Source organism: Runella sp. R5_40 (genome assembly GCF_057652295.1).
The window spans coordinates 288,358-345,572 of record NZ_JBYFCH010000001.1 but is presented as its reverse complement, the minus strand read 5'-3'; the positions used below and the strand labels follow the sequence as shown (position 1 = coordinate 345,572).

Genomic DNA, 57,215 nt, shown 5'->3' with positions numbered 1-57,215 from the left:
TGATAGATGTACCGTGACCTGCATGTCGAGCACGGTCAATCACCTTGAGAAGTCGGAAAGTGGTCGCGTCCCATAGCTTGATTGATTTGTCCATGCTACACGAGGCAAACAACCGTTGGTCGGGGCTGTAAGTAAGGTGATTGATGGCGAAAAGGTGAGCGACAATGTCTTGATGAAGTGCGTATCCATTGGTTACGTCCCAGATTTTCAAGTGCGCGTCGCGGCTTCCTGATAACAAATAACGGCCGTCGGGCGAGAAGCAAACTGAGAAAACAGAATTGCTATGGGATTCCCACGTGTGTCGTAAGTCTAGCTCGTCGATACCAAACACGCGGATGTAGTTATCGCTATAACCGATGGCTATTTCGCGGGTAAGGGCATTAATGGAGATACACCGCGCTGACTGCTGACTGGCTTTGATATGTTTACGAACGGCAAATGCTTGACGGTCCATTACGATAACAACGCCGTCTGAAAGAGCCAAAAACGCTTGGTTTTCAAAAAAAACAATGTCAAAAATAGCGGCTGTGGTCAGTTGTGCCGAAGCGACAACGCGTTTTTCGAGCGGGTCAATGACCTGAATTCCTTCGTAGTTTTGTCCTACCCACAGTTGGTTTTGGGTAGTGTCAAATGCCAAAGCATAGACAGATGCAGGCACTTGAGCTACTACATCGCCCCAGTCAGGACGGGTTAGGTCCCACTTGACAATCATGCCATCGCCACCAGCTGAATAAAAGTACTTATCTTCTGCCGAAGGTTGAAGCGCATATACGCAGTCGCGGTGACCAGAAAATGTGTCTATTTTAGTTACTTGAAGCATAAAATTCCAAACGCCCGTATTTTTGTGCAAAGTTACACCAAAAGATTGCATCTATGCCTATCGTTCGCCAGTGGACTGTTTTTGAGGAATGTTTGCTCCTGATTTGGGAGATTTTTGAGCCTATCGAAGAATTGCAAGAAGGACTTGTGGCCACTGCCGAAGAATGGGCCGAATATGAGACCATCTCGCACCCACAAAAACGATTGGAATGGATAACAGGCAGACGAGCGATGCAGTCGATTGTAGAAGCCAGTGGGCGTATTTATACAGGGATGCGGAAAGACAATTTTGGAAAACCGTTTTTGAACAATGCCGTAGCGGAAATTTCGCTTACGCACACGGCGCGGTTTGTGGTGGTGGCCTTGCACCCGTCGGTATCCCTTGGCGTGGACTTAGAACGAGTTGCGCCTAAGCTCGCCCGCGTGGCGCCCAAATTCCTTTCGGATTCAGAAACAACCCACGCGGGCGAGCAGCTAGAGCGCCTTTGCACGTACTGGTGTGCCAAAGAAGCGTTGTACAAATTGCACGGTACTCGAAATTTGAGTTTTAAGGAGGAAATTTTCGTTCACCCTTTTACCGACGGAAACGACTTTTTTACGGGCGAAATTTTTCCCATTCATACCCCACTACCACGCCAACAACACCGCCTGTACCGTTTTCGGGTGGACGATTTTTTGGGGGTGTTGGCAGTGTAATAAGCCGTTCCTTTATTCCTCAATCGGTTCCTGCAACACTGCCGACATTCGCTCAATTTCTTTTACTTTATCGCTATCGCCCGTTTTTTCAAATGCAAGCGTAAGGTTCCGAAGAACCCGACGCAAGATGTCGAGGTTAGAACAAGGCTGATAAAACGAATCGTTGGACTTGAGGTTGAGCTGCGCAATGTAATGGTCGATGTCGGAGCGCATAAACACCAAGCCTTTGTTAAAGACATTGATGTAAAACTGCACTGCGTCCTTTTTGTAAGTAAGTACAAAAAGGTTAGGTAAATTGACCCCGTAAACGGGCATATTGAGGCGTTGGGCCACAATCATGTAAATACAACACAGGGTAATGGGATTCCCCTTGCGGGACTCCAACACGATGTTGATCATCGAGTTGCTTGCCGCGTGGAAATTTTTGGTGTTTGAACCAAACTTTAGCTTTGAAAAAAAGACGTGATTCAAAGCTCGAATTTGATCAATCGGGTGCATGTCTTCTTTAAACTCAAGCCATGTTTCGTAATAAAACTGTTCGAAGTCGCTTCGGAGGCTTTCCAGCGACAAATCAGGATATTGGTAGGTAGCAATTACCCAGAGCCCTTCCAGTAAGTCAATTGCGCCGCCGTGGTGCCAAGTGGACAGGCGTTCAAGCAAGACTTCAAACTGAAGCTCGTGCACTAATTCTTCGATGCGGCGCTGAATTTTTGGATTAAAGCCCGCACCTTCCCACTCATTCTCTAAATAGGGAATGATAATCTCTCTTTGCTGTCTAATTTCTTTTTCAACCAACTGCAACACCTCTTTGTCGTCGTCGTCGAGAAGCGAAACCAGCGCTTTGATTTCTTGTTCTGTCATGGAGCAATGTCAGTGAAGTTTGCGTTAAAGAAAAACATTTTTTTTTCAGTGCCCAAATTTTATAGTTTTGTCATTCAATTTTCTACACTTTACATGAAAATATTGGTCACAGGAGGAGCTGGTTTTATTGGCTCTCATACGGTTGTTGAACTGCATCAGTCAGGTTTTGAGCCAGTTATCATTGATGACTTCAGTAACTCAGAAGAAAAAGTACTTAGCAGGCTAGAATCTATTATTGGGAAGGCTGTTGTGTCATACAGCGCCGATTGCAATGATGAGACAGCGTTGCGGCAAATATTTGCAAAAGAAAAATTCGATGGCGTGATTCATTTTGCGGCAAGTAAAGCCGTAGGAGAGTCGGTGGAAAAGCCATTGATGTATTACCAAAACAACCTAGGCTCTACGCTTGCGATGTTGAAAGTAATGCAGGAGTTTGGCGTAAAAAGCTTTGTATTTTCTTCGTCGTGCACGGTGTATGGACAACCTGACGTGCTACCTGTGACGGAAGAAACACCTCGCCAAGAAGCGGCTTCACCGTACGGAAATACCAAGCGTATTTGTGAAGATATTATTCGTGATGTGGTTATCTCAAAAACGGGTCTTAAAGCGATTTCGTTGCGCTATTTTAATCCAGTGGGTGCGCACGAATCGGCGCAAATTGGGGAGTTGCCGCGCGGTGTACCAAGCAATTTGGTGCCTTATTTGACGCAAGCTGCGGCGGGTTTACGCGAAAAATTAACGGTATTTGGGGACGATTACAACACCCCCGACGGTACTTGTATTCGTGACTTTATCCACGTGGTGGACTTGGCGAAAGCACACGTAAAAGCACTTGAGCTATTGGCCAAAACCGAAGAAGATAACTTTTATGACGTGTTCAACGTAGGAACGGGCGAAGGCGTAACGGTGCTTCGTTTGATTCAGACGTTTGAGCAAGTAAATAACATCAAGCTAAATTACGCAATCGGGCCTCGTCGTGCGGGTGACATTGAGCAAATTTACGCTCAGGTAGATAAGTCGCACAATGTGATGGGCTGGAAAGCTGAAAAAACGCTCGAAGAATCACTTCGGGATGCCTGGCGCTGGCAACAAGCGTTGGCAGCAGATAACGCAACTGTTTAACAGAAACACATTTTATGCAAACTATACTTATTACAGGCGGAGCAGGTTTTATTGGCTCACACGTAGTGCGCCGTTTTGTGACCGAATACCCAGCGTATCAGATTGTGAATCTCGATGCACTGACGTACGCGGGGAACCTCGCCAATCTTACCGACATTGAAAATGCCCCCAATTACCGTTTTGTCAAAGGCGACATTACCGATGCGGTATTTATTGATAAATTATTCAAAGACAATGATTTCACGGGGGTGATTCACTTGGCGGCGGAGTCGCACGTGGACAGGTCAATTTCTGATCCGATGGCTTTTGTGGTGACCAACGTCATCGGAACGGTCAATTTACTAAACGCGGCCCGTCAGAGTTGGAAAGGAAAAGAGGAAGGACGCCGCTTTTACCACGTTTCGACTGATGAGGTTTATGGCGAACTTCATGACCCCAACGAGTTTTTTGTGGAAACGACCAAGTACGACCCACGTTCGCCTTATTCGGCTTCAAAAGCCTCGTCTGACCACTTTGTAAGAGCGTATCAGAATACGTACAAACTTCCAGTAGTAATTTCAAACTGCTCAAACAACTACGGCCCTAATCACTTTCCAGAGAAATTGATTCCGTTGATGATCAACAATATTCGCCACCACAAACCGCTTCCAGTGTATGGAAAAGGCGAAAATGTGCGTGATTGGTTGTACGTAGAAGACCATGCACGGGCGATTGATGCTATTTTTCATCAGGGTGTCAACGGCGAAACGTATAACATTGGCGGTTGCAACGAGTGGAAAAATATTGATTTGGTGCATTTGCTGTGTACTATCATGGATCAAAAACTAGGCCGTGAAGAAGGTACATCGGCGCAATTGATTACGTACGTGACTGACCGCGCTGGCCACGATTTGAGATACGCCATTGACCCCGCAAAGTTAATGAATGAGCTAGGCTGGAAGCCGTCGGTGACGTTTGAGCAAGGGCTTGAAAAAACGGTGCAGTGGTACTTAGATAACCAAGAATGGCTCGACAATGTAACGTCGGGTAATTATCAAAAATACTACGAAGGGATGTACGAAGATCGCTAACTAAGACTGATTTAGCGAATAATTTTAAAGGGCGTTGCACATTAGTGCAATGCCCTTTCTTTTACAATCCCTCCACGGGCATCGTCAATTCCGTGTTGGACTACAAAAGCCTGCGGGTCTATTTCTGAAATGGCATCCCGTAAACGGCTGACTTCTAGGCGTGTCACGACTGAGTAGAGCACTTTAGTTTCTTGGTTTTGAAGTCCACGTTTTCCAAAACCTTTTTCACTGTTTAAGACCGTGACCCCTTTGTGGAGTTTGTCCGTAATCATTTCGCGGATGGCTTCGTGATGGTCAGAAACAATCCAGACGGCTGTATATTCTTCGATACCATGTATCAAATAATCGACAGTTTTGGAGGCGGTGAAGTAGGTTAGCATCGAATAAAGGGCAATGTCAACCCCCAAAAAGTAGGCCGCCGTGGCAAAAATGAGAATGTTCATGCCCAAAATCACATCACCAACACGAATCGTAGAATTTCGACGGCTAACAAGCAATGCCGCTACTTCTGTACCGTCCAAAACAGCACCTCCTCGCATGGCTAACCCAATACCAGCCCCAATAAAAAAACCACCAAATACGGATGTTAATAACAAGTCGGGAGTCACATCGGGGAAGTGAACAAAAGCTAGGCAAATGGATAAACCCGTAATGGCAAAGGTACTTTTGATGGCAAACGCTAAACCGATTTGACGGTAGCCCATCAAAATAAATGGTAGGTTAATGATAGGAATAAGTACAGCCAGGGGTACTTTTAAGATGGACGAAAGAAGCATAGAAATGCCCGTGACACCGCCATCAATAAAGTGGCTCGAAAGTAAAAAACCTTTCAGGCCAAGTCCCGCGCTAAAAATACCTGCTGTAATTAAAATAGCATCTTTTAGTAAAGAACGTTTGGTAATTCCTTGCATATTCATCGAAATAGAAAAGAGTGGTTCATTACTTATTGTAACGCATAAAATACAATATCGTTTCCTTTTTTCAAAAAAGTGAAGAAATGTTGCTGAAAACGCAAGTGGTCGTTACATTTGAGAAAAACCTAACCTTTTACACTTCATGAATTGGCTTTTTGGACTACTTTATCGGCTAGTTGGCTGGCGTACAATAGGACATGCACCCACCGAACTAAAAAAAGGGATATGGCTTGTAAGCCCGCATTGGTACAATTCGGATTTTTTTGTAGGTGTAGGCGTGAGGGCGTACATAAATCTTAAAATTGGCTACCTCGGAAAAAGCGCGTTGTTTAAGTGGTATTCTGGCTGGCTATTTCGCGGGCTTGGGGGGTACCCTGTAGATCGGACAAAAAACAATAACTTGGTGGAGGCGGTAGCGGCTACGTTTCAAGAAAACGAAACAATTCACATTGCCATTGCTCCCGAAGGAACACGCAGCAATGTGTCAAAACTAAAAACGGGCTTTTATTACATGGCCCTAAAAGCCAAAGTCCCCATTATTTTGGTAGGGTTTGATTATCCACGAAAAGCAGTGGTTTTTGGCGATGTTATTTATCCCACGGGCGATTTTGTGAAGGACATGAAGCCCATCTATGATTTTTTTCTCACAATTCAAGGTCCTAAAAAAGAATGGTTGGTCAACTACGCCCAAACAGGAGAAATTCCTTTGCCCAAAGAAGGGCGTTAGCCGTGCCGTAGGTTTGTGTCGTCGGTTACTCCTAATCGACAATGCTCGCTAGAAAATCAATAATTCGTTGACTCGCAAAACCATCACCGTAGGGGTTGTTGGCTTCTGACATTGCTTGATAGACAGACGCTTGTGTCCAAAGCTCAGTAACGGCTTGGGTGATGGTTGCGCGATTGGCTCCCACGAGTCGAACGGTTCCCGCTTCGACGGCCTCAGGGCGCTCGGTGGTGTCGCGCATGACCAGCACGGGTTTGCCCAAACTCGGAGCTTCTTCTTGTACACCACCTGAATCGGTCAGGATGACCCAACTTTTTTTCATCGCATACACAAAATCGGCGTAATCCATCGGGGCAGGTAAGTGTACATTGGGCAAGTCCCCTAAGCGTTCATAGACAGGCCGTTGAACATTAGGGTTGAGATGAACAGGATAGACAATTTCTAAGCTCGGATGCTGCTGGGCAAGTTCACGTAAAGCGTCACAAATTTGAATAAAACCTTCGCCAAAGTTTTCGCGACGATGCCCTGTAACCAATAAAATCTTGCGATTGGTAGAAAAAAGCTGCTTCAAGTCCTCTGATACCCGTTCCGAAAACCCTTCCACTTGTTTGCTTACGTGCAGGAGTGCGTCTATGACGGTATTTCCTGTTTTGATAATCACGTTTGGGGCAACACCTTCACGTACCAAAGCTTCTACATTGCGGTTGGTAGGGGCAAAATAATAGTTGGCGAGGCGGTCGGTGATGAGTCGATTGGCTTCTTCAGGAAAAGGCGATTGCAAGTTTCCTGTGCGTAGTCCTGCCTCAACGTGGCCTATTTTAATGCCAGCGTAAAAAGCCGCCAACGACGTAGCCATGCAAGTAGTGGTATCGCCGTGTACGAGCACGAGGTCGGGGCGATACGACTGGAAAAGGGTACGTAATCCCGTGAGGATTCGACACGTGATGTCGGTCAAATCCTGCCCCGCTTGCATGATGTTGAGGTCAAAGTCAGGCGTTAGCTCAAACAATTCGAGCACTTGGTCGAGCATGTGGCGATGCTGACCCGTTACGCATAATTTATGCTCAAAATGCGGGTGGTGGCGGAGCTGACGAACCAGCATGGCCATTTTGATGGCCTCGGGGCGGGTGCCAAAAACAGTAAGGATTCTCATAATCCTTCGGGTTTCCAACCAATTTTTACGATTTTTCCGCTGTTTTCAATCACGGGACGTTTAATCAACGAAGGTTTTTCGAGCATCAATTCAAGGGCACTTTGCGAATCGACAATAGCTGCTTTTTGCTCGTCAGAAAGAGCTTTAAAGGTAGTCCCTGCTTTATTTACCAACGTTGTCCAATCGGTTTGAGAGAGCCAATTTTCAATCGTTTCGCGCGAAACTCCTTGCTTTTTATAATCATGGAATAAGAATTCCATTTGGTTGGATTTGAGCCAATTGAGCGTTTTTTTGATGGTGTCGCAGTTAGAAATACCGTAAACAGTAAGCATAGTGTAAGTAATGGTCGAAAACTTTTGTTATGTATCTAATTCAATAGGAGCTACAACGCTGTTGAATTACTCTTTATGATAAGGGCCGAGAAATTTGTCCCCGTTAAAATGGACTAAATGGTCTGGGTTATCAGCAATCCAAACTTCTGTTTCCCACGCGATTTCGGTCATAAACTGCCTAAATTTTTGTCGAGAATTGAAAGCAGTGATATAAACGATGCTTGCGGTGCAATTTTGGGTTAGTTTTTGAAGTTGTAGAAGTCGAATTTCAGAAATAGGTCCAGAAGAATGGACAGCTTCAATCAGGTAAAGCCAATTCTTCTTCTTTGAGTAAGCAATGATATCGGGAAGTTCTTCGTGAGAAATTTCAAAGAAACTTAGCGCTGCTAACTTCTCTTTGTCAAGAAAAAGGTATTTGTCAGTGGTATCACCAACATACAGAACTTCTGCCCCAAAACCATATCTTGGAAGGAATTCTTCGATAATTGCTTTTTGTAATGTATTGTGTTCGCCTGTAGAAAACACAAGCTGCTTTCCAGAAGGAAGCAAAACTTCGACTTTTGAAATATTTCTTTCTCGCTTTAACTTTTGGGATAAAGTATCATTATTTTTTAATTGATTGGTTACAATTTCTCCCCATGTTTCTTTTCCAAAATCTCGTAGGAGCTGGGCGTAAATCGGGTTCAGTGCGTACCCCCGAGTTGAATCATTTGTCGCTGAATTTGGGCTTGACTGAACGACAATTCCAGCAATTGTAAGCAATTTTAAGTCATTTCTTCGGATATTATCATACGAGCCAGGGCTAATTGTTTCGTTAAAATGCTGGTTGAGATACTGAATGATGTCTCTCGTTTTAAGCGAAAATCCAATTGTTAAATCTTTGGCTTTAGGTATATCTCCTTGCGTTTTGATGTCGCCAGTGGCTAAAAAAGCAAGAGCCATTCGTTCAAGCCTTCTAGCTGAGCCTTCAATGGGAATTCCAAAAGTTTCGAGAATATATAATGCTACATTGATGAGTTCTTGAATTGCTTTTGGCTTTTCGTTGAATGTTTTTGAAGTAGAAGAATTAATATACTGCTTCATTCTCAAATAATTTTAGTTGCCCAAACTCAATAATAGGAGCTTCGTTCGCTGATTTTATTGTGAGGTGCTTTTTAATATGTTTGGCTAAATGGAAGGCGAAGTTAGGAGCTACTGCATTACCTATTTGATTAAATTGATGCGTTTCTGTTCCTTGAAATTCAAACCAATCAGGAAAACTTTGTAATCGCGAAGCTTCCTTGACGGTTAATCTTCTTCTTCGACCATCTTTTAATCTAACCCTGTGCATGTCTCCTGTGGCCCCAGCAAGGTTTCTACAAGTGAGTGTACGGGCAGGTTTATCTAAATACAGGTCTCTAGGATTGATACATTTGGAAGCTTTCTCATAATTTGCAACGTACTTATCCATTGATTCGGTGAAAAATTTGGATTTTTCGTCAAACTCAAATGCAAGTGTTCCCAATGCCTCACCTGCTGTAATGGTTCTCCGAATGGGTGGAGGAAGTTTGATGTTGGTTTTAGCGCCAATGACAATCACTCGTTCTCTATTTTGAGGGACTTCGTAATGTACCGCGTTCAAAAGGGCGTAGTCGATGTAATAGCCAAGCCGCTCAAGTTCATTAATGACTTCCTTTAAATACCATTGGTTTTTATACAACATCCCACGGACATTTTCAAACATAAGAACTTCAGGCGCTAGTTGGCGAATGGCAGAGAGGAAAATGGGAAAACCGTCTCTGGCATCTTTTAAACCAAGTTGTTTTCCTCCAACACTGAAAGGCTGACAAGGAGGGCCGCCAATAACAATATCTGCCTTTGGATAAATTGATTCAGGGGTAAGTTTTTCAGTGAAACATTCTCCTAGAAGATTTTTATTGTAAGTACTTGATGCGTTTGCGTCCATTTCGAAGCCAATGGTTTTAAAACCATTCGCTTCAAACCCAAGAGACAAGCCGCCACAACCTGCAAAAAGGTCAACTACCGTTTTGTTTAAATCTGTATCAATCCAAGGTTGAAGCTTGTTATCTATCTCTTTCCAGTATTCCATTGGGTAAAATTACAAAATTTTTCCTAGCCGCAAGGGTTGGTGATACTTTGGTAAAACTACTAAAACTCGAAAACTTTTTGCAGAGCAGGAAGTTTATACTGCATGAAATTACGTATTCAAACGCATGTAAGTCAGCCTTACCAAGTGGTTTGGCAAGGGTTTAATGAGGAACTGTTTCGCAAGCTTAGTCCGCCGTTTCCTCCCGTGCGGGTCGTGCGGTTTGATGGTTGCCTAGCGGGCGATATGGTGGTATTAGAACTAAATTTTCTCCTTTTTAAACAGCAATGGATTAGTCGGATTACGGAACAACAGTCGTCCGAATCAGAGATTTATTTTGTTGATGAGGGAACAAAACTGCCTTTTTTCTTACGTTTTTGGCGGCATCGCCACCGAATCATCCGTGAAAAAGCAGGCGGTACAATCATTGCGGACGAAATCGAGTTTAAAACACCTCTTTGGGTAACCGACTATTTGATGTATCCGTTATTGTGGGCGCAGTTTGCCTACCGAAAACCCATTTATAAGAAAGCGTTTGCGTTATCTTCCCATCTCTCGTAGGCGCTTGCTGGCAAAGACAAACTCGTTGAGCTCTTTAACATCGGCTTGGAGAATGGTGTTGTTGTCGCCTTCCCAAAGTTTATAGCCTTTGTAAAGAAACATTACTTTCTCCCCAATTTCGAGCACTGAGTTCATATCGTGCGTAATGACGACGGTGGTGATGTTGTATTCGTCCGTAATTTCCTTGATTAACTCGTCGATTTTAATCGAAGTAAGTGGGTCGAGGCCCGAGTTGGGTTCGTCGCAAAACAAATACTTGGGGTTCATTACAATCGCCCGAGCAATACCGACGCGTTTTTTCATCCCCCCACTAATTTCAGAAGGCATCCGATTGACAGCATGGTCAAGCCCTACCCGCGTGAGACAAACCATGACACGGTCGTTTTTTTCGCTCTCGCTCATGTCGGTGAGCATATCGAGTGGAAATCGTACGTTTTGTGCTACTGTTTTAGAATCAAACAGTGCCCCGCCCTGAAACAAAACCCCCATTTCGCGGCGAACTTGCTTTCGTACTTCTTCGTCGCTGTTCCAAAAATCGCGGTCATTGTAGAGTACTTGGCCGTTGTCGGGGCGAATAAGGCCAATCAAGCATTTGAGCAAAACGCTTTTTCCCGTCCCACTACCGCCAATGATAAGGCTGGTGTCGCCAGGCTTAAATGTGCCTGAGACACCTCCCAATACCATTCGTCCTTCAAACGATTTTTGTATATCAATAAACTGAATCATTTATGCTATGATTTTCATTAGACATCGGCGTCGGGTGTCCAAGGGTTGTTAAAAGCATCGTCTTCCTCTTGTTTGGCTTCGAGTTCAGCGTCGGCTTTCTTGTTACGCTCTACCCAAGCCGATACAAAAATACTGATTTCGTAAAGCAACGAAAGCGGTAAGGCCACCAATACTTGGCTAAGAACATCAGGTGAAGGCGTGATGATTGCGGCTAAAATAAGAATGACGACGAACGCATGGCGGCGATATTCACGCATGAAACGTGGATTGAGAAAACCAATTTTAGAAAGTACAAAAGCGACAACAGGCAATTGGAACGTAAGACCGCAGGCGAGGGTCAAAATAGAAATTAAGCCTACGTATGATGTAATATCGAATTGGTTTTTGATGCGCGGGTCAAGCTTAAAATTGGCAAGGAAGTTGATGGCCAATGGAGCAACAATGTAATAACCAAAAAGCACCCCTGACATAAACAAAAACGTAACGTAAAATACCGCCCCGCGCGACATTTTGCGCTCAGAGGATTTTAGACCTGGTTTAATGAATCGCCAAACTTCCCAAAACGCATACGGAAACGCAAAGAGAAGGCCAATGATAAGCGCCGACATCAAGGCCATCGTAAATTGCCCTGCCATTTCGCGGCTTTGAAGCTCAAAATCAAGTTGGTTGATGCAAAGCCCTTGGGCTCCTGTGAAATCTGCGATTTTACACAACATTCGGTAAGTCCAGAAATCCGAACGAGAGGGGGCCAAAATAATTTTATCGTATATCTCTTCAATAAAGATGAATGCCCCAATGGTAAAAACAATAATTGCACCTACGGCTCGGATAACGTGCCAGCGTAGTTCTTCGAGGTGCTCAATGAACGTCATTTCTGATTCTTCGTGGGTGGGGTTGTCAAATTCTTGATCGAGTGGCATTTTGTTTCAAATAAGGAATGATTGGTAATGTATAGGAACTACAAAGGTACGCGCTTCGACGTGTTTGCATTACAATTTCTTTAAAAATAAGGTTCTGTTTTGGGCATCTAAGAGGTTTTTACGACTTTTGAGAAAGAATTAGCTGATTTTTTTAAGCAGATTTTAATGCTTAACGATAAAATAACCACCCAATGGCATCACTTCCTAAAAATATCCTTTCGTTTGAAGAGCCTTTCGGAGATACCAACAGCCGCAAAACGGAGCTGAAGGAGGTATCGGAAGGGTACCGTAAACTCTTGGAAGAAAAAATGACGGATTTGAAAGATGACGCGGCGCGTGTCGGTAAGCAGGCTTTGGTGATAGGCGGGGCAATTGCGGCGGTTTATTTAGTGCTAGAACTACTGTTACCAGACGATGAGCCCGAAGTCAAAACCAAACAACAAGCATCTTTTGCATTGCCCGAACGAACCAACAACCAACCGTCGTGGTTAGTAAAAACAGCGACTTCGTTGGCGATGACGTGGGCGTTGGATATAGCACGTCAAAAATTAATGGATTTTTTGGCTACACAGCAACAAACGAATGAGGTCAAGAATACGAACGATACTCCAGGATAATCTTCAAGAAAGACGTAAGGCATTTGCCGTTTTGCTCGATCCCGATAAGGTCGAGTTTTCGTCGTTTCCTTTTTTATTGGCCGAGAGTGTACGTCACGGGGTTGATTTCTTCTTTGTCGGAGGAAGCCTCATTACACGCTATGCCGCCGACGACATCATCAAGGCCATTCACGAGCATACATCCATCCCTGCCATTTTATTTCCTGGCAATAGCCTTCACATTGAGCCTTCCGCCGACGCTATTTTGTTGTTGTCGCTGATTTCGGGACGTAATCCTGAACTTCTCATTGGCCAACACGTGGTGGCAGCTCCTTTGTTGAAACGTAGTCAACTGGAAATAGTACCTACGGGGTATATGCTGGTGGAAAGTGGCCGTGCAACGACGGTTTCTTACATCAGTAACACCACGCCTATTCCGCACGATAAACCTAGCGTAGCCGCTTGTACGGCCATGGCAGGCGAATTGCTGGGGCTTCAAGTGATGTACTTGGATGCAGGTAGTGGGGCTCAAAAACCCGTTTCGCCTGAGATGATTGCGGCTGTTCGCAAAGCAGTAGATACGCCCATCATTGTGGGTGGAGGAATCAATTCTCCGTTCAAAGCACAAGCTGCTCTGGAAGCAGGTGCTGACGTGATTGTGGTAGGAAACGGCATTGAACAAAATCCCGATTTACTTCCCGAAATTGCCCAACTTGTCAGGGCTTTTAATGATAAAGTAACCGCCTGAAAAAAGGAAGGGACAAATAGCAAATAGGCAAGTTAGCAAAGAGGCAAGTGGGCAAAGGGCAAAACTTGATTCTTGCCAATTTGCATTTTGCTCCTTGACCCTTTGCCTCTTGCCTTTTATGCCCTTTGCCCACTTGCCCTTTTCATTTCGTTATTTCTTCGCAGAAAACGTATAAATCGTTGTTGTTTGGTACGTTTCACCTGGTTTTAGCACCACTGTTGGGAATGCTGATTGGTTAGGTGAATCGGGATAATGCTCGGTTTCGAGGCAGAGGGCAAAGCGTTTTGGATAGTTTATCCCTTTCTTCCCTGTGATGCTGCCGTCCAAGAAATTGCCTGTGTAAAACTGAATCGCAGGTTCGGTCGTCTGAACTTCCATGATACGGCCCGTTGTAGGCTCATATACCGTAGCAGCTAGACTAAGCTCCTTGTCTGTTTTGTTCAACACCCAGCAGTGGTCATAGCCGCCGCCGTACTTGATTTGTTGGTCTTTAGGGTCATTGATACGTGCACCAATGGCCGTCGCTTTGGTAAAATCAAATACATTTCCCGCCACAGGTTTTAATTCTCCCGTTGGAATCAATGTTTTGTTAACGGGTAAGAAGCGGTCGGCGTTCAAGGTCAGTTGGTGATCGAGAATGTCACGTTTTGCTCCTGTTAGGTTAAAATACGTGTGGTTGGTTAAGTTAATAACCGTCGCTTTGTCGGTAGTGGCAGTGTAATCAATTTTAATCGAATTGTTTTTTTGAAGCGTATAAGTCACCGTTACGTTCAGATTGCCTGGGTAGCCTTCTTCGCCGTCTTTGCTTACGTACGAAAGTTTAAGCGCAGGCTCTTCACCTTCAATCGGTTCGGCTTTCCAAAGAACTTTATCGAAGCCTACTGTACCACCATGAAGGTGATTGACCATGTTGTTGACAGCTAATGTGTACGTTTTACCATCAAGTGTAAACTTCCCTTTGGCAATGCGGTTTCCGTACCGACCTACCAGTGCGCCAAAATAAGGGCTCGATTTGAGGTATCCTGCTAAGGAGTCGTACCCCAAAACCACATCGTCGAACACACCGCTAGAATCAGGGGCCGTAAGATGGGTAATGATGCCGCCATAATTGGTGATTTTTGCTTCCATACCATTAGCGTTTTTAAGGGTATAAAGCTCGGCGGTTTGTCCGTCAGGAAGTTTGCCAAAATCGGTTTTTTCAATTTTGAGCGCTTGCGTTTCGGTGGTTGACTCGCTGCTTTCTGAGGATTTGTTGGAGCAACTTTGGAAAATGACTAGCCCTGCCAAAAGGAGGGGCAAAAAAGTGGATTTCATGGAATAATTGGTTGGGTTGAATGTTTAAATAAACTAAACCATTCTTTTGGAAAAATATACTCAATTGTTCAAGGGTTTGTGGTGAGGGTTGCTAACAACTTCCCGAAAGTTGTACAACTCTCGGGAAGTTCAGCCCTTGGAACCTCCAAACATCCTTGCCCACGGAGACCTTCCCGAAAGTTTCAGAACTTTCGGGAAGGTAACGATTCGACATTCTGTCTTGAGAGACTTACTCTCTAACATCCTTGTCCGTAGTAGGCATTTTTGCCATGCTTACGTTCGTAGTGTTTCATACGGAGCGTATCTTTAATACGCGGAGTATTGGGGTTGATTTGTAGCGTGAGGTAAGCCATTCGTGCTACTTCTTCCAATACCGCAGCATTATACACCGATTTCTCCGCGTTTTTTCCCCACGTAAATGGGCCATGATTTTGTAACAAAACCATTTCAACTTCCTTGTGTGAAATTCCTTTGGCCGTGAAGACGTCAAAAATCTGGTTACCCGTTTCGTGTTCATAATCGCCCTCAATCATGGCGTCGGTAAGGACGGGTGCACAAGGGATGTCTTGGTGGGTATGGTCAGCGTGGGTGGTGCCAAAAATGGGAATATCGAGACCCGCTTGGGCCCAAGCCACGGCATAGGTGCTGTGCGTATGGGTGATTCCGCCGATGTCTTCCCAGGTTTTGTACAACAACGCGTGCGTTTTTGTATCAGACGATGGGCGCATACTGCCTTCGACCACCTTGGCGTCGTAATCCATGATAACGATGTCTTCTGGACGTAGGTTTTCGTACGGAACTCCGCTTGGTTTGATGGCAAACACGCCCTTCGAGCGGTCAACGGCGCTTACATTACCAAAGGTAAAAAGCACTAGCCCGAGCTTGGGAAGCTGCATATTGGCCTCAAAACACTCTTCTTTCAGCGATTGGTAAATACTCATACTTGGTGGTGGCTAAAATTCTAACACAAAAACTATTTGTACGCTACTTCACTGAAACGTAGGTCGTTTTTGAGCCCACGAATGGTCGTATTTTTGTCAATGACAACAAGCTCTACCCCCAGCATTTCGGCAAAATCTTCGATGTATTCGGTCGTCAAGTTTTGACTGTAAACGGTGTGGTGAGCACCGCCCGCCAAAATCCACGCTTGAAGGCCAACTTCCATACTTGGCTGTGGTTTCCACAGGGCGCGCGCCGTTGGAAGTTTTGGGAAAGTTTCGGTTACTTCTACGGCTTCTACTTCGTTGACTAACAAACGGAAACGGTTGCCTAAGTCGATCAATGAAACGTTGAGGGCAGGTCCTGCGGCAGCGTTGAATACCAAACGAACGGGGTCTTCTTTTCCACCAATTCCCAACGGATGTACTTCGCATTTGACGTTATTGGCGGCAATGCTTGGGCAAATTTCGAGCATGTGCGAGCCGAGTACCATCGGATTGGCGGGGTCGAAATGGTAGGTATAATCTTCCATAAATGAGTTGCCACCCTTTAAGCCACTCGCCATTACTTTCATGACGCGTACCATGGCCGAGGTTTTCCAGTCGCCTTCTCCACCGTAGCCGTAGCCTGCGGCCATCATGCGCTGAGAGCCAATGCCTGGAAGTTGGCGCATTCCGTGAAGGTCTTCAAAGGTATTGGTATAAGCCGAAAAACCACCTTCTTCCAAAAATGCTTTGATACCGAGTTCGATACGTGCTGCTTCAAAGACCGACTGACGCATCAAGCCGCCGTTGAGCAACGATGGCATCATCTCGTAGGTGTCTTCGTATTCTTGAAGAAGGGTAAAAATATCGGCTTCCGAAATCTGATTAATGTACTTCACCAAGTCGCCTACTCCGTGGGTATTGACCGAAAATCCAAACTTCATTTCGGCCGCTACTTTGTCGCCGTCTGTTACGGCTACTTGGCGCATGTTGTCCCCAAAACGCACCACTTTCATGGTTTGCATGGTGTATTTAGCGGCGGCAACGCGGCTCCAAATGTTGATTTTTTCGAGAACATTTTCTGACTGCCAGTGCCCTACGACCACTTTACGATTGAGACGCATCCGAGTCATGATAAACCCAAACTCACGGTCGCCGTGCGCCGATTGGTTGAGGTTCATGAAATCCATGTCAATGTCGTTGAATGGAATGTCACGGTTAAATTGGGTATGTAAATGGAGCAACGGAAGTTGAAGTGCATTGAGGCCATTTATCCACATTTTAGCGGGCGAAAATGTGTGCATCCACGTGATGATACCCACACAGTTAGGAGTGCTGTTGGCTTCTTTGCAGATAGTCAAAATCTCGTCGGGCGTTTTGACAACGGGCTTAAAAACAACTCGTACGGGGATGGTAGGGGAGTCGTTGAAAAAATCGGCAATGATTTGAGAGTGTTCGTCAACTTGACGGAGCGTTTCTTCTCCGTATAAATGCTGGCTTCCTGTGACAAACCAGACTTCAAACTGTTTGAGCATATTAGGTAATTAAATTTAATGTTGTTAAATGGTCGATGATTTCGAGGACACTACATACTCTCCATTAACCTTGCAAATCTTACATCGGGATGTAAGATTTGCAAGGTTAATTCACTGAAATGCCCTTTTCAACAAACTCGCCAAGTTGGATGTATTTTTGATAAAGTTTTTGATAAACAGGGGTTTTGTTAGTATTTGGCTCGTAAAGCGCATCAAAACCTGAGCCCATCGCTTTTTGAGCATCCAATAATGTTGGGTGCACTCCTGCGGCGACTGCGGCATTCATAGCTGCCCCTAAGGCGCAGGCTTGGTCCGAACTAGCCACTTTGATAGGCATGTTTAAAACGTCAGAGAGCGTTTGCATTACAAAGGGTGATTTTTTTGCCACACCTCCAATTGCAATGACTTGTTTGATGGGAACACCTTCGTTGATGAAGCGGTCCACAATGGCTTTGGAACCAAATGCCGTAGCTTCGACAATGGCTTTAAACAATTTGATGGCGTCCGTGCCGAGGTTAAGTCCAGAAATGGCAGCTTTGAGTGAGTGGTTGGCGTCGGGGGTGCGTCGGCCATTGACCCAATCGAGCGCCACGGTGTCTTTGTCCGTCACGGGTAGTTTTGCCGCTTCTTTCGAAAGGTACGGAATCAATTTTTGGGCGAGCTCTTCGGCGGCAGCTTCACCTAGCAATGTGCGCACAGGTTCGGTAATGACCCGCTGAAACCACGCGTAATAATCGCCGTAGGCCGACTGACCTGCCTCCATTCCGAGCATTCCTGGGATAATCGAACCATCGACTTGCCCACAAATACCGCGAATCAACAGGTGCCCGATTTCTTCATTGGGAGCAATGAGCATATCGCAGGTAGAAGTACCCATGACGCGCACAAAATCGTAGGGTTGAATTTCGGCTCCAACGGCGCCCATGTGGCAGTCGAACGCCCCAACACCAATCACGACGTTGTTGGGCAAACCAAGACGAGTGGCCCATTCTTCCGAAATCACGCCCATGGCTTGGTCGGAGGTATGAGAGTCTTGAAACAAACGAGCACGTAAGCCCTCCAATAGTGGGTCAATAGCCACCAAAAAATCTTCGGCAGGTAGGCCGTTAAACTCGTTGTGCCACATGGCTTTATGTCCAGCGGCGCAGCGTGAGCGTTTCATTTCTAACGGATGGGTATTGCCCGTTAGCACCGCCGAAATCCAGTCGCAATGTTCTACCCACGAAAAGGCACGGGCACGTACCTGCTCATCGACGCGGAGGGTACGTAAAATTTTTGCCCAAAACCATTCCGAAGAATAAATGCCCCCGACGTATTTGGTGTAATCAATGGGCCAGCGGTGGGCTACTTCGTTGATTTCCTCGGCTTCGGCGTTGGCGGTATGGTCTTTCCAAAGAATAAACATGCCGTTGGGGTTTTCGGCAAATTCGGGAAGGAGTGAGAGCGGTGTGCCTTGTTCATCGACGGCCACAGGGGTAGAGCCTGTCGTGTCAATCGAAATTCCTATGATATTGGCTGCTACTTCGCTTGGAAGTCCTTGTAATGCCCCTTTGATAGATGCTTCAAGCCCTTCAACGTAGTCGAGCGGGTGTTGGCGAAATTGAGATAACTCAGGTTGGCAGTAGAGCCCTTTTTTCCAACGTTCGTAGTAATGTACGGCTGTACCCACTGCTTCACCCGTTTGGGTATCCACAACCAAGGCCCGAACCGAATCAGTACCGTAGTCGAGCCCAATAGTGTATTGATGTTGCATGATATATTTTGTTCTATTTCGTTGAATGTTAACTGTTTAGGCGGAAGGTTCTGGCATGAAATACCAAAAAGAGTGAAACTTGTCTTCGTATTTTTCTTTGTCTAAGCGATACAAAACGGCTTTTTTTGTCGCCGAGTTTTCATTTTTTTCGCCCGTATCTACCAGCAATCCCGTGGACAAAATCTTACGACTGAAGTTGCGTCTGTCCAACTGCATTCCGTAAATGGCTTCGTAAAGTTTATGTAATTGGGGAATGGTAAATGTTTCGGGCAGGAGCTCAAAACCAATGGGGTGGAGGGCGGCTTTATAGCGCAGGCGCTCAAGGGCATTCTGAACCATTTTTTCGTGGTCAAAAATGAGTTGGGGCATATTTTTTAAACTTACCCAATGAGCATTGTGTGCCCGAACAGACTCTTCGTCGTGGCTGTGGATGTTGATAAGCGCAAAAAAAACAACCGAAATGGTGCGCTCGACGGGATCACGATTGACCTTGCCAAACGTCAGTAATTGTTCGACATAAATATTATTTAGTCCTGTCAGTTCATACAAAATCCGTTCAGCTCCAACTTCCAGGTCTTCTTCTTGATTTACAAACCCGCCCATCAGCGACCACTTGCCGCGTTCTGGTTCAAAATTACGTTTGATAACTAGCAGTTTTATCTCGTCTCCGTCAAAACCGAAGATGATACAGTCGATGGCAACCAGTAAGCGGGTTGAATGAGGGTATTGGTTCATTCTTCTGAATGTGTCGTTTGGACACAATATTACCCTCTTTTCTATTATTTTTCAAATTATTTTTTTGAATTTATTGATTTAAAAATGCCTAACCTTTTTGGGAATACTTTCCAAAAAAGTTAGGACAAAAAAGAGGCGCTAAGTTAGGGGTAAAATCAGCCTCGAAAAGCTTGTAAAAATGTTTTGGTGGAGGTATATCCCGAATGGTACAAAGCTTGTACTTGCTGCGGTGTAATGCTAAAATCAGTAGCCGAAATTCCTAAATCATCAATTTGGATGGTGCGGTCGCTTTCGTATAAATTCTTCTCAATCATCCAATTCTGAGAGTTTAGCAAGGCTTCAAACAGCGACTTGATGTAGGTTTCTAACTGGTCAACGCCGTAGGTTAATTGGTTAGGCGGGGCGGCTTTTTGTAAGTCGGCCAAGAAGAAGCCCAAAGTAGCATCAGCTGGGCTAGTTGCGTTATCAAACGTATCAATTGGATAGTTATACATCACGCCGCCGTCCACATAAAGGTGGCTGCTGGGGTTGGCGTCAGGAAATTGCCATGCTTTGAAAAACATAGGAATCGACATGGAGGCTCTCACCGCCATCGCGATTTGAACATTGGGGGTTTTTGCTACTGAAAACTCCTGAATTTGTTGCGTGTTTAAGTCCGTTGAAAATACCTTTAACGTGGTTCCAAACTGGGCATACACTTCTTCAAAAGTAATGGCGGGATTGATATTTTGTTGTTGGAGAAAAACTTTGAACCAACTGTTCAAAAAATAATCGCCTTCGTAAGGGCCAAATTTGTTGGCAAGGTCTTCCACAAAATTGAAAATACCTCCTTTGTCTTTGAAGTTTTCGTAGTTGGTGGAGGCCAAAAACGTATTGAGGGTATCGGAAGAAATGCGGCAAGCTCCCAAGGCGGCCACAATAGAGCCTGCCGACGTACCCGCAAAGCCGTTGATTTGGGAGCTGATGTTGGCTTCTTCGAGTGCTTTCATGGCACCTACGTAGGCAATGCCTTTGACGCCCCCGCCTTTGAACACAAGGTGTTGGAATGGAAAAATAGACATAAGGTTGAGTTATTGGTTAACAGTGTTTACAACGTAATTTTTGAAATCGAAGAGTTGGGTGTAAGGAACGAGCTTTTTGGTATTTTTATCGTAGTTGAAAAACAATGCTTTAAAAAATACCCCCGTTTTTTTGCCTTCGACGTTGATTAAATCGTTGCAGTTGGAAGTCAACTGAAACGTGATGCCTTCAATTTTGAGGGTCTGAATCCCACTCTGGTTTGTGCTATTGTTTTTGGTTTGGAGCGATAGCGAATCGGAATAGACGACGCTCGTAATCACCATAAACAACACGTTGTCTTGGTTGAGCTTGGCAAAGGTTTCGTTTTGTTCGGTTTCGATTTTTTGGAGAAAAAAGTACGGTCGATTCAGCCGTACACGGGTGGCATTTTTGAGTTTGAGTTGGGTATTTCGCTCCAAACTTTCTTCCACTTTAGCCGAGAGTAGTTTGATTTTTGGCGTCTCCGAATCAAGCGAGGTCGATAAATTGATGTCGGCCGAAATCATCAAAGAATTGATGGAATTATCCACCAAAATATGGCTCGAATCGGGTTGTTCGTGGAATATATACCCCACAAACTTGTCTTTTTGATTGATGTAATACACGTCGCCGACGGTCGCTTGAATGGAGTTCAATAAGCCGTAGGGTGACGTATAAGTGGCGATGTCCTTGCAATTAATCGTTCCTGTTACGATGCGCCGACATGAATAGAAGGGGAGGGTAATAGAAATGCCTAAGGCATACCCTAAGAGCGTTTTTTGGGAAAAAATACGATGCACGATTGAAAAGTGTTTGACTTACGTTGAGTAATAAAAAAACGGCGCAAGGGCGTATCAATGAGGGAGATGATACGCGTAACTCGCGAAAACAAATCTACAAAAATCAGGGATAGATGTCAAGAGGAAATTACCCCCATTGTTCATCGGCGTATTCACTTTCGCTTGATTTGGAAACAAACAAGGGGCGAGCTTTGACGGGGCGCTCGGGCTTGACGGTTCGGAAGTTACGGTATTGCTCGTCCGAAATGATTTCGAGTAAAAGAGCACGTTTGAGAATCACCGTAAAAGGCATTTGGAAAAAATCAGCAATATCCATCGCCAACGAAGGCGAAAGTTTGGAGATACCTCGGTGAAAGAAACTACGCACGTCGGCCTCGGGTAAGAAAGTTTCAAATACCAACTGCTCGGCGCGGGTGCTAAGCTCAGCGGCGGGGTAATTCATGTACAACCCCAACGAAGTGACCAAAAAACAGGTGTAGTAGTGGCGTTCGTAATCAGAGGCTTTGGCATTGATAAAAACCCATCCTTTGTTTTGATACAAAGCCGAAAAGCCTACAAAATCGTTTTCGACGTGGTGAAGTTGGGCTACTTTTACGTCTTCGGGATAAGCAAGTCGGCGCCCAATTTGCCGAATAATCTCCTGTCCCGACGACACGTCGGCGGCTTCGCCAGCGGGTTCGAGTAGCCATTCCTCTGTCAAAAGCGTTTGGAAAAGGCGCTCCCCTTCACGTTGTGCCGCGATTTGCCCCAAGTGCAGCACCGTGCGATTGGGCAAATGAAAATCAATGGCTACTTGATTAATAGGTGGCTTTTTCTTTCCCATGGCTTTCTTAAAAGCTTGATTCCTAGACAAAAGTACGCGGAATTTATAAATGCCCCTAAAGCGTCTTGTTCATTTTTTTGAAATAACTCGTTTTTCAAAACCTGCACTTTTCTGATTGTCAATTTAGAAAGGTAGCTTTGCACCCAAAATTTCAACAAGCCAAGAACATGACTGAGCAACTAAAAACAGTTCCTCTTAACGACCTACACCAACAGTTGGGGGCAAAAATGGTACCATTTGCGGGCTACGTAATGCCTGTTCGCTATTCGTCTGACCTCGAAGAACACCACTGCGTTCGCAACGGCGTGGGTGTGTTTGATGTGTCGCACATGGGTGAGTTTATTGTCAAAGGCCCCAAGGCTTTGGACTTGATTCAACGTGTGTCGGCCAACGACGCTTCGGTGCTTTTCGACGGAAAAATTCAATACAGTTATCTTCCCAACGGAAAGGGTGGAGTAGTGGACGATTTGTTGGTGTATCGAGTGAGTGCGGATGAATACTTTTTGGTCGTCAATGCTTCTAATATCGAAAAAGATTGGAATTGGATTCAGAGCCAAAATACCGAAGGAGTCGAAATGCACAACATCTCGGACGACCTTTGCTTGTTTGCCGTTCAAGGCCCCAAGGCGGCTGAAGCGTTGCAATCACTCACCGAGGTGAATTTGTCAGAAATGGACTATTACACTTTTGTGAAAGGTACGTTTGCGGGTTTGCCTGACATCATTATCTCTGCCACGGGCTATACGGGTGCGGGCGGTTTTGAGTTGTATATTCCAAAAGAATCGGCGGTTGAAGTATGGAATGCTATTTTTGAAGCAGGCAAAGAGTTGGGTATCAAGCCAATTGGCCTTGGTGCACGCGATACGCTTCGTTTAGAAATGGGCTATTGCTTGTACGGAAACGATATTGACGATACCACTTCTCCGTTGGAGGCGGGACTGGGTTGGGTTACTAAGTTTACCAAAAACTTTATTGACTCAGACGTGCTTCTTGCCCAAAAACAAGCAGGTCTTGCCAACAAATTGGTAGGTTTTGAAATGATTGACCGTGGAATTCCGCGCGGGCACTACGAATTGTGTGATGCTGACGGAAACGTGATTGGGCACGTTACCTCAGGAACGCAGTCGCCAACGTTGTCAAAAGGAATTGGACTTGGCTATGTTCCATTGGCAAGCAGCAAAGTAGGAAGTGAAATTTTTGTAAAAGTACGCGAGCGTTTGCTCAAAGCCCAAGTGGTGAAATTGCCTTTTGTAAAACCAACGGTCTAATATTTTTTGTATGAAATCAATTGATGTTTGTTTAACCCCCGATTTGCTTCACCTTCATACTATTGACAATACGATTGTCGTCGTGACGGACATCTTTCGGGCTACCTCGTGCATGGTGACGGGGCTGGCGTATGGCGTAGGAAGTATCACGCCCGTAGCCACGGTGGAAGAATGTTTTGAACTTCAACAAAAAGGCTACATCGCCGCCGCCGAACGGAATGCCATGAAAGTCGAAGGGTTTGACCTCGACAATTCGCCGTTTAGCTACATGGACGAAGATTTAGTGGGGGCAAACATTGCGATGACGACCACCAACGGTACGTTATCCATCACTAAAGCCAAAACCTCGGCGGTGAAAGTATTGGTGGGCGCATTTTTGAATTTAGGAGCCATTGTTAACCACCTTAAATCGCAGCCGTACGACGTACTCGTGTTGTGTGCGGGCTGGAAAGGTCGGGTCAATTTGGAAGATACCTTGTTTGCGGGAGCATTGGTCGATGCCCTCAAAGACGAATACATCATTGGCGAAGACAGTGCTTTGATGGCCATGCGGGCGTACCAACAAGCCCAAAATGACTTGTTAGGATACGTCGCGAACTCGTCGCACGTGCGTCGTTTGCAGCGTTTAGGTATTCATAAAGACATTGCGTACTGCTTGCAGCGCGACTTGTACGACGTCGTGCCCGTACTTCGCGGAAGCACATTAGTGAATATGTAATATGGTGGTGTGGGTTGCAATGTCGTGGTGTGGGTTGCTTACAACCCACACACCATAACTCGGGTTGTGAGCAACCCCAACACACAATCCACACTTACTACCGCGTCAAATGCTGCCAACCTTGGGCTTGCACGGGAAAGCGGCCGCCTCCTTTGGTCACAATTTCTACGGCAGAGGGATCATTGGTCATAAAGCCAATGAAACTAATGTGCGGTGAGTTTTTGATTTTTTCGTAGTCGGTTTGTTTAATCGTAAACAACAACTCGTAATCTTCGCCACCGTTCAACGCTGCCGTTAAAGGACTTAATTTAAACTCATCGGCGGTGAGGAATGTCTCATCGGCGACAGGGATATGTTCTTCAAAAATTTGGGCACCCGTTCCCGATTGTTTGCACAAATGCAAAATTTCGGATGCCAATCCGTCGGATACGTCAATCATCGAAGTAGGCACCAAATCGGCATCGTTCAACTCATAAATGATGTTGGTACGCGCTTCGGGCTTGAGTTGACGGCCTATCAAATAAGCCTTGTCTTCAAGTTGGGGTTGCATGTTGGGGTTTTCTAAAAACTCCCTTTTTTCGCGTTCGAGCAATTGAAGTCCTAAGTACGCCGCGCCTAAGTCGCCCGTCACACAGATGACATCGTTGGGTTGGGCGCCGTTTCGGTACGCGATTTTATCTTTTTTGACCGTTCCGATGGCCGTCACTGATAGCACTAGCCCCGACCGCGATGCGCTCGTGTCACCCCCTACCAAGTCAACTTTGTAGGCTTCACACGCCGTTTGAATACCCGCATAAAGCTCATCAATGGCTTCCACCGAAAAACGGTTGCTTAGCCCAATGCTGACTGTAATTTGGCGAGGAGTGCCATTCATGGCAGCAATGTCAGAGACATTGACAGCCACGGCCTTAAAGCCTAAATGTTTTAGAGGGGCGTAGCTCAAATCGAAATGAACACCCTCGATGAGCATATCGGTCGAAACTAACGTATATTCATCACTACCCGTGTCGATGACGGCAGCGTCGTCACCAATTCCTTTGATGGTTTGGGGCAAAACAGGAGTAAATTGCTGATTGATGCGCTCAATTAGCCCAAATTCGCCTAAAGTGGAAAGCTCGGTTCTCGTCATTTTGGAAAAAGTGTCAGATGGCTGACATTCGCTTTGAATTAAAAGTCAGATAATTGTATCACAAAACTTTTCGCTGCAAAGTTCGTTAAAATTACGTCTTTTCTCGTATGTATTTGCGGGAAACACGCTAAGGCACTTTCACAACCCCTTTTTTGTTGATTAATTATGAAAACATTCCTCAAAAAATTGATTCTCGGAACGCTGACGTTGACGGCACTTTCGTCGTGTGGACAGTCGGCAAAAAAAATCGAACAAATGGAAGACAAAGCAAAAACGCTGACAGGATTGGCCACCGCAACTTTTGGTACGGGCTGTTTTTGGTGTACCGAAGCCGTCTATCACGAGATGGAAGGTGTGGAGTCGGTGGTGTCGGGGTACTCGGGTGGATTTATCGAAAATCCCACTTACGAACAAGTATGTAGCAAAGTAACGGGTCATGCCGAATGTGTGGAAATCAAATATGACCCTAAAAAGGTGAGTTACGTGGAATTGTTGGAGGTATTTTTCCGCGTCCATGACCCAACGACCAAAGACCGTCAAGGAAACGACGTGGGGCCGCAGTACCGCTCGGTGATTTTTTACCACAACGATGAGCAAAAACAGTTGGCCGAAAAAGCCATTAAAGAACTCAATGCTTCGGGTGCTTACAGTAAGCCCATCGTAACGGAAGTGGCGAAAGCGGAAAAGTTTTACGTGGCCGAAGCTTATCACCAAAATTATTTTGCCAACAACCCAAACCAAGGCTACTGTGCCTTCGTGGTAGCACCCAAAGTGGATAAATTCCGCAAGGTGTTTAAGGAGAAATTGAAGAAAAATTAGTGAAGCATCAAATTAAAAGCCCCACGTTCATCATTGAGCGTGGGGCTTTGTTTTAAGCATCGCTTAATTGCTTTCACATCGTGTTATTTTACTCTGCGCGCAAGTGCTTCACGGGATTGGTCACGACGGCTTTCATGGCGTGGCCTATGATGGTGGCGGCAGTAATGGCAACCATGAGCCCAAGTGTAGCCACCAAAAACCAGCCGCTCATTTGGATGCGATAGGCGTATTGCTGTAACCAGCCTGATGTAAGCCACCAACCTAGGGGGGCGGCAACGGCAAACCCTACCAACAATAAGCGACTAAATTCTCGCCCAAAAACCCATAGTAATTGTTCGGTTCGTGCGCCAAGCACCCGCCGAACGCCAATTTCTTTCGCCCGTTTTTCGGCCATAAACGTCACCAAGCCGTACAGTCCGAGGCAGTTCATGACGATGGCAATAAAGGCGAAAATCTGCACAAACCCAGCTAGAAGTTGCTCCATTTTTGTGAAAGAGTCGAGCAGTTCATTCAAGAAACTTCTTCTGTAAATATCTTCTGGAAAAGTGTTGTTCCAAATTGCTTCAACTGCTTTAGTAGCCGAGGACACTGCCGAGGGTGCAAAGGTGAGAACCGCCATCGAGCTGTGAGATAAGTCATGTACCAGCGCGATTGGGCGGATGGGCTCGTGCAAATTTCCCGTGCGAAAATCTTTAACAACACCCGCAATAACGTGCTCTGTACCTTTGATATGAATGGGTTTGCCGATGACTTCATTGGAGGAAGCGATGCCGAGCTGTTTTACAAAAGTTTCGTTTACCAGCACTTCGTGGCGAGAGGTATCCGTTTTGCTAAAATTCTGTCCTTTGACGAGCGCAAGCCCAAAAGCCGACAAGTAGTGTTCATCGGCGGTGCGGACGAGGATTTCAAACGATTCGGGTTCTGTAGAGGTATGATAACTGAACGGACTGGGACGGTTATAAGGAGAAACGGGTGGTTCGTTGGCAAATGTGACGGATTGTACCCCAGGCGTATCTAACCAACTTTTGCGTAACCGTTCGTAAGGAATAGGGCCTTGTTTGGGCAACCAAACCACCAATTTGTCGTTGGTTCTAAAGCCCCAATCGGCTTTTTGCATGTGTCGAAGTTGGCTGGTAATGACCAATACGACAATCAAAAAGAGCTGAGTGAGCAAAAATTGTCCCGTTATCAGTGTTCTCCGAATGGTGAGTCCGCCTTTGGCTCGGGTCAATCGCCCAGCGAGGGCTTTGATAGGATTAAAACCCGATAACACCCAAGAAGGGTAAAAACCCGCCAAAAAAACTACACCCAATACCAGTGGAACAAACCAAAGGAGGGCATTGGGGGTAAATACATCCAAAACAGAAATGTTGGGATGAAGCGTCTCATCTTGCTGAGTGAGGGTGTCATTGACCACGGGCAGCGCCAACTGGGTCAAAATTAAGGCAAGAAGCACAGCGGCGAAAGTCAGCAGGGCGGTTTCGGTCATAAATTGCTTTATCAATTGCCAGCGATTGCTACCCACCACTTTGCGAACGCCCGTTTCGTGGGCGCGTTGCAAGGCTTGGGCCGTGGCCAAGTTGATGTAATTGATACAAGCCGCCGCCACAAGCAACAGCCCAACGGCCATTAGAGCAAACAAAATAGGGCGAGGTGCCATGCCGCTCCGAGCGTGATTGAGCTCCGTCAGCGGAAGAACGTGGTACGAAAAGTTGCGAAGTTGAGCCGCTGGCAAATGCTTCTTCTGAACGGCTGCCAAGGCAGTGGTGAGTTGGTTGGGAGAAATGCCCTTGCGCAGTCGAACAAAACACATGCTTTGAAGCCCTAGCCAATCGTTGAGGGCAGTGGGCGGTTCTAAGTTTGTGAGGGTTGCGTAGGAGACGAGCCCGTCGTAACGAAGTTGGGTGTTTGAGGGTGGATTTTTAATGATACCCGTAACGGTCAGATTGACCCGATTGTCCAGTCGTACAGTTTTCCCAAGGGCGAGTGTGGTTTGAAAATATTTCTCGGCGTATCGCTCGCTGATGACGATGGCATTGGGCGTTGCCAAGGCTTTTTGAGGGTCACCACTGAGCCATTCCACCCCAAACAAATCAAAATACTGAGATTCGGTGAAGCACATGTTTCGCGATTCATTGAACTTCTTTTCCCAACCTCTTTGGCCATTAGGAATGCTGATGGTACGCCCAAAAAAGGTTTCTAATTTCACAGCACTTTCTACAAACGAATAATCGCGGCGGAGTACTTCGGCCAAAGGGCGAGGAGCCGCATCGGTTTGGAGCGTTGTTTCTTTTTTTAGGTCGGTCACTACCCAATACGAGCGTTCTACCTCAGGGTGATAACGGTCGAAGGTCAACATGTAGTTGACGACAAGAAAAATGACCAAGCCACTTGCCAGTCCGATACCTAAATTAGCGATGCGGATTAAGTTGATTTTTTTCTCACGCCGAATGCGGCGCCAAGCAAAGGTGAGGTAGTGCCAGTACATAAAATGAGTGTTTTGTCTATAAATAGAATATTAAAGAATATTATATATAAAAATATACTTTATTATTTTGTCTTAATTTCTTTCGTTGGCGTAGCGATGATGACCGTTTGATAAGTTTTTCGTGCGATTCTATCGGTATGTTGTTGGAAATGAAGTTTTAATCTGTTGATTTACAGTGTGTTATTCTACACGAATTTTCAACGTTTTAAAATCCTACGCCCATGAAACCTTTTTTCGATTTTCACACCCACACGTTTCTTAAAACCCATTTAAACCAAAAAGATATAGATAATGCTTCCACCCCTTTTCTGGAGATGGACGTGAAGATTCCTTTGGATATCGACGAATGGGGGTTTAATGATATTGTGGATTCTCAGGCCAGTTTTTCCCAAATTGCTCAGGGGGGAGGGCATTTAATCATTGTTGCATTGTACCCACTTGAACATGCTTACACCAAGTCAACGTTTATCAAGCTTATTAAAAAACTAACGCAAGATTTGAATGGGGTTTTGCTTGAAAGTGTTGAAAAGCAGAGGGTTAGTTATTGGGAGTTACTTCTAAGAGAATTGAGTCACGCGCTAAAATTTGAATCTAAACACCAAACCCTCAGAGACGAAAACGGCAACGATGTGGATGTGCATTACAAGATTATCAATTCGATGACTGAATATGACCCGCTCGCTCAAAATACCATCCATGTGGTGTTGTCTATCGAAGGAGGTCATGCTTTTTATGAAAATCCTGATATTCTAAATCAAGACATTGCGGACATTAAAGCGCGTATTACTGAATTTAAAACCCCTACCGCGCAGCGCCCAACGATATTTCATATCAACTTAGCACACCATGCCCAAAACCGCTTTACAAACCATGCCCACGCCATTCCGACGGATTGTGCAGGAAAGGGGGGAACGGACCGTTTTGGGGGGTACAATCCGATTGAGCATGGCCTCACAGAGGAGGGAAAAGAATTTGTTCGAAGATGCCTTCAACAGGAAAATGGTGAAAAACGGATTCTCATAGATTTGAAACATCTTAGTTTGAAAGCAAGACAAGATTATTACCAATTGGTCGAAGACGAGTTCCCTGGAACACCTTTGATTGCGACACACATGGGTGTAACGGGTTTTGCTTCCCAAAGCTTTCATTACGTGAAAGAGGGACAGTTGACGCCTATTGTGAGGGGAATTACTGAATATACCGACCGAAGGTGCTACAAGGTACATTATGAGCAATTGTTTGCGTTTGAGCTTAATCGCGACCGAATTTGCTTTAATCCTTGGAGTATCAATCTGTACGACGATGACATTGTAAAAATTGTAGAAACGGGTCCTACGGGTGGATTGATTGGTTTGGTGTTGGACGAACGAATTTTGGGTAAGACCAAATCTATCACCAATTACCACGCTCCTGAGCTTTTCAGCAAAACCAGAAGAGGGGCGTCGCCGTGGCTAGATGCACCTGCTTGTGTCAACGGGCACATTCAACAAATTGGATTGGACGACGATATGTTAGATATCAATACTGACCCGCGAAATGCGCACCCCAATGGGTTGTATTATTTTCTCAACAATTGGCTGCACATCGTCAAAATTGGGGGAGACAATGCTTGGCAGAACGTATGTTTGGGAAGTGATTACGATGGACTCATTAATGCGTTGGACGTAGCTCCTAAAGCGAACTTTATGGCTTCCTTTCGAACTCGACTCACGCAAGAACTTCCCCTAATTGCGGATCTCAAAGAGGTGCAGCTGCCTGCTTCGGCAGACGAATTGGTGGGGGCACTGCTGTTTGATAACGCGCTTAATTTTCTGAAAAACAACTGGCACTAAAAATCAACTTCTCATGAAACGGTACCTGATTTGTATTGCCCTTTTTTATTTCACCACGTATTCTTTTGGGCAAACGACCAAAAGAGCGACGTTAAAAAGAGATACGACGATTGTCCAAATTTCAGATTCGTTGCTGAAAGTAATCAATAAGAAAGGGCCTGATAAACAGCTACGAACGCGGAACGTTCCACCACTTGCTGACACTCTCTATTTGTCTGAAAAAGAAAAACGTGCCTTAAAAAAGGAACTCACCAAGGAGGCTCCCAATTTTAATGTTTTGACAAGTTCTCAACAGAAAAAGCTACTGTCAGAACTGATTCAGAAAATAAGCCACCTTGTGTTAACCGATAGCCTCATTGCCACCTTACAGCTTAACAATACTGATTTGCCAGCGTCTGACATCGAATACCGAGTCGAAAAAATTCCTCATTACAAAGTGGTATATGAAGTGTATGAGCGATTTCAATCGCAAATAGATTTTTTGCTATCTACCCAAATTCCTCCCCAAACGTACCTCAATGGGCTGCTTGCTAATTTGGAAATAGTAAGAAAGCACATGAACTTGTTGCTACAGCAGCAATTTGTTTTCTACCGATACACAAGCCTCTCCAAGCAGTTTATCAAGAGTGTTAATTTATACCATGACAACGATTTTCTACTTTTTTCAAAGATAAACCAAGATAGGGATTACACGGGTGGGTTTCGTTTTGAGTTTACGACCGATTACTTCAAAATGAGGCTTTTTCGGCCTTGGAACACCAACAACATCTTGAGTTATCAAAGTATTATGTTGGGAGGCGAGGGCTATACACCCTACATTCGGTTTCAGAAAGAAGAAGTAGAAGCTGCCACCCGCCAACAGTTAGTTGTCGATGCCAATACGGGCTATTTTACCCCGCAATCAATGGGGATTGTGAGCCGATACATGGATTCCATTCAAACCCGTACTGACAGACCCTTCGCGTCGTTTCAGTACATTGCGCGCGGAAAATACCGACTCAATCAACACGGGCATTGGCGCTCAAGAAGCTTTTTTAAACTCGGAATCATTGGAGGTAATATTGGCAAAAACCTACAAGCCATCATTCACCAAGACCTTACGGTAGGTTCTATTAGGGTGATGAACTGGGAAAAACAAATAGCTAATGGCGGACGATTGGGCTTTAATATTGACCATAATGTCGATTTGATGTTGTTGTCGCCCGAAAGTACCGTTTTCAAAAAAGAAAAATACTTAGACTCCACCTACAAAAGGAAGCCATATAGCCTGAATGTGTATTTGCCCGTTGAAATCCATACGGGTTCTGAGCTGGATGCTTGGGGAGTAGGAGTGGGGGTTTCTAACCGAAACTTTAAAGATAGAAGCGGAACAAACGACCTTAAATTGGATAATAACCGTAGCCAGCCTTGGTATCAGCGGTGGTATAATAATTGTACGATTTCTACTGAATTGCGTTACCGAAATGTCATCCACAATTCGATGCTCGAAGGGGTGGGGTGGTTTAAAACCTGGGAAGATGATGTGTTTGACAATGAGGCACCAACCGTTTATAAATTACGAGCGAATGAAGTAAATCGCCATTTATTGACGTGGGATTGTTTCATCGGCATTCGGTTCTATAAGGTATCGGTTTATTACATGCAGACGCGTACATTGAATGCAGAATTTAATAAAATGATTTTGAATCAAAAATCTCCTGAAAGCAAAGGGAAACCCTACGGATGGGCAAGGATAGGGTTTAATTTCTTGATTTAAGTTCGGGAAAAGGTTTTTCATTCCTCCAACAGCTCCGTCTCTACTTCCAGCGAGTGGAGGGTTGCATTGCCAAATTGCGTCACCATGGCGACGTCGGCGGCGTCGCGGCCATAGCCAAGGACAACGCGGTAGCCGTGGGTTTCTGACTGGACTGCGTCGAAAGTGTACCATTTGTCGCCTACGTAGGCTTCAAACCAGGCATGTAAGTCCATGAAATTGAGCTTGTCGAGGTAGCCGACTGTCATGCGGGCGGGGATAGACAGCGTGCGGCACAAGGCAATGCCCAAATGTGTAAAATCGCGACAAACACCTACTCGCTGATAAACTACGTCTAAGGCCGTGGTGGTCGAATAAGTGGTGTTGTATTCGTAGCGAACATGGTGGTAAATCCAACGCCTGATAGCTTCTACTTGTTCGTAACCCCACGAAGCATCGCCCACGATTTGGCTTGCCAAATTTTGAAGTTCGGGTAAGTCCGATTGGCAATAACGGCTGGGCGAAAGATATACCAACGTTTCCGTAGGCAAATTTTCCACCAAAATATAGGGAGGAAAAGGGGCACTTGGCGCCTCTTCTTCATCGACCAGCACTTCTATTTCGGTAGTAATCGTTAGCTGTCCGACGGGAAGAACAGCGCGCACGCAATGGTTTTCGTAAGAGTCGTTGTAGTTGCTAAAAGGAACAAAAGGGTCGGTGCTAAATTCTTCTTTGAGGACAATTTGTCCTTCTTGGCGTCGGGGACTAAGAAGCATTTGAACGGTTGTAGGGGTGTGTATTTGGTACGTAAATACACTTTTACCTCTTATCTTCATGGGTAAGGAAAGGCGAAATAGAATTTTGTGTAAAGTACCAAAAAAAACGCAGTTTTAGCATCATTTTCGCTGATTTTTGGTGTATAAAAAAGGCAGGTTCCTTTCGGGCCTGCCTTCTTCGTGATTGTACTCAGGTGCCAACGTAACCCCTTACATTGGTTTCTTTACGGACTTGCGTCCCATGGCGTATTCGATGCCGCCTAAAAGGTGTTGGACAAACAATGGTTCTACAAACGATTCGTCGGTGTGGCCGCCACCTGTGTAAAACGAGCGCCCTCCGTCAAATTCACGATACCATATAAACGGGTGATTGACCCCGTTTGCGCCCCCTTTGTAGGTGCTTTCATCGAGCGTGGCGAGGACCTTAATCCCCAACACAATTTTTTTATAGTTATACAATTCGTCAAAACGCTTCCAGCGGTCGGGGAGCATCGAGGTAGAAGGGTGATTTTGGCTGTGTACCACCACGTCCACGCTTTGCTGTTTGGGGTGGCTTAAAAAATACGCCCCTACCAACTGATTGTACCAAGGCCAATCGTATTCGGTATCGGCCGCCGCGTGAATCCCTACGTAACCGCCGCCTCCGCGAATGTATTGCTCAAAAGCAGTTTGCTGAGCGTCGTTGAGGACGTCACCTGTGGTACTCAAAAACACCACTGCTTTGTATTTTTTTAAGTTTTCGGACGTAAATGCGCTGGCATCTTCGGTCGTATCTACGGCGAATTTGTTTTGTTCACCAAGCAACATCAACGCGGCTTTTCCTTTGGGAATGGAAGCGTGACGGAATCCCTTGGTTTTGGCAAAAACTAAGATGGCATCTTTGGTCGTTGATGCAGCTTTTTTCTTTTTCTGGGCAAACGAACTTACCGTGAGCGCCAACAAGAAAGCGCAGCAGTAAAACAATCTTGTCATAATCTTCATCTGGTATTTTGGGAAAAAAGACGCACCCAAATGAAAACTACTATAAAAACTGAGAAGTAGTTGAGAGTTATTATTCGCCTTTCACGGATGCCTTCTCATATTTTTTTGGGGCATACAAAAAACCAAACGCCTCGGCACCGTCGCGCTCGTGGACTTTGTGGTGGATATAATGCGCCCGAATGATGCGGTTGAGGTAGCGATTGCTGGTTTTAAATTTGATTTTTACCCGACGGTGAACAATCACGTCGTGAAAAAGAAAATACCCAATGCCGTACAGGGTTATGCCAAAACCAACGTACATCAACCAACGAAGTGCTTCTACTTCTGAGCCCACTACGATGAGGCCCGTGGCCGATACGCCAAAAATGATTCCAAAGAGGTCATTGGTTTCCCACCAGCCTTTGTGGTGTACGTGGTGCGATTCGTGCCAGTTCCACATGATGCCGTGCATGATGTATTTGTGCGTGAACCAGGCAAAGCCTTCCATAAAAACAAACGTGCCGAGCACAAGGAGAAAATTGAGTAGCATGGGAAATAAATGTCCGATGTTTTCAGAAAAACCAATTTTTAGGTTCTTTTGTTAGACAACAAAATCAAAACATTGCAAATTTAGCTTTATGTCAGCACTTACCATACCGCAGCGCCCGCCCCGTCCGTTTTTGGGCGAGGAGTTTTCGTTAACGACTTGGGAGCAACTTCAACCTTTTTACGAAAACCTAAAAAACCGCGTCATTGAATCAACGGACGAACTTCGTCAGTGGTTTTTGGACAAAAGCGAACTGGAGTCGTATTTGTCAGAAAACTTTGCATGGCGATACATCCGCATGACCTGCGATACCAGCAGCGAACAATATCAACAGGAGTTTAACGATTTTGTGGAAAACTTTCAGCCACAGCTCAGTACGTACGGAAATGAGCTAGATAAGAAAGCATTGGATAGCCCTTTTTTGAGCGAACTCAAAGACCAAGGTTTTGAGGTGGCGCTGCGCGGAATGAAGAAAGCAATTGAGATTTTTAGGGAAGAAAATATTCCGCTACAAACTCAAATCCAAACCGAACAAGCCAAATACGGCGCGATTATCGGGGCGATGACGGTGACGATAAACGGGGAAGAAATGACGCTCCAAAAAGCGTCGGATATATTGCAATCAACCGACCGTGCGGTGCGTGAAGAAGCGTGGCAACAAATTCAAACGCGCCGCTTGGCCGACAAAGATACGCTGGATCAATTACTCAATTCCCTGCGTGATTTGCGTCACGAAGTAGCCACCAACGCAGGTTTTTCTAATTTTCGCGACTTTATGTTTGCCGCGTTGGGGCGTTTTGATTACACGCCTCAGGACTGTTTTAACTTCCACGAGTCGGTGGCGGAAGCAGTCGTGCCGATGCTCAACGACATGGCCCAAGAGCGTAAGGAAGCGTTGGCACTGGAAGCGCTTCGTCCGTGGGACTTTAAAGTCGATCCCCAAAACCGCCCGCCGCTCAAACCGTTTAGTACAGGAGAGGAGTTGTTGGAAAAAACGATTACTTGTTTTACCAATCTTGACCCGCAACTCGGTGATTATTTACGAATTATGAAAGCCATGGGGCACCTCGACCTCGAATCGCGGAAAGGGAAAGCGCCTGGTGGGTACAATTATCCGTTGGAAGAAATCGGGGTGCCGTTCATTTTTATGAATGCTACTTCCAACCTGCGCGATTTGGTGACGTTGTTGCACGAAGGTGGCCACGCCGTACACAATTTTGTGACGCGCGATTTGATGCTTAATTCGTTTAAAAATCCTCCTGCTGAAGTGGCGGAATTGGCCTCAATGAGCATGGAGTTGTTGACGATGGACTATTGGGATGTGTTCTTCGATAATGAAGATGACCTGCGCCGCGCCAAAATCCAGCACTTGGAGTCGATTATCGAAACTCTGCCTTGGGTAGCTACCATCGACAAATTCCAGCATTGGCTTTACGAAAATCCTACGCATACCGTGGAGCAGCGGCAAGCAGCGTGGTTGACGGTTTATGAACAATTTAGCGACTCCATAACCGACTGGAACGGACTCGATGACGCGAAAAAATACATTTGGCAAAAACAGCTCCATATTTACGAAGTGCCGTTTTACTACATCGAATACGGCATGGCGCAATTAGGAGCTGTAGGCGTGTGGCGCAATTACAAACAAAATCCACAAAAGGGACTCGAAGGGTATTTGAATGCCCTAAAATTGGGCTACACCGTACCGATTAGCCAGATTTACGCAGCAGCCAATATTCCCTTCGATTTCTCAAAAGGCTACATCACCGAGCTGATGAATTTTGTAAAAGAGGAATTGTTGAAGTTGAAATAAAACTGATATTTAGAGTGTCGAATGCAGAGTGCAGAATGTCGAATGAAATCCACTTACTCGACACTCTGCATTTGACATTGTGTCATGGAGATTCATCCCATTTTTAGCCCGATTTACCCCATTTTTGTATTTAACTTCCAATCGTTCAGTACTCTTGCGGTAAGAAATTAGTACAGAACTAACTAAACCTTGGGACATGATTGGAAGCTACATTAAAACATCACGACGCAATTTGCTGCGCAATAAATTATTCTCCTTCATCAACATTGTTGGCCTTGCCATCAGTATGTCGGTGGGGCTGCTTTTAATCGCTTTTGTGCTGGATCTCTATTCGTACGATAAGTTTCACGATAAAGGTGACAGAATCTACCGCCTCACCAACATGGCGACGGTCAATGGAGAACAAAGTGGTAAATACGCTGCTACCTCGATAAAGGTGGGAAAGCTCATTCAGGAAAAAGTGGCAGGAGCTGAAGAAGTGGCGATTGTTGGGAATGACTTTTCGCAAGATGCCAAAGTAGGAGATAATGTACTTCCAATCAAGGGTGTTTGGGCAACCCCGTCGTTTTTCAACGTATTTAGCTTCTCGATGCGGGAAGGTAGTGTCACAACTGCTCTGAAAGAACCCTACTCGATTGTGTTAACCGAAACCGCCGCCCGAAAGCTTTTTGGCCGAGAAGATGTGCTTGGGGAAGCCGTTCAGTTTGATACCCTCAATTACCGAGTGACGGGAGTCATGAAGGATGTTCCGTTTTTTTCGCACATTCATTTTGAGGCATTGGTGTCTCTATCAACGGCTGAACAGCTCAACAAAGGCAAAAATTGGGATCAATGGCTTAGCAAATGGGCTAATTACGTGTATCTTTTATTGCCCGAAAACGGCGATGTTGCGACGGTTGAATCGCAACTAGAAACGGTGGCAAGAGAAGAAAACCTCAGCAATAACAATACAAAGATAAAACTTGAACTTCTTCCCTTATACACTATTGTGGTGGGCGAAACGCTCCGTGGAACCGAGGGCGGGCCTGGTGCGGTGGGGCCTCACATGCCCCCAATGGTTTTGTGGATACTTGTGGGGCTTGCGTTGGTGGTGATTTTATCAGCCTGTTTCAACTATACCAACCTTTCGATTGCGCGTGCCATGCGCCGCTTCAAAGAGGTAGGGCTTCGCAAAGCGATTGGGGCAGGAAAAAGTGAAGTACGGCAACAGTTTTTGGTAGAAGCCATTATGATTTCACTGGCTGCACTGGTGTTGTCTTTTGTGCTGTTTCTCATTTTGCGGCCGATACTGATTAGTCTAGCTCCCGAAATGCAGCAAACGGTACAACTTGAACTCACGCCGTGGATGATACTAGCTTTTGTCGTTTTTTCGGTGACGGTCGGTGTTATGGCAGGTTTCATGCCTGCGTTGTTCTTTTCAAAAGTCAGTGCGATGAGTGCACTGCGAAACGTGTCGAACGTGAAGGTCTTCAAACACCTTACCCTAAGACGAGCCCTGGTGGTGGTTCAGTACACCCTCACATTGATATTTATTACAACGACGGCTGTTGGGTATGTGCAGTACAAAAACATCCTTTCCTTTGATTTGGGGTTCAGCACCGAAAACATTCTTAACATTGACATGCAGGGTAATAGACCCGATGCCTTTGTCAAACAACTGAGCGAAATGCCCGAAGTGACGGCCTTGTCGCGGTCGGTCATCGTGACAAGCGTAGGGAATGCCTGGGGAGGTTTTGTTAAATATAAAAACTCCCTCGACTCGGCCTTGGTAATGACCAATAACGTGGACGAAAACTACCTAACCTTGCATGAGTACCAACTTATTGTGGGGGGAAGTTTTAAGACGCATCCCACTACCTCAATGGCTGCCACCGAAATGATTGTAAACCAGCAATTCTTAAAACGATTTAACATTAGCCAAAACAACCCCGAAAAAGCAATAGGCCAAGTGGTGACATTCAGCAATTTTCAGGGGACTCGCCAAGTAGAAATTGTGGGGGTGATGAAAGACTTTCACTATGGCAAAGTCGATAATCTGATTGAACCCGTTGCTTTTATGCACTGGACGCCCGAGGATAGAGCCGTGGTGAATGTAAAAATAAAAAGCACCGATTTGCTGGCAACAAGGGTCAAAATAGAGGCAGCGTGGAAGGGGCTAGACCGAGTACACCCTTTAAACGCAAAATTTTATGACGAAGAAATCGAAGAGGCTTACAGCGAATTTTCTACACTGCTCAAAATTATTGGTTTTCTTGCGTTTTTGGCTATTTCAATCGCCTCTATGGGATTGTTTGGAATGGTGGCTTACACTACCGAAACACGGTTGAAAGAGGTAAGTATTCGCAAAGTAATGGGGGCTACGTCGAGCCATCTTATTTATGTGCTTAGCCGTGGATTTCTGTTTCAGTTGCTGCTTTCGGCGGGCATTGCTTTGCCCGTGACGTATCTTTTCTTTGAACGCTTTGTACTCACCAATTTTCCTTATCATACACCTGTGCAGGTGGTTGAGTTGTTGGCGGGTTTATTGGTAGTATTGTTGATTGCCTTTCTGATGATTGGCTCGCAAACGCTCAAAGCGGCAAGAAGTAACCCCGCTGAAGTGTTGAAAAATGAATAAAACGAAGGTAGATAATAAATAATGTCGAATGCAGAGTGCAGAATGTCGAATGAAATCCACTTACTCGACATTCTGCACTCTACCCTCGACACTCCAGCTAATTTTTAGGCTTTTCAATGGGTTTGAAGCGTATATCAGTTGAAATAATGGCTTCGTTGATGGCCTCCAAATAAGTGGAATTAGGGAAATCACGTTGAAAGCGCTCGAAAAGCCCTTGGAAATTTTTTATTCTTCCGTTGGGGCCGATACCCCCGCGGGTAAAAAGCGACCGATGCGTGAGTTGAGCTAGGGTCAACTCGCGCGTGTGCGGGAGGTGTTGTAGCCCTTCCGAAAGCGTATTGTAAGCCTTTTCCCATTGAGTGCTGTCTGGAATGACAAATGTTCCTCGTACCATACCCATATCTAAACTCGTTCCCAAAAAATGCTGCTGAACAGACGAGATATATGAGTCAGAGATTCGGGCATCGTCTGAAAGTAGTTTAAAAGGCGGCTTTTCGTTGATATACAATTCTCCCTGCGACCGAAGGTGGGCTTGTTTACGAATAAACTTTTGTCCTTCGATGGATGCCATTACGTAGGTGTTCATAAACGAATGGCTAGTATCACACGTTCGTTGAAAGCGTTCCCAATACTGATCAGCGAGGTCATTAATAATTGTACTGTAATTATCCAAAGACATGTGCCTCACCAGCGGTTTGTCGGCCAAAGAATCTTTCCCGAACAGCATACTTTCGTACAAAAACTGATGCAGTGCGGCCGTACGTCCCTGTACTTGTGGCGACTGCATACGGCTTGGGTTACAGAAAACGAGGGTGTCGTTGGGAGATAAAATAAAATCAACCCGATAGCCGAGGCAGTCGATAGAAACTTTTTGGGGTGTTTCTAAACGAATATCGGTTTCAAAGTTGCCATGATTATCAGTGTACCCTTTCGCAATCGAACTCGACGAATAGAAGGAGTTCGAGAGTTTTATTGAAATTTGGTATTTTGAGGACGGGAACCCCTCAAAATGCCCACGAATGTGAACATTGGGTTGCGCAAAGCACTGCATCGCTCCCAATAACAACGTACACAAAAATCGCATCTTCATTTGGTGTAAATAAATAGTGATTAAGGGTCAATTTTAACGCAAGGCATTCCACAAAATCTCAATCGGATGAAGGGCTTTTTTGCCCGTACCGTCTTTGATTTGGTGACGGCAACTGGTGCCTGGTGCGGCGATAAGTACATCGTCGGGCTGTTGTCGAACCGTAGGGAAAAGCACCAATTCGCCTACTTGCATCGAAAGTTCGTAATGTTCTGTTTCATATCCAAATGACCCCGCCATTCCGCAGCACCCCGACGGAATCAGCTGTACCTGATAGTTTTGCGGCAATGACAACATTTTCTTCGTAGGAGTCAGCGAACCAAGGGCTTTTTGGTGACAGTGTCCGTGTAGTTTTATGAGCTGACGGTCTTCCGTAAATTGATTACTACGGATGTTTTTGGCGTCGATTTCGCGAGCGATAAACTCATCAAACAACAAGGCATTTTGGGCCAATTTTTGCGCCTCTTCGCGGAGCGAGGCAGGTACCAAATCGAGGTATTCGTCGCGGAAGGTCAACAAAGCCGAAGGCTCGATGCCCACTAACGGCGTCTCGCTCGAAATCAAGTCTTTCAGCAACGTTACGTTTTGAATGGCAATTTTTTTGGCTTCTTTAACCAGTCCCTTCGAAAGGTACGTGCGCCCGCTTTCGAGGTGAGTAGGAATGAGCACTTCGTAGCCTAATTTCTCCAAAAGCTGAATGGCCTTTTGTCCAATTTCTACGTCATTAAAATTCGTAAACTCATCACAAAAAAGATAAACCTGCCCTTTGCCTTTTGCTTCTTGCTCCTTGCCTCTTGCCTCTTGCCCCTTGCCCACTGCCCACTGCTTCAACGTCGTGCTACTCAGCATCGGCATGGTGCGGTCGGGGTGAAAACCGACGATGCGGTTGGCGATTTTGCGTAAACTTTCGGTACCAAAAACGGCATTGTACGCCCAAGGAACGAGGCTCGCGAGCTTCATCTGTTGCGTAAAGTTGGCAATCAAACGCGCGCGGAACGGAACGCCATTTTTGTCATAATAGCTTTGTAAAAACTCGGCCTTCATTTTGGCAATGTCCACGCTCGACGGGCATTCTGACTTACAGCCTTTGCACGACAAGCACAAATCAAGAATTTCTTTGGTTTCTTCGGCGCTGGTAGGCGTAGGCGCCGCCTCGGTATAAAAGTGACGAAGCATATTGGCGCGGGCGCGGGTGGTATCGCGTTCGCGGCGACTGGCCATGTAGCTGGGGCACATCGTTCCCCCCGTGATTTGGGTTTTGCGGCAGTCGCCCGAACCGCTGCATTTTTCGGCCAACCGAAGGATGCTTTCTTGGTGGCTAAAATCAAAAACGGTTTCGGTTTTGGGCGCAACTTGGTCGGGTTGGTAGCGCAGAAATTCGTTCATGGGCGGCGTATCCACAATTTTGCCACGGTTAAATACGCCGTTCGGGTCAAAAATGGCTTTCACTTTTCTAAACAGCTCATACACCTGCTCGCCCATCATAAAAGGAATAAACTCGCCGCGCAGACGTCCGTCGCCGTGCTCGCCCGAGAGCGAGCCGTTGTATTTTTTGAGCAATACGGCCGTATCGGCCAAAATCGCCCGAAACGTAGCTTTTCCTTCGGAAGTTTTTAAGTTCACCATTGGCTCTACGTGCAACTCACCCGCTCCCGCGTGCGCATAGTATGAGGCATGAACCCCGTGTTTTTGAAGCACTTCACCAAGGTCTTGAATGTAATCGGGGAGGTCTTCTACTGCCACCGCACAGTCTTCAATGAGGTTCACGGGCTGGATGTCGCCAGGGAGGTTTCGGATAAGACCCAAACCTGCTTTACGAACATCCCACGCTTTTTTTGATTCGTCGCCAAACAAAAGCGGGTAAGCATAGCCCAAATTGGTGGCTTTTAGCTCAGCTACCAAGCGGCTTGCCATAGCTTCTACTTCGGGGCGGGTCGCAGCGCCAAATTCCACCATGAGCATGGCCGCGGGGTCGCCTTCGATAAAAAAGCGGTTGTGGCGGTATTCGTTGTGGCCTTTGGTAAAATCCATGATGTATTTATCGACCAGCTCCGACGCCAATGGCTGATGACGCATGGCGAGGCCGTTGGCCAGCAACGACTCGTGCAGCGACGTGCAATGAATGCACAACAAACCCAACTCAGCAGGCGGCAGCGGCAATAAATTTAGTTTTGCTTCGGTCACAAAACAGAGCGTTCCTTCCGAGCCTGCAATGAGTCGGCACAGATTAAAGGCTTCCGTTCCCCCAAAAGGCGCGGTATCCAGCAGGGCGTCGAGGGCGTAGCCTGTGTTGCGCCGAGTGACGGTTTTTTTGGGGAAGTTTTTATGAATTTCTTCTTGGTACGAAGGCGTTGAAAGCAGGGCAAAAATCTCGTTGTCGATTTTTTGCTTCAAGTCACCCTCGGTATTTTTTGGTGAATTAGTCTTTGAAACTTCGGGGCCAAAGTGAACTTCGATACCGTCGGAAAGCAGGGCTTTTACTTCCAACAAATGGTCGCGGGTGGTGCCCCAACTGATGGAGTGGAGCCCGCAGGAATTGTTCCCAATCATCCCGCCCACCATCGCGCGGCTCGCCGTGGACGTTTCGGGGCCAAACATCAAGCCGTAAGGTTTCAAAAAGGCGTTGAGGTCGTCGCGAATAACGCCAGGCTGAACCCGAACCCAACGTTCTTGTGGGTTGACTTCCAGAATTTTATCAAAATATTTAGAAATATCGACGACAATGCCATTGCCTACTACTTGCCCCGCGAGCGATGTACCCGCGGCCCTTGGAATCAGCGTCAGTTGGTGGCGGGTAGCAAACGCAATCAATTGTTGAATGTCCTTACTACTGCGCGGCAAAGCCACCGCCAAGGGCATTTCTTGATAGACCGAAGCATCGGTGGAGTACAATTTACGGATGGCTTGGTGCGACGTGGTGGTATCAAAATACAATTCTCCCTCAAAATCAGAGGTAAGTTGTTCAAAAGGAAGTTGGGTAGTGGTAACGTAAAACATCAGACATGAATGGTTTGTGCAAATGTAGTTTAAAATCAGATTGGGCGTACCTTTGCAGCGAAACGGTAATTTATGAAACTATGCCTGCTACTTATTATGAAGCGCGTTTGACGCTTAATCCTGATTTTAACGAAATCGTCATGGCTGAATTAGGCCAAATTGGCTACGAGTCGTTTGTCGAAACCGACGAAGGGCTTTTGGCCTATATCATAGATGAACAATTTGACGCTGCCCAACTTCAGCAATTGGTTGACGACTACCAGTCGATGACGCCGATTACGGTGGAATACCAACAGCTCGAACCCAAAAACTGGAACGAAGAATGGGAGAAAAACTACCAGCCGATTGAAGTGGCGGGAAAAATCCGCGTGCGTGCGTCGTACCACGAGCCGAATCCTGCGTTTCAGTACGAAATTGTGATTGATCCCAAAATGTCGTTTGGAACGGGTCACCACGAAACCACTACCTTGGTCATGGAACAACAACTTTCGCTGGATCATCAGGGAAAATCGTTGCTCGACGTAGGAAGTGGCACGGGTATTTTGGCGATTTTGGGGGAACTATTGGGTGCGACTAAACTCACCGCCTTCGACATCGAAGAATGGGCGTACCTCAATGCCGTCGAAAACGCTGAGATGAATGGTTGTAAACACATGACCGTTTTTCAAGGAACCATCGAAGACTGTCCGCACGACACCTACGACATTGTGTTGGCCAACATCAACCGCAACATTTTGCTTCGCGAAATCCCTATCTATGAAACGTTCTTAAAAGCGGGTGGTACGATGATGGTGAGCGGTTTTTACGAGTTTGACATAGCGGATATTACGCAAAAAGCCGAAGAAGTTGGACTCAAGTTAGTAGCTCAAAAAACGCTGAACCAATGGGCCACTTTACGTTTTGAAAAACCATGAAAGTAAGCATTTTAGGATGTGGCTGGCTGGGCTTGCCTTTGGCCAAAAAACTCATAGAACAAGGACACGTGGTAAGAGGCTCAACAACCCGTGCCGAAAAACTGAGCGAACTGCGTCAGGCAGGGATTGAGCCGCTTTGGCTGCAATTGTCGCCCGAACCGAAAGGAATAGGCTGGGATTATTTGTTGGATACCGAAGTGTTGGTTGTAAATATCCCGCCGCGATTGGCGCACACGGGCGCGACGTTTCATCCTGCCCAAATCGAGCACTTGGCCACTTTGCTGAAAAATAGCTCGGTGCAGCGCGTGATTTACGTAAGTTCAACGTCGGTCTATGCCGATGACAATCGGACGGCGGTAGAAGACGACGTAACAACACCCGAGCAGTCGGCGGCACCTGCCTTGGTGGAAGCCGAGCGTATCATTCAGGAAGTAGGAAAAACGTGGCTCGTGCTTCGTTGCGGTGGCTTGATGGGCTACGAGCGTATTCCTGCAAAATACGTATCGGGTAAAAAAAATCTGACGACGGGGCATTTACCCGTCAATTATCTGCACCGCGACGACGCCATCGGAATCATTGAAACGTTTTTATCTTCGCCCAACGAAGCATGGAATCAAACCTATAACGTGGTTTCGCCCCAGCATCCTACCCGCCGCGAGGTTTATTTGGGGAGTTGCGAACCGTTTGGGTATATTCCTCCAACATTTGAGGATGATGCTTTAGCGCCTTACAAACTGATTTCGTCGGAGCGCCTGCAAACGCACCTTCCCTATTCGTTTTTGTACCCCAACCCTTTAGATTTTTATTACGCCCTCTAAAAGGTCTCTCATTTTGAGGTAAGTAGATATACCAAAAAAGCGCCATCGAAAGTGGCGCTTTTTTGGTTGTTTCCTTCGTGAATAGGGGGTTTTTGTTTAATATATTGTTTTTAATATTAAACAGACATTAGAATTTTTTATTTTGTTTAACTTGTTTTTCTATAAATTAAACAAAACTGAAAATTGTACTTTTTTGTGTAAAATACCCCTTTTTTGCTTCTTTTTGACTTGTTTTTTTGGAAAAAAGGCATTGTAAAAGACATTAAAATTAGTCGCTTAGAATAAAATTAGTAGGATTTTGTTCTATAATTTGCAAAATAGGTTTGGTATTGTAAAATGTTATTGTTTAACTTTGCTTCATAAAGATTAAACAAAAATCAACAATCCAAAGACCATGACCGCCATAGAATTCACCTACAATATTTCAAAAGTTTCAAAGTCATTGAAACCATTTGCCATGCGCCTCACCAAAGACCATGATGATGCCAATGATTTGCTTCAAGATACCTTGTTGAAGGCGTTTACCAACCGAGAAAAATATGCTGATGGAACTAACCTAAAAGCGTGGCTCTACACAATTATGAAAAACACGTTCATTACCAACTATCAGCGCATGGTAAGGAAGAATACTTTCATTGACGAATCTGAAAATTTGTACTACATCAATTCGCTTGAGAATAGCACGGATAATGAAGCGCCTTCAACGTTTATAATGAATGACATCAACCGCGCCGTAGATTCATTAGAAGAATCGTTCCGTACGCCGTTTATGATGCACTACCGAGGATTCAAATACCATGAAATTGCGGAGCGTTTGCGTATTCCGATTGGAACAGTCAAAAACAGGATTCACATTGCTCGAAAAGAATTGAAAGACAAATTATACGTGTACGAACACGCATTTTAGGGGAGAATAGACAGATTCGGGCAGTTGGCCGTTTAAAGGGAACTTTTCAGTTGTCTTTAGAACGATTTGGCGAAGGTTTTATGTTATAAAAAGCGCAGTGAGTGAATTAAGCTGCCATAAATAGGTTTTAACAACTCTCCAATAAATATAAACCAAAAAGACGAAAAAAGGAGAGTAAAAAGATATAGAGGTTTGTTTTTTAAGGAAACATCAAAAATTTTAATTTTTGGTTAAAAAAGAGGAAGGTTCCGAAAAGTTGGCTAGTTTCTGGCCAACTTTTTTTTATACGAAGTTTACCTCTGTATGCAACCGAATACCAAACTGCTCTTCGACTGAGTTTTGAATCTTATAGGCAAGTTGTTGTATGTCAGCACCTTTTCCTCCTCCGTAGTTGACCAGTACCAGCGCTTGTCGGGTATGAACGCCAATGCTTCCAAAACGTTTTCCTTTCCAGCCGTTTTGTTCAATTAACCAACCTGCGGGCACTTTCACGGTCGTGTCGTTGATTACATAGCCTGGAATGGCTGGGTATTGGATTTTAAGTGCTTCGTACTGCGAAGCAGGGATTTCGGGGTTTTTGAAAAAACTGCCTGCGTTTCCGATTTCGGCGGGGTCGGGGAGTTTGCTACGCCTAATTTTGATGACGGCCTCACTTACTGCTCGAATGCTCAATTCTTTGACGCCCATTTGCGTAAGGGTCGTTTGAATGTCGCCGTACGATACCTGAAAAGTGGGCTGTTTGGCCAGCTTAAACTGAACACTGCTGATGATATATTGGCCTTTCACTTCGTTTTTAAACACACTATCGCGGTAGCCAAAGCGGCAATCGGCATTAGTAAAAATGTGTTTTTCGCCCGTAGCTAACTGTACTGCTTCGAGGCGGTCGAAGGTGTCTTTGATTTCGACACCGTACGCACCAATATTTTGCATGGGAGCAGCTCCGACGGTACCAGGTATCAAAGATAAATTTTCGAGGCCAGCCCAGCCTTTTTCGACGCAGTGCATGACAAAACCATGCCAGTTTTCACCAGCCCCCGCTCGTACCCAGACGTGCTCTTGGTCTTCTTTCACAACTTGAATGCCTTTGAGATTGATTTTGACCGCCAACCCATTGAAGTCTTGCGTGAGGAGAAGATTGCTGCCACCGCCCAAAATGAGCATTGGTGACGTGTGTGCATTGGGAAGTTGAAGGAGTGTCTGAATGTCTTCTTCATTTTCTACTTCTACCAAGTAGCGTGCGGAGGCATCGATACCGAAGGTATTATACGGCTTGAGTGAAACGTTGCTTTGAATGGTAAGCATTATGGGTGAGTGGTTCCTTGGACAAATAACGTAAAAAAGGTGGTTTTTAACAAGGTTTTACCAACGATGCCATATAAAACCCGTCGAATCCGTCGCGGGCGGGAGAGGTGCGCGTTTCGGTTTCAAGCGTCCATTGTTGGCCTTGCTCTTTGAGAAAGCGCTGCACCTGATTTTCGCTTTCTGAGGGTAAAATGCTACAAGTGGCATAGACTAATTTGCCGCCAGGTTTAACCATTTGTGAGTAATGGCTTAAAATATCGTACTGCGTTTGACGAATTTGCGCCAAAAATTCGGGCATAATCTTCCATTTAGAATCTGGATTTCGTCGAAGCACTCCCAAACCTGAACAAGGCACGTCTAACAAAACGCGATCGGCCGTTTCGCGGAGGCGCTTGATGGTTTTGGCTTCGATGAGGCGCGTTTCGACGTTGCTTACCCCATTGCGACGTGCGCGGCGGCGAAGTTCGTCTAGTTTCCAGTTCTCTACGTCCATGGCAATCAATCGCCCTTGGTTTTGCATCAAAGCGGCCAAGTGCAAGGTTTTTCCGCCAGCGCCTGCGCAAGCATCAATGACCCGCATTCCAGGCTGAACGTCGAGCGTGGGGGCAATCACCTGCGAACCCGCGTCTTGAACCTCAAAAAAGCCGTTTTTGAACGCCTCCGTTTGAAATACATTTTTCTTTTCTGTCAATGCCAACGCAGAGGGCAACGAAGGAAGTGGGTTCGTTTGAATGCCATCTTTAGCCAACTCCTTTTGAAGTGCTTCGCGGTTGGTTTTGAGGGTATTGACGCGTAAAACAACGGGGGCAGTTTGGTTGAGCGCGTGCAGTTCATCGTCCCATTTCTCTCCTAATTCCAAAGCTCCCACTTCGTCGAGCCAATCGGGGATAGATTCGCGGACTTTTCGGATTTTCTTGGCTTCTTCGTAGGCTTGACGAATACGCTGCGGCTGAATGTGGTCAAATTCGGTCCAGGCGGGAAGTTCGTTGCCTTTGAGTGTCTGCCAAATGGCAAAAATATCGCTGTAAGCAGGTCGTTCTTCTTGACTTACAAACAATAACAACCGCCACCAGCGGACGATTTCGTAGGTATTTTCGGCAATAAAACCGCGGTCGCGAGCGCCCCATTTACGGTTTGATTTGAGGACTTGCTCAATCACTTTATCGGCTTGACGGCCTTTTTCAAAAATTTCGCCGAGCGAAAAAACAATCGCTTCGACCAACACACGGTGGTATCTCATTCGGGGAAGATGGACAAATATTCCTCAAAAGTACAAGGAATTCCGCGAATGTCGAAGGTAGAGTGCAGAGTGTCGAATAATTCTGCTGAAGGATGCTCATCACCTGATTATTTACAGAAGTAAGAATTTTAGAAGATAAACCATGCTCAGTGCGACCAGACCCATCAGAGTAGAGGCTGGCGAAAAGAGACGCAAGGTCTGAGATACGCTAAGATTGCCAAAGCGAGAAATGACCCAGAAGTAGGAATCGTTGGCGTGTGAAGTTACCATCGAGCCTGCCCCCGTAGCGAGTAGGGCGAGCACCGTGCCCGTTTCGGAAGCAAAACCCAACGAATCTAACAAAGGCGCAATTAACGAAGCAGTAGAGACAACGGCAACCGTCGAAGACCCTTGGGCGGTTTTGAAAATAGCGGCTAATCCAAAGGGAATAAGCAGTCCCCAACCACCCGAAGCAATGGCCGAACCATAGACTTTTCCGAGTTCAAGCCCTTTGATGATTTCTCCAAAAGCTCCCCCCGCCGCCGTTACAATCAAAATCGGTCCTGCTTTGGAGATGGCATCGTCGAACAGGGCATTGAGTTGCTCCTTTTGCAGCGGACGAAACAATGGTAAGGTCAGTAGTAAGCCAACAATAAGGGCAGGAATAGGCTCACCTAAAAACTTGACCATTGTAAGTACAACCGCAGGTAGCGCGTCGGGGCTAAGCAATACGACTGATTTGAGCGAAATGAGGGCAATGGGAACGATAATCGGTAGAAATGAGCGCAAAGGAGAAGGAAGATTTTCGGTCGGAATGGTTGGGGTAGGTAAGGCGTTTTGATCGGGCGTTTCTATTTCGGGAGTTGGTTGGGCAAGGCTGTACAGATACCCTACAATGGCAGCGGGTAATGCGACCACTACGCCTAATAACATGGCTTTTCCTAAATCGACATTGAGCACCCCAGCGGCGGCGGTGATTCCAGGGTGAGGCGGTACCAAGCAATGCACCGCATAAAGCGACGTTGCCAAACAGCCTATCAGCGATATTCGCTTTTGGGGCAATTGAAGCCCCAACGAAACGACAAGCCCACTCAATACGACGAAGCCTGAGTCGCAAAAAATCGGTAGTCCAATCAAAAAACCAATGATACTCACGGCCAACGGTGCGTAGCGTTCGCCTGTTTTGGCTAAAACAAAATGGGCAAGACTGAGGGTCGCGTTGGTTTTATCCAAAATAACGCCCAGCGTGGCTCCCAAAATAATCAGTAAACCAATTTTTTCAAGTGTACCTCCAAAACCTACTTTGAGGGCTTTGAGTACATTTTCTCCGTCCATGCCTGCGGCAAATCCTACGCCCATTGCTACGAGTACCAGCACAAAAAAGGTGTTGAACTTGTACCGCGAGCTCAAAATAATAATGGCTAAAATGCTGATAAACAGTAGAACGCTGACGAAGAAAGGGCTAAGCATTATGAATGGGATTTTTGTACATTATCATTGAAACTCAGCTAAGCCCTTTTTTTACTCTTATGATGGCGCGAGGCTGCGCCTCGTGTCGTTTATTTATAGGCTTCCAGCCAGATAGTGGGAGTTTCATGAAAAACGGCTAGAAGCCTTTGAATAGGAATCACGAGCAGTATGCTCGCGCTATCCCTGGTTTTCAAACCAAGCAAACTTTTCATGAATTAGGTTCTGTTTTTCTTGGGTCACGTAGTCTAAGTAAGCTTGGGCAACGGGCGAAAGCTTTTTGTCTTTCAACCAAATCAACGTCCAAGTAGAAGTGATGGGAAAACCTTCGACGGGAATAATGCGCAGTTGCTGATTGACCAGTTCGTTTTTGATACCAATGAGCGGCATGATGGAATACCCAAGTCCCGCAATGACGGCCTGTTTGACGGCTTCGTTGGAGGTCAATTCCATTTTTTTGCGGACGGGAAGGTTATTTTGAAGAATAAATTTTTCCATCACATGCCGTGTACCTGATCCTTGTTCTCGATAAATGAGCGGAATATTTTCAAAAATGGATTTATCATAAAGAGCTTCGTTGTACTGCGTTTCGGCATTTCCCACTACGAAAAGCTTGTTTTGCATAAGCTCAATTTTTTCAATTTTCAGGGTCTCGGGCAAGACACTTACCCACGAAAAATCAACCTCATTTTTTTCGAGACTCGTTACCACTTGGGTTTTGTTGGTAACGTCCATTTGGAGCTCTACGCCAGGGTGTTGCCTGATAAAATCGGCAATGAAGTAAGGGGCGATGTACTTGCCCGTCGATACCACCGAAAACTTGAGTTTGCCCGTAAGTTGACCTTTGTGGGCGTGCATTTTATAATTGATGGCATATACTTCGGTCAAAATCTTATCGGCAGCTTCGGCTATTTCTTGACCAAAATCAGTGACATAGATTCTCTTGTGGAGCACTTCAATCAACGGAATATCAAACTGCTCTTGGAAGTTTTTGAGCTGAATCGAAACCGCAGGCTGCGTCAAATGCAGCTCTTCAGCAGCTTTCGTAATGCTGCGTGTTTGTGCCACTTTGAGGAATATTCGTAATTGGTTAAGCGTATAATTCATAAAAAATATTTATGATAACTATTGTAAAGTTAAATAAAAATTTATAAATACTACTACAGACCTTTGCACCGTCAACCAAAAACAAATTCATTAATGAAAAGAATTACGGTAGCAAAGGGCGACGGCATCGGTCCCGAAATCATGGATGCCACTCTTTCCATTATCAAAGCCGCAGGGGCGCAAATTGAAGTAGATGAAATCGAGGTGGGTGAAAAAGTGTATTTAGCAGGTAACACCTCAGGGATTGCCAAAGAATCGTGGGACATTATCCGCCGCAACAAAGTATTCTTGAAAGCCCCCATTACGACTCCCCAAGGTGGTGGTTACAAAAGTTTGAACGTAACTACGCGTAAGTTTTTGGGTTTGTATGCCAACATCCGTCCGTGCATTAGTTTACATCCTTTTGTGAAAACAAAACACCCGCAAATGGACATCGTGATTGTGCGCGAAAACGAAGAAGATTTGTACGCAGGTATCGAACACCAACAAACCGACGAGGTGGTGCAGTGTTTGAAACTGATCAGCCGCCCGGGCTGTGAAAAAATCGTTCGCTATGCGTTTGAGTATGCCAAAAACTACGACCGTAAAAAAGTGACGTGTTTTACCAAAGACAACATCATGAAGCAAACCGACGGACTGTTTCACCAAGTCTTTGATGAAATTGCGAAAGAATACCCTACCATCGAAAATGAACACTGGATTATTGACATTGGAGCGGCCAAAATGGCGGATACACCCGAAGCGTTTGACGTCATTGTGATGCCGAATTTGTACGGAGACGTGCTTAGCGACGTGGCCGCTCAGATTGCGGGCTCAGTAGGTTTGGCGGGTTCGGCTAATATCGGCGAAGAGTGCGCTATGTTTGAGGCGATTCACGGTTCGGCACCCCGAAGAGCAGGCCAAAACATGGCTAATCCGTCGGGCTTATTGCAAGGAGCGGTGTTGATGCTCAACCACATTGGCCAAACCGACGTAGCCGAAAAAGTACAAAACGCCTGGCTCAAAACCATCGAAGAAGGCATCCATACCTACGATATTTACAAAGAAGGGGTTAGTAAGCAAAAAGTAGGGACGAAGGAGTTTGCCGAGGCAGTCATCAAAAATTTGGGTGAAAAACCGACTCAATTAAACGCCGTAAGTTATGCCGCAGGCACTTCGTTTAACTTGCCAAAATACCAACGCAAAGCTCCCAAGAAAAAAGAACTGCTAGGGGTGGATTTGTTTGTGCATTGGGACGGCGAAAGTGCCGATGAGTTGGCAGCGATGGTGCAGAAAATCAACACATCCGAGGCAACATTGAGCATGATTACCAACCGTGGTATCAAAGTTTGGCCAGAAGGTTTTCCCGAAACATTCTGCACCGACCACTGGCGTTGCCGCTTTAAACCTGTCGGAACAACCGAGTTAGACAAACAACAAATCGTAGGGCTGTTGGAGGCCGCAAGCGAGCACAACATCGACATCATCAAGACCGAAAATTTGTACGCCTTTGATGGCACACCTGCTTTTTCACTAGGACAAGGACAATAACTTTCTGAAAAAATGAATATACAACTTTTGAATGGTCATTTTTTGTCATTGGAGGCCATTGACCTCTTGGCGCAGTTTGTGCAAGTAAAAGTGCGGTTTCACGAAAATAAAATTGAAAAAAGCCAAAATGAAGAAGATATAAAAATGCGCGAAAAGCGGATCAAGCAACTTCAGCAGGATTTTTTTGAAGCCAAACAACAGCTTTTGAAGCAACCAACTACTGGGCTGAATGCGGAGATAAAAATCAACTAACCTACACTGTACTTTAAGAAAAGTACCATTACCAAAGGGCTGTTCCAATCACTGGAGCAGCCCACCTTCATCAACAACCAAATGCTATGAATTCCATTTCTTCAAATCAGTTATTTTTGGTATGTCCTTTCTGCCAAATGGAAGGATTTATTCGCAGGCATTTTGGCGACGTATTCTTTCTGACATCCCCTGCTTCGGTGTTTGATTTTGAGGATGATGCGTATTTGAAAGAGGTAAAAAAAACGATTTACAACGAAAATATTCAGGACATTTACTTGGTGGGAGACGTTTCCTGTCGATTTGTGAGAAATGCCTTGATTCCGAGAAAGTTGGGTTATTTATGGTGCGAGCAATTTATCAGTGAACTGTGTTCTGAAACTGATACGTCGATTTCCTTGACGGAGAAATTACTCAGAAAACAACTCTATGAGCTAAGTGCTGAACGTATATTCGGTAGCGAACTAAAAAAAGGGGAACTACGATTGCACGCGTTAATGACTTCCAAGGCGGAGAATTTGATTTCTCCTGTGTATTGTGAGTTCTTACAACGAATGCAGCTAGGTATTGAAAAAAAAGCTAACGGCACGCGTTCAAGGTTTGTGCCGTTAGATGAGGTAAGTGTTTAATTTGCAGTGTGTTATGTTGTAAATAATCTCAAAAATGGGCACTATATACAATTAAGGTTGGGCAAGACTTTTCAAAAATCATTTATTCGAGATTTGATTTTTAAGTGTCCATTACGGCAGCCTTCTGGGGTAAATTTTATCCAAAGATTTTGGGAATAATAATCCAACTTTTTATTGATAGAGACTTTTCCTTTATCTAATTTAAAGTGTAATTCTGAAGATGTAATGGCTCCGCTTGCCGAATGACTAAAGGTGACCGTTGCCCATCCATCCAATGCTCCTTCTATTACTAAATCGATGGTTTCTGGAGAAGTACCACTGCATTTTTGATAGCCAGTTAGCTGGTCCCTAAATACAATAGGTTTAGTAACGTTTGCTACCTCAAATTCAGCAAACTTATCAACATTTTCATCACACACTCTAAAAATGACAGGTGCTACCATTAGAAATACAATTCCCAGTATAACACTCAGATAGACAAGTAGATAGCTGAAAATAAATTTTAGAAATCCTTTCATCTAAATATTGGTTACTTTGTTTGATATGGAAAGAATGAGAAGCTAATGGGGAAGAGTGAATGTACTTCGCACATTTTAACAAAATACAATTAAGAACTAAAAAACAAAGACGGCACGCGCCTTGAACACGTGTCGTCTTTGGAGTTAATTCTCTAATTTATACCATTTTACATTACGCAATGCTTCGCGCCGCGAGTAGGCACTTTGGCTGGGGGCGTAGTGTTTTGCTAGGTAATCGAGGACGGTCTTTTCTGACTCCCCCAAATCCCACAATTTATGATTGCGCTGCATCCAGCGAATTTTACTCAACCATTCGTCGCGGGTAAAACGGTGTTGAAGAATGAGTTTTGGGGAATGGCAACTCGTACATTGCGCCTTCACAATCATGAAGTTAGGGTCGAGGGCCAATCCTGTTTCTTTATCGACACTGTCGGCTGCGGTCAGCGCCGCTGATGGATAGGCGGACGGTTCGCGGCGAATGGCCGCCAAACAAAACGCCACCACGGCCGCGCAAAGGAATATGATGTTCGTTTTCATTGGTATATCGGGTTAAACGACTTTAACAGCAATACGGTGACAAGCGTTGTTGAGGTAACCACCTGGATTCCACGCAGGAATCACCATCGGTTGCGATACCCCCTGCGAATCTACGGCGCGTACCCACACTTCGTAGTACCCTTTTTGAGGAAACTGGACTTGAGCGGCCCACTGCTGCCACGCCAAACGATTTTTGGGTGTTTGGAGCGTGGTTTTTTGCCAAGTAGCTCCGTAGTCAATGGACGTAAATACGTCTTTGACGGCTAAATCGCCCGCCCAAGCATGGCCACGAAGAGACAGCGATTTCCCAACGTCAATCATTGCCCCTGTTTTGGGGTAGGTGATAAGCGATTTTACGGGCATCGACTCAATGATGCGGAAGTTTTCGGGCGTTTCGGCTAGTTTTTCTCCTGGCATCACGGCTTGGCGCGGTACTCGGTAGCTGTGTCCGTCCATTTTGGCACCGTCGTGTTCTTTGTTGCGTACTGCAATCGTGTGCAGCCATTTGCCCGACACTGACGCAGGCCAGCCACCTACCACAAGGCGCAGCGGAAAGCCGTGCATCAGCGGGAGGTCTTTGCCGTTGAGCGCCCACGCAATGAGGGTTTCGTCTTCCAGGGCTTTTTTGATGGGAACCCCGCGCGAAATCACGACTTTGCTCGGGTCGCGGCTCGGATGAAGGTCTTTGCCATAATACCCAATATAAACGGCATCGTCTTTTAGACCCACATCGTTCAGAATATCTTTGAGGCGTACACCCGTCCATTCGGCACAGCTTACCGCCCCTTGATCCCACTGATTTCCAGAGGTTTGAGGAACATAGCCTGAACGGCCATTTCCGCCGCATTCCAACACCAGCTGGTAGGTGTAGGTTTTGAATTTGGCCTTTAAGTCGCTGATTTTATAAGTTTTGGTTTGCTTGACCGATTCACCTTTGATGGTGAGTGTCCAAGTCGAAGGGTCGATTTTTTCCTCGGGGACGAGGCCGTTATTACGAATAAACATCCGTTCGACGGGCGTAATGGCGTCGTCTAACAAGTGGGGCGGCGTTTCTACATTCCATGGTTTGTCACTCAGTACAACCATGTCGGGGTGCTTTCCTGCCAATCCTTCGTCGAAAGCCAACGGAACGTGGTGTGGAGGCATGTTTTTGGCAAAAACAATCTCCGTCCCCACCATGCCCGCAAGGGTAGTGAGGGCACTTTTCTTGAGAAAACCTCGGCGATTGTGAATGTGTGAGTTCATAGAGAAATCGAAATAGGTTAGATGGATACGTTGTTATTTTTTAGGATATTCACGAAAGGCAAACCGCATAAACGCTTCAGCCATAGGTTCTGGCTGACCTTGTAAGTGAATGAGCCAAAATTTCCGTAATAATTGTAATTCGTTGATTTTTATAATTTTAACTTGGCCCGTTGTGAGTTCTTTTTGGATAGAACGAATGGACAAAAAAGCCATGCAATTTGAATGCTCCAGAAACGATTTAATGCTTTCGGTTCCCCCCAAGTGCATTACGATTTGGAGCGACGATAGCTTGAGGTTGTGTTCTTTGAGGGCGCTTTCAATCACTTCTAACGTCCCTGAGCCTCGTTCGCGCAGTACTAGCGGAATTTTTGCTAACTCTTGTACCGAAATCTCGTTGAGGGTAGCTAGCTTACTTTTAACGTGCACCACCGCTACGAGCTCATCGTCCATAAAATCAACGTATTTAATACCCGATTGGTGCTTTTTGCCTTCTACCACCCCCAAATCAATGTGGTGAGAAAGAACAGCATTTTCAATCATTTCGGTGTTGCCGTTGAGGAGAGAAAGCTCCACTTGCGGGAATTTTTCGTAGTATTTCGCCAAAAGTGGCGCAATCAAATACTGACCTATGGTCGTACTCGCTCCCAGCCGAAGAACACCGTTATGCTTGTCTTGCAGCGTCCCCAATTCAAACGCGGCTTCTTGGTATAAATGCAAAATCTGTGACGAATAACGTTTCAAAATTTCGCCCGCTTCGGTTAATACGACCGAATTGCCTTTGCGCTCAAAAAGACGTGTGCCGTATTGCTGTTCGAGTTCTCGAATGTGCTTGGTAACGGCAGGTTGGGAAACAAACAATTCGCTTGCTGCCTTGGTAAAGCTAAGGTGTTGGGCTACACTACAAAAAACTCTTAATCGAAAATCGGACACAGTGCTTATAAATTCGGTTGATATACAAAGTAAATAGAATTGTGAAAATAATGCTCTAATACCTAACTTTACGCTTTGAGATTTTGAAAAAAAGCGACAAACCAAGATGTCACAAAAAAAAATAAAAGCGGTTTTTGAAGAAATGGGTAAGGTAGTGGTAGGGCAAGAAACCCTCATCAACCGCCTTTTAGTGGGGCTTTTTACGGGAGGCCATATTTTGTTGGAGGGAGTGCCTGGGTTGGCCAAAACACTGACAGTAAATACCTTAGCTCGCGTGCTAAGTCTCGATTTTCAACGCATCCAATTTACGCCCGACTTGTTGCCTGCCGACATTGTGGGGACGATGATTTATAGACCCAAATTGGGCGATTATGAAGTAAAAAAAGGGCCAATTTTTGCCAATTTGATTTTGGCCGATGAGGTCAACCGTTCGCCTGCCAAAGTGCAATCGGCGTTGCTTGAAGCTATGCAAGAAAAACAAGTGACCATTGGAGAAGAAACATTCCAATTGGATCAGCCGTTTTTTGTGTTGGCGACCCAAAACCCCGTAGAACAAGAAGGTACGTATCCGCTTCCTGAGGCGCAATTAGACCGTTTTATGATGAAGGTGTTCGTAGATTATCCTACCAAACCGCAAGAATTGGAGGTCATGCGTCGGATGTCGAATCTGGATTATAATTATGAGCCTAAGCCTATTTTGTCTAAAAAAGACATTGCCCAAATCCGTCAGGAAATCAACCAAATTACGTTGTCCGAAACCCTCGAAAACTACATCGTAGAGTTGGTGTTTGCCACGCGCCGCCCGTTGGAT

Annotated in this window: 53 protein-coding genes (2 of these 53 only partly in view); 21 read left to right on the top strand and 32 right to left on the bottom strand. The window is 45.5% G+C overall.

What is annotated here, in order from left to right:
• Positions 1-871, bottom strand: the 5' portion of a protein-coding gene (locus AC23N5_RS01535; protein ID WP_487754235.1) for a WD40 repeat domain-containing protein. The gene continues 89 nt to the left of window position 1, outside the view; the window shows 871 of its 960 coding nt (coding positions 1-871); it begins with the start codon at positions 869-871; the stop codon falls past the left edge of the window.
• A gap of 2 nt (positions 872-873) precedes the next feature.
• Between AC23N5_RS01535 and AC23N5_RS01530 the strand changes: the two genes are divergently transcribed.
• A complete protein-coding gene (locus AC23N5_RS01530; RefSeq protein WP_487754234.1) occupies positions 874-1,515 on the top strand; it encodes a 4'-phosphopantetheinyl transferase family protein in 642 nt (213 codons plus the stop codon).
• A gap of 12 nt (positions 1,516-1,527) precedes the next feature.
• Here AC23N5_RS01530 and AC23N5_RS01525 read toward each other — a convergent pair whose 3' ends face one another.
• Positions 1,528-2,376, bottom strand: a complete 849-nt coding sequence (locus AC23N5_RS01525; RefSeq protein WP_183972216.1) for a transglutaminase-like domain-containing protein — start codon at positions 2,374-2,376, stop codon at positions 1,528-1,530.
• A gap of 93 nt (positions 2,377-2,469) precedes the next feature.
• Between AC23N5_RS01525 and galE the strand changes: the two genes are divergently transcribed.
• Both galE and rfbB read left to right on the top strand, forming a co-directional pair.
• Positions 2,470-3,498 (top strand): UDP-glucose 4-epimerase GalE, encoded by a 1,029-nt coding sequence (galE, locus tag AC23N5_RS01520; RefSeq protein ID WP_183972215.1) that lies wholly within the window; start codon positions 2,470-2,472, stop codon positions 3,496-3,498.
• Between the two features lie 14 nt (positions 3,499-3,512).
• Positions 3,513-4,568: a dTDP-glucose 4,6-dehydratase gene (rfbB, locus tag AC23N5_RS01515; protein ID WP_487754233.1), complete on the top strand. Its 1,056-nt coding sequence runs from the start codon at positions 3,513-3,515 to the stop codon at positions 4,566-4,568.
• A gap of 41 nt (positions 4,569-4,609) precedes the next feature.
• Here rfbB and AC23N5_RS01510 read toward each other — a convergent pair whose 3' ends face one another.
• On the bottom strand, positions 4,610-5,479 hold the full coding sequence (locus tag AC23N5_RS01510; protein ID WP_183972270.1) for a YitT family protein: 870 nt from the start codon (positions 5,477-5,479) through the stop codon (positions 4,610-4,612).
• A 145-nt stretch (positions 5,480-5,624) separates the two neighbouring features.
• On the opposite strand from AC23N5_RS01510, the gene AC23N5_RS01505 reads away from it, so the two are divergent.
• Positions 5,625-6,209: a 1-acyl-sn-glycerol-3-phosphate acyltransferase gene (locus AC23N5_RS01505; RefSeq protein ID WP_183972213.1), complete on the top strand. Its 585-nt coding sequence runs from the start codon at positions 5,625-5,627 to the stop codon at positions 6,207-6,209.
• A gap of 31 nt (positions 6,210-6,240) precedes the next feature.
• Here the strand turns inward: AC23N5_RS01505 and wecB are convergent, their stop codons facing one another.
• The 4 genes from wecB to AC23N5_RS01485 all read right to left on the bottom strand — a co-directional run bounded on the left by wecB (position 6,241) and on the right by AC23N5_RS01485 (position 9,780).
• Positions 6,241-7,359, bottom strand: a complete 1,119-nt coding sequence (gene wecB / locus AC23N5_RS01500; RefSeq protein ID WP_487754232.1) for a non-hydrolyzing UDP-N-acetylglucosamine 2-epimerase — start codon at positions 7,357-7,359, stop codon at positions 6,241-6,243.
• A complete protein-coding gene (locus AC23N5_RS01495; protein ID WP_183972212.1) occupies positions 7,356-7,691 on the bottom strand; it encodes an arsenate reductase in 336 nt (111 codons plus the stop codon). The genes wecB and AC23N5_RS01495 overlap by 4 nt, the downstream gene beginning before the upstream one ends.
• A 66-nt stretch (positions 7,692-7,757) precedes the next feature.
• On the bottom strand, positions 7,758-8,774 hold the full coding sequence (locus AC23N5_RS01490) for a BsuBI/PstI family type II restriction endonuclease (protein WP_487754231.1): 1,017 nt from the start codon (positions 8,772-8,774) through the stop codon (positions 7,758-7,760).
• Positions 8,758-9,780, bottom strand: a complete 1,023-nt coding sequence (locus AC23N5_RS01485) for a DNA cytosine methyltransferase (protein WP_487754230.1) — start codon at positions 9,778-9,780, stop codon at positions 8,758-8,760. The genes AC23N5_RS01490 and AC23N5_RS01485 overlap by 17 nt, the downstream gene beginning before the upstream one ends.
• A 102-nt stretch (positions 9,781-9,882) precedes the next feature.
• Here AC23N5_RS01485 and AC23N5_RS01480 point away from each other — a divergent pair, with 102 nt between their 5' ends.
• Positions 9,883-10,338: an SRPBCC family protein gene (locus tag AC23N5_RS01480; protein WP_487754229.1), complete on the top strand. Its 456-nt coding sequence runs from the start codon at positions 9,883-9,885 to the stop codon at positions 10,336-10,338.
• On the opposite strand, the gene AC23N5_RS01475 is transcribed toward AC23N5_RS01480, so the two are convergent.
• Positions 10,318-11,064, bottom strand: coding sequence for an ABC transporter ATP-binding protein (locus AC23N5_RS01475; protein WP_028524031.1), 747 nt, complete (start codon positions 11,062-11,064; stop codon positions 10,318-10,320). The genes AC23N5_RS01480 and AC23N5_RS01475 overlap by 21 nt on opposite strands.
• 17 nt (positions 11,065-11,081) lie before the next feature.
• The gene (gene tatC, locus AC23N5_RS01470) at positions 11,082-11,984 is read right to left on the bottom strand and encodes a twin-arginine translocase subunit TatC (protein WP_183972208.1); all 903 of its coding nucleotides are present in this window, start codon (positions 11,982-11,984) and stop codon (positions 11,082-11,084) included.
• Between the two features lie 191 nt (positions 11,985-12,175).
• On the opposite strand from tatC, the gene AC23N5_RS01465 reads away from it, so the two are divergent.
• Both AC23N5_RS01465 and AC23N5_RS01460 read left to right on the top strand, forming a co-directional pair.
• Entirely contained in the window at positions 12,176-12,601 is a 426-nt protein-coding gene (locus AC23N5_RS01465) for a hypothetical protein (protein ID WP_183972207.1), read from the top strand.
• The gene (locus AC23N5_RS01460; RefSeq protein ID WP_487754228.1) at positions 12,567-13,328 is read left to right on the top strand and encodes a phosphoglycerol geranylgeranyltransferase; all 762 of its coding nucleotides are present in this window, start codon (positions 12,567-12,569) and stop codon (positions 13,326-13,328) included. Before AC23N5_RS01465 ends, AC23N5_RS01460 begins: the two co-directional genes overlap by 35 nt.
• Before the next feature lie 150 nt (positions 13,329-13,478).
• Here AC23N5_RS01460 and AC23N5_RS01455 read toward each other — a convergent pair whose 3' ends face one another.
• From AC23N5_RS01455 to AC23N5_RS01420, 8 genes are all read right to left on the bottom strand, one after another.
• Complete coding sequence (locus AC23N5_RS01455) at positions 13,479-14,642, bottom strand: aldose epimerase family protein (RefSeq protein ID WP_487754227.1); 1,164 nt, start codon at positions 14,640-14,642, stop codon at positions 13,479-13,481.
• 236 nt (positions 14,643-14,878) lie between these two features.
• Entirely contained in the window at positions 14,879-15,583 is a 705-nt protein-coding gene (locus AC23N5_RS01450) for an L-ribulose-5-phosphate 4-epimerase (protein WP_472490980.1), read from the bottom strand.
• 32 nt (positions 15,584-15,615) lie between these two features.
• On the bottom strand, positions 15,616-17,100 hold the full coding sequence (gene araA / locus AC23N5_RS01445) for an L-arabinose isomerase (protein ID WP_183972202.1): 1,485 nt from the start codon (positions 17,098-17,100) through the stop codon (positions 15,616-15,618).
• 106 nt (positions 17,101-17,206) lie between these two features.
• On the bottom strand, positions 17,207-18,853 hold the full coding sequence (locus tag AC23N5_RS01440) for a ribulokinase (protein WP_487754226.1): 1,647 nt from the start codon (positions 18,851-18,853) through the stop codon (positions 17,207-17,209).
• A 36-nt stretch (positions 18,854-18,889) separates the two neighbouring features.
• Positions 18,890-19,588, bottom strand: coding sequence for an NUDIX hydrolase (locus tag AC23N5_RS01435; protein WP_183972200.1), 699 nt, complete (start codon positions 19,586-19,588; stop codon positions 18,890-18,892).
• Between the two features lie 155 nt (positions 19,589-19,743).
• Positions 19,744-20,649, bottom strand: coding sequence for a patatin-like phospholipase family protein (locus tag AC23N5_RS01430; protein WP_183972199.1), 906 nt, complete (start codon positions 20,647-20,649; stop codon positions 19,744-19,746).
• Positions 20,650-20,658: 9 nt separating this feature from the next.
• The gene (locus tag AC23N5_RS01425; RefSeq protein WP_487754225.1) at positions 20,659-21,426 is read right to left on the bottom strand and encodes a hypothetical protein; all 768 of its coding nucleotides are present in this window, start codon (positions 21,424-21,426) and stop codon (positions 20,659-20,661) included.
• A 127-nt stretch (positions 21,427-21,553) separates the two neighbouring features.
• On the bottom strand, positions 21,554-22,249 hold the full coding sequence (locus AC23N5_RS01420; RefSeq protein ID WP_487754224.1) for a hypothetical protein: 696 nt from the start codon (positions 22,247-22,249) through the stop codon (positions 21,554-21,556).
• A 167-nt stretch (positions 22,250-22,416) separates the two neighbouring features.
• Between AC23N5_RS01420 and gcvT the strand changes: the two genes are divergently transcribed.
• Positions 22,417-23,517, top strand: a complete 1,101-nt coding sequence (gcvT, locus tag AC23N5_RS01415) for a glycine cleavage system aminomethyltransferase GcvT (RefSeq protein WP_183972196.1) — start codon at positions 22,417-22,419, stop codon at positions 23,515-23,517.
• Between the two features lie 10 nt (positions 23,518-23,527).
• Complete coding sequence (locus AC23N5_RS01410; protein WP_183972195.1) at positions 23,528-24,235, top strand: 2-phosphosulfolactate phosphatase; 708 nt, start codon at positions 23,528-23,530, stop codon at positions 24,233-24,235.
• 97 nt (positions 24,236-24,332) lie between these two features.
• Here the strand turns inward: AC23N5_RS01410 and thiL are convergent, their stop codons facing one another.
• Complete coding sequence (thiL, locus tag AC23N5_RS01405) at positions 24,333-25,364, bottom strand: thiamine-phosphate kinase (RefSeq protein ID WP_487754223.1); 1,032 nt, start codon at positions 25,362-25,364, stop codon at positions 24,333-24,335.
• A 165-nt stretch (positions 25,365-25,529) separates the two neighbouring features.
• Here thiL and msrA point away from each other — a divergent pair, with 165 nt between their 5' ends.
• Positions 25,530-26,183 (top strand): peptide-methionine (S)-S-oxide reductase MsrA, encoded by a 654-nt coding sequence (gene msrA, locus AC23N5_RS01400; RefSeq protein WP_472490994.1) that lies wholly within the window; start codon positions 25,530-25,532, stop codon positions 26,181-26,183.
• 88 nt (positions 26,184-26,271) lie between these two features.
• Here the strand turns inward: msrA and AC23N5_RS01395 are convergent, their stop codons facing one another.
• Entirely contained in the window at positions 26,272-28,671 is a 2,400-nt protein-coding gene (locus tag AC23N5_RS01395) for an ABC transporter permease (protein WP_487754222.1), read from the bottom strand.
• A gap of 221 nt (positions 28,672-28,892) precedes the next feature.
• Here AC23N5_RS01395 and AC23N5_RS01390 point away from each other — a divergent pair, with 221 nt between their 5' ends.
• Entirely contained in the window at positions 28,893-30,503 is a 1,611-nt protein-coding gene (locus AC23N5_RS01390) for a hypothetical protein (RefSeq protein ID WP_487754221.1), read from the top strand.
• Positions 30,504-30,516: 13 nt separating this feature from the next.
• Positions 30,517-32,259: a lipid A-modifier LpxR family protein gene (locus AC23N5_RS01385; protein ID WP_487754220.1), complete on the top strand. Its 1,743-nt coding sequence runs from the start codon at positions 30,517-30,519 to the stop codon at positions 32,257-32,259.
• A 17-nt stretch (positions 32,260-32,276) separates the two neighbouring features.
• Here the strand turns inward: AC23N5_RS01385 and AC23N5_RS01380 are convergent, their stop codons facing one another.
• The 3 genes from AC23N5_RS01380 to AC23N5_RS01370 form a co-directional block, all read right to left on the bottom strand.
• A complete protein-coding gene (locus AC23N5_RS01380) occupies positions 32,277-33,011 on the bottom strand; it encodes a transglutaminase-like domain-containing protein (RefSeq protein WP_229601274.1) in 735 nt (244 codons plus the stop codon).
• 210 nt (positions 33,012-33,221) lie between these two features.
• Positions 33,222-33,983: a ThuA domain-containing protein gene (locus tag AC23N5_RS01375; protein WP_472491000.1), complete on the bottom strand. Its 762-nt coding sequence runs from the start codon at positions 33,981-33,983 to the stop codon at positions 33,222-33,224.
• A 79-nt stretch (positions 33,984-34,062) separates the two neighbouring features.
• A complete protein-coding gene (locus AC23N5_RS01370) occupies positions 34,063-34,521 on the bottom strand; it encodes a sterol desaturase family protein (protein ID WP_183972187.1) in 459 nt (152 codons plus the stop codon).
• Positions 34,522-34,609: 88 nt separating this feature from the next.
• Here AC23N5_RS01370 and AC23N5_RS01365 point away from each other — a divergent pair, with 88 nt between their 5' ends.
• Positions 34,610-36,331 carry a M3 family oligoendopeptidase gene (locus AC23N5_RS01365; protein WP_487754219.1) on the top strand — a complete coding sequence of 574 codons (1,722 nt, stop codon included), beginning with the start codon at positions 34,610-34,612 and terminating at the stop codon, positions 36,329-36,331.
• A gap of 196 nt (positions 36,332-36,527) precedes the next feature.
• Entirely contained in the window at positions 36,528-38,948 is a 2,421-nt protein-coding gene (locus tag AC23N5_RS01360; RefSeq protein ID WP_487754218.1) for an ABC transporter permease, read from the top strand.
• 97 nt (positions 38,949-39,045) lie between these two features.
• Here the strand turns inward: AC23N5_RS01360 and AC23N5_RS01355 are convergent, their stop codons facing one another.
• On the bottom strand, positions 39,046-40,032 hold the full coding sequence (locus tag AC23N5_RS01355; protein WP_487754217.1) for a hypothetical protein: 987 nt from the start codon (positions 40,030-40,032) through the stop codon (positions 39,046-39,048).
• Positions 40,033-40,071: 39 nt separating this feature from the next.
• The gene (locus AC23N5_RS01350; protein WP_487754216.1) at positions 40,072-43,032 is read right to left on the bottom strand and encodes an FAD-binding and (Fe-S)-binding domain-containing protein; all 2,961 of its coding nucleotides are present in this window, start codon (positions 43,030-43,032) and stop codon (positions 40,072-40,074) included.
• 80 nt (positions 43,033-43,112) lie between these two features.
• Here AC23N5_RS01350 and prmA point away from each other — a divergent pair, with 80 nt between their 5' ends.
• The 3 genes from prmA to AC23N5_RS01335 all read left to right on the top strand — a co-directional run bounded on the left by prmA (position 43,113) and on the right by AC23N5_RS01335 (position 45,671).
• Positions 43,113-43,946 (top strand): 50S ribosomal protein L11 methyltransferase, encoded by an 834-nt coding sequence (gene prmA, locus AC23N5_RS01345; RefSeq protein WP_183972182.1) that lies wholly within the window; start codon positions 43,113-43,115, stop codon positions 43,944-43,946.
• Complete coding sequence (locus AC23N5_RS01340) at positions 43,943-44,764, top strand: NAD(P)H-binding protein (protein ID WP_487754215.1); 822 nt, start codon at positions 43,943-43,945, stop codon at positions 44,762-44,764. The genes prmA and AC23N5_RS01340 overlap by 4 nt, the downstream gene beginning before the upstream one ends.
• A 394-nt stretch (positions 44,765-45,158) precedes the next feature.
• Complete coding sequence (locus AC23N5_RS01335) at positions 45,159-45,671, top strand: RNA polymerase sigma factor (protein WP_487754214.1); 513 nt, start codon at positions 45,159-45,161, stop codon at positions 45,669-45,671.
• A gap of 282 nt (positions 45,672-45,953) precedes the next feature.
• On the opposite strand, the gene murB is transcribed toward AC23N5_RS01335, so the two are convergent.
• The 4 genes from murB to AC23N5_RS01315 form a co-directional block, all read right to left on the bottom strand.
• Positions 45,954-46,973, bottom strand: coding sequence for a UDP-N-acetylmuramate dehydrogenase (gene murB / locus AC23N5_RS01330; RefSeq protein WP_487754213.1), 1,020 nt, complete (start codon positions 46,971-46,973; stop codon positions 45,954-45,956).
• A gap of 46 nt (positions 46,974-47,019) precedes the next feature.
• Positions 47,020-48,213, bottom strand: coding sequence for an RsmB/NOP family class I SAM-dependent RNA methyltransferase (locus AC23N5_RS01325; protein ID WP_487754212.1), 1,194 nt, complete (start codon positions 48,211-48,213; stop codon positions 47,020-47,022).
• 111 nt (positions 48,214-48,324) lie between these two features.
• Entirely contained in the window at positions 48,325-49,662 is a 1,338-nt protein-coding gene (locus AC23N5_RS01320; protein ID WP_487754211.1) for a GntP family permease, read from the bottom strand.
• Positions 49,663-49,839: 177 nt separating this feature from the next.
• A complete protein-coding gene (locus tag AC23N5_RS01315; protein WP_183972175.1) occupies positions 49,840-50,766 on the bottom strand; it encodes a LysR family transcriptional regulator in 927 nt (308 codons plus the stop codon).
• Positions 50,767-50,859: 93 nt separating this feature from the next.
• On the opposite strand from AC23N5_RS01315, the gene AC23N5_RS01310 reads away from it, so the two are divergent.
• From AC23N5_RS01310 to AC23N5_RS01300, 3 genes are all read left to right on the top strand, one after another.
• The gene (locus AC23N5_RS01310; protein WP_487754210.1) at positions 50,860-52,296 is read left to right on the top strand and encodes an NADP-dependent isocitrate dehydrogenase; all 1,437 of its coding nucleotides are present in this window, start codon (positions 50,860-50,862) and stop codon (positions 52,294-52,296) included.
• A gap of 12 nt (positions 52,297-52,308) precedes the next feature.
• Positions 52,309-52,548 (top strand): hypothetical protein, encoded by a 240-nt coding sequence (locus AC23N5_RS01305; protein ID WP_487754209.1) that lies wholly within the window; start codon positions 52,309-52,311, stop codon positions 52,546-52,548.
• An 86-nt stretch (positions 52,549-52,634) separates the two neighbouring features.
• The gene (locus tag AC23N5_RS01300) at positions 52,635-53,174 is read left to right on the top strand and encodes a hypothetical protein (protein WP_487754208.1); all 540 of its coding nucleotides are present in this window, start codon (positions 52,635-52,637) and stop codon (positions 53,172-53,174) included.
• A gap of 71 nt (positions 53,175-53,245) precedes the next feature.
• Here AC23N5_RS01300 and AC23N5_RS01295 read toward each other — a convergent pair whose 3' ends face one another.
• From AC23N5_RS01295 to AC23N5_RS01280, 4 genes are all read right to left on the bottom strand, one after another.
• The gene (locus AC23N5_RS01295; RefSeq protein ID WP_487754207.1) at positions 53,246-53,692 is read right to left on the bottom strand and encodes a hypothetical protein; all 447 of its coding nucleotides are present in this window, start codon (positions 53,690-53,692) and stop codon (positions 53,246-53,248) included.
• A 144-nt stretch (positions 53,693-53,836) separates the two neighbouring features.
• Positions 53,837-54,229 carry a hypothetical protein gene (locus AC23N5_RS01290; protein WP_487754206.1) on the bottom strand — a complete coding sequence of 131 codons (393 nt, stop codon included), beginning with the start codon at positions 54,227-54,229 and terminating at the stop codon, positions 53,837-53,839.
• Positions 54,230-54,241: 12 nt separating this feature from the next.
• Positions 54,242-55,474, bottom strand: a complete 1,233-nt coding sequence (locus AC23N5_RS01285) for a sulfite oxidase (protein WP_487754205.1) — start codon at positions 55,472-55,474, stop codon at positions 54,242-54,244.
• A 33-nt stretch (positions 55,475-55,507) separates the two neighbouring features.
• Positions 55,508-56,404 (bottom strand): LysR substrate-binding domain-containing protein, encoded by an 897-nt coding sequence (locus tag AC23N5_RS01280; RefSeq protein WP_487754204.1) that lies wholly within the window; start codon positions 56,402-56,404, stop codon positions 55,508-55,510.
• Between the two features lie 106 nt (positions 56,405-56,510).
• On the opposite strand from AC23N5_RS01280, the gene AC23N5_RS01275 reads away from it, so the two are divergent.
• A protein-coding gene (locus tag AC23N5_RS01275) for an AAA family ATPase (RefSeq protein WP_028524066.1) crosses the window boundary here: on the top strand, positions 56,511-57,215 show its 5' portion. The gene runs 252 nt beyond the window's last position; the window shows 705 of its 957 coding nt (coding positions 1-705); the start codon lies at positions 56,511-56,513; its stop codon lies off the right edge, out of view.

Excerpts from the sequence above, each read along its gene's own strand:
- AC23N5_RS01350 (WP_487754216.1), bottom strand. The coding sequence starts at position 43,032 with ATGTTTTACGTTACCACTACCCAACTTCCTTTTGAACAACTTACCTCT.
- AC23N5_RS01480 (WP_487754229.1), top strand. The coding sequence starts at position 9,883 with ATGAAATTACGTATTCAAACGCATGTAAGTCAGCCTTACCAAGTGGTT.
- AC23N5_RS01375 (WP_472491000.1), bottom strand. The coding sequence starts at position 33,983 with ATGACAAGATTGTTTTACTGCTGCGCTTTCTTGTTGGCGCTCACGGTA.
- AC23N5_RS01285 (WP_487754205.1), bottom strand. The coding sequence starts at position 55,474 with ATGAACTCACACATTCACAATCGCCGAGGTTTTCTCAAGAAAAGTGCC.
- murB (WP_487754213.1), bottom strand. The coding sequence starts at position 46,973 with ATGCTTACCATTCAAAGCAACGTTTCACTCAAGCCGTATAATACCTTC.
- AC23N5_RS01435 (WP_183972200.1), bottom strand. The coding sequence starts at position 19,588 with ATGAACCAATACCCTCATTCAACCCGCTTACTGGTTGCCATCGACTGT.
- araA (WP_183972202.1), bottom strand. The coding sequence starts at position 17,100 with ATGCTCAAACAGTTTGAAGTCTGGTTTGTCACAGGAAGCCAGCATTTA.
- AC23N5_RS01495 (WP_183972212.1), bottom strand. The coding sequence starts at position 7,691 with ATGCTTACTGTTTACGGTATTTCTAACTGCGACACCATCAAAAAAACG.
- AC23N5_RS01295 (WP_487754207.1), bottom strand. The coding sequence starts at position 53,692 with ATGAAAGGATTTCTAAAATTTATTTTCAGCTATCTACTTGTCTATCTG.
- AC23N5_RS01365 (WP_487754219.1), top strand. The coding sequence starts at position 34,610 with ATGTCAGCACTTACCATACCGCAGCGCCCGCCCCGTCCGTTTTTGGGC.
- AC23N5_RS01355 (WP_487754217.1), bottom strand. The coding sequence starts at position 40,032 with ATGCGATTTTTGTGTACGTTGTTATTGGGAGCGATGCAGTGCTTTGCG.
- AC23N5_RS01505 (WP_183972213.1), top strand. The coding sequence starts at position 5,625 with ATGAATTGGCTTTTTGGACTACTTTATCGGCTAGTTGGCTGGCGTACA.
- AC23N5_RS01440 (WP_487754226.1), bottom strand. The coding sequence starts at position 18,853 with ATGCAACATCAATACACTATTGGGCTCGACTACGGTACTGATTCGGTT.
- AC23N5_RS01410 (WP_183972195.1), top strand. The coding sequence starts at position 23,528 with ATGAAATCAATTGATGTTTGTTTAACCCCCGATTTGCTTCACCTTCAT.
- AC23N5_RS01475 (WP_028524031.1), bottom strand. The coding sequence starts at position 11,064 with ATGATTCAGTTTATTGATATACAAAAATCGTTTGAAGGACGAATGGTA.
- AC23N5_RS01510 (WP_183972270.1), bottom strand. The coding sequence starts at position 5,479 with ATGCAAGGAATTACCAAACGTTCTTTACTAAAAGATGCTATTTTAATT.
- AC23N5_RS01450 (WP_472490980.1), bottom strand. The coding sequence starts at position 15,583 with ATGAGTATTTACCAATCGCTGAAAGAAGAGTGTTTTGAGGCCAATATG.
- AC23N5_RS01335 (WP_487754214.1), top strand. The coding sequence starts at position 45,159 with ATGACCGCCATAGAATTCACCTACAATATTTCAAAAGTTTCAAAGTCA.
- AC23N5_RS01525 (WP_183972216.1), bottom strand. The coding sequence starts at position 2,376 with ATGACAGAACAAGAAATCAAAGCGCTGGTTTCGCTTCTCGACGACGAC.
- AC23N5_RS01395 (WP_487754222.1), bottom strand. The coding sequence starts at position 28,671 with ATGTACTGGCACTACCTCACCTTTGCTTGGCGCCGCATTCGGCGTGAG.
- AC23N5_RS01465 (WP_183972207.1), top strand. The coding sequence starts at position 12,176 with ATGGCATCACTTCCTAAAAATATCCTTTCGTTTGAAGAGCCTTTCGGA.
- AC23N5_RS01290 (WP_487754206.1), bottom strand. The coding sequence starts at position 54,229 with ATGAAAACGAACATCATATTCCTTTGCGCGGCCGTGGTGGCGTTTTGT.
- rfbB (WP_487754233.1), top strand. The coding sequence starts at position 3,513 with ATGCAAACTATACTTATTACAGGCGGAGCAGGTTTTATTGGCTCACAC.
- AC23N5_RS01310 (WP_487754210.1), top strand. The coding sequence starts at position 50,860 with ATGAAAAGAATTACGGTAGCAAAGGGCGACGGCATCGGTCCCGAAATC.
- AC23N5_RS01325 (WP_487754212.1), bottom strand. The coding sequence starts at position 48,213 with ATGAGATACCACCGTGTGTTGGTCGAAGCGATTGTTTTTTCGCTCGGC.
- thiL (WP_487754223.1), bottom strand. The coding sequence starts at position 25,364 with ATGACGAGAACCGAGCTTTCCACTTTAGGCGAATTTGGGCTAATTGAG.
- AC23N5_RS01385 (WP_487754220.1), top strand. The coding sequence starts at position 30,517 with ATGAAACGGTACCTGATTTGTATTGCCCTTTTTTATTTCACCACGTAT.
- AC23N5_RS01315 (WP_183972175.1), bottom strand. The coding sequence starts at position 50,766 with ATGAATTATACGCTTAACCAATTACGAATATTCCTCAAAGTGGCACAA.
- AC23N5_RS01390 (WP_487754221.1), top strand. The coding sequence starts at position 28,893 with ATGAAACCTTTTTTCGATTTTCACACCCACACGTTTCTTAAAACCCAT.
- AC23N5_RS01370 (WP_183972187.1), bottom strand. The coding sequence starts at position 34,521 with ATGCTACTCAATTTTCTCCTTGTGCTCGGCACGTTTGTTTTTATGGAA.
- wecB (WP_487754232.1), bottom strand. The coding sequence starts at position 7,359 with ATGAGAATCCTTACTGTTTTTGGCACCCGCCCCGAGGCCATCAAAATG.
- tatC (WP_183972208.1), bottom strand. The coding sequence starts at position 11,984 with ATGCCACTCGATCAAGAATTTGACAACCCCACCCACGAAGAATCAGAA.
- AC23N5_RS01360 (WP_487754218.1), top strand. The coding sequence starts at position 36,528 with ATGATTGGAAGCTACATTAAAACATCACGACGCAATTTGCTGCGCAAT.
- galE (WP_183972215.1), top strand. The coding sequence starts at position 2,470 with ATGAAAATATTGGTCACAGGAGGAGCTGGTTTTATTGGCTCTCATACG.
- AC23N5_RS01420 (WP_487754224.1), bottom strand. The coding sequence starts at position 22,249 with ATGGGAAAGAAAAAGCCACCTATTAATCAAGTAGCCATTGATTTTCAT.
- AC23N5_RS01300 (WP_487754208.1), top strand. The coding sequence starts at position 52,635 with ATGAATTCCATTTCTTCAAATCAGTTATTTTTGGTATGTCCTTTCTGC.
- AC23N5_RS01485 (WP_487754230.1), bottom strand. The coding sequence starts at position 9,780 with ATGGAATACTGGAAAGAGATAGATAACAAGCTTCAACCTTGGATTGAT.
- AC23N5_RS01430 (WP_183972199.1), bottom strand. The coding sequence starts at position 20,649 with ATGTCTATTTTTCCATTCCAACACCTTGTGTTCAAAGGCGGGGGCGTC.
- AC23N5_RS01460 (WP_487754228.1), top strand. The coding sequence starts at position 12,567 with ATGAGGTCAAGAATACGAACGATACTCCAGGATAATCTTCAAGAAAGA.
- AC23N5_RS01340 (WP_487754215.1), top strand. The coding sequence starts at position 43,943 with ATGAAAGTAAGCATTTTAGGATGTGGCTGGCTGGGCTTGCCTTTGGCC.
- AC23N5_RS01305 (WP_487754209.1), top strand. The coding sequence starts at position 52,309 with ATGAATATACAACTTTTGAATGGTCATTTTTTGTCATTGGAGGCCATT.
- msrA (WP_472490994.1), top strand. The coding sequence starts at position 25,530 with ATGAAAACATTCCTCAAAAAATTGATTCTCGGAACGCTGACGTTGACG.
- AC23N5_RS01530 (WP_487754234.1), top strand. The coding sequence starts at position 874 with ATGCCTATCGTTCGCCAGTGGACTGTTTTTGAGGAATGTTTGCTCCTG.
- AC23N5_RS01380 (WP_229601274.1), bottom strand. The coding sequence starts at position 33,011 with ATGCTTCTTAGTCCCCGACGCCAAGAAGGACAAATTGTCCTCAAAGAA.
- gcvT (WP_183972196.1), top strand. The coding sequence starts at position 22,417 with ATGACTGAGCAACTAAAAACAGTTCCTCTTAACGACCTACACCAACAG.
- AC23N5_RS01455 (WP_487754227.1), bottom strand. The coding sequence starts at position 14,642 with ATGAAATCCACTTTTTTGCCCCTCCTTTTGGCAGGGCTAGTCATTTTC.
- prmA (WP_183972182.1), top strand. The coding sequence starts at position 43,113 with ATGCCTGCTACTTATTATGAAGCGCGTTTGACGCTTAATCCTGATTTT.
- AC23N5_RS01320 (WP_487754211.1), bottom strand. The coding sequence starts at position 49,662 with ATGCTTAGCCCTTTCTTCGTCAGCGTTCTACTGTTTATCAGCATTTTA.
- AC23N5_RS01490 (WP_487754231.1), bottom strand. The coding sequence starts at position 8,774 with ATGAAGCAGTATATTAATTCTTCTACTTCAAAAACATTCAACGAAAAG.